The sequence below is a fragment of the Streptomyces sp. NPDC002676 genome, assembly GCF_053592455.1.
In genome coordinates, this window is sequence record NZ_JBSFVT010000009.1 from 88,551 (window position 1) to 144,319 (window position 55,769).

The 55,769-nt window shown below is 72.1% G+C and carries 56 protein-coding genes (1 of these 56 only partly in view); 36 read left to right on the top strand and 20 right to left on the bottom strand.

Features of this window, described 5'->3' with window-relative positions; genetic code table 11:
• Positions 1-273 precede the first annotated feature (273 nt).
• Both ACWD3E_RS24760 and ACWD3E_RS24765 read left to right on the top strand, forming a co-directional pair.
• Positions 274-1,248 (top strand): ABC transporter ATP-binding protein, encoded by a 975-nt coding sequence (locus ACWD3E_RS24760; RefSeq protein ID WP_451389749.1) that lies wholly within the window; start codon positions 274-276, stop codon positions 1,246-1,248.
• The gene (locus ACWD3E_RS24765; RefSeq protein WP_451389750.1) at positions 1,241-2,299 is read left to right on the top strand and encodes an ABC transporter ATP-binding protein; all 1,059 of its coding nucleotides are present in this window, start codon (positions 1,241-1,243) and stop codon (positions 2,297-2,299) included. Before ACWD3E_RS24760 ends, ACWD3E_RS24765 begins: the two co-directional genes overlap by 8 nt.
• A 132-nt stretch (positions 2,300-2,431) precedes the next feature.
• Here ACWD3E_RS24765 and ACWD3E_RS24770 read toward each other — a convergent pair whose 3' ends face one another.
• Entirely contained in the window at positions 2,432-4,561 is a 2,130-nt protein-coding gene (locus ACWD3E_RS24770) for a prolyl oligopeptidase family serine peptidase (protein WP_451389751.1), read from the bottom strand.
• A 211-nt stretch (positions 4,562-4,772) separates the two neighbouring features.
• Between ACWD3E_RS24770 and ACWD3E_RS24775 the strand changes: the two genes are divergently transcribed.
• The 8 genes from ACWD3E_RS24775 to ACWD3E_RS24810 all read left to right on the top strand — a co-directional run bounded on the left by ACWD3E_RS24775 (position 4,773) and on the right by ACWD3E_RS24810 (position 12,395).
• Complete coding sequence (locus tag ACWD3E_RS24775; RefSeq protein ID WP_451389752.1) at positions 4,773-4,967, top strand: hypothetical protein; 195 nt, start codon at positions 4,773-4,775, stop codon at positions 4,965-4,967.
• 106 nt (positions 4,968-5,073) lie between these two features.
• Positions 5,074-5,934: an N-acetyl-1-D-myo-inositol-2-amino-2-deoxy-alpha-D-glucopyranoside deacetylase gene (gene mshB, locus ACWD3E_RS24780; RefSeq protein WP_451389753.1), complete on the top strand. Its 861-nt coding sequence runs from the start codon at positions 5,074-5,076 to the stop codon at positions 5,932-5,934.
• Positions 5,931-6,347 carry a DUF6113 family protein gene (locus ACWD3E_RS24785; protein ID WP_451389754.1) on the top strand — a complete coding sequence of 139 codons (417 nt, stop codon included), beginning with the start codon at positions 5,931-5,933 and terminating at the stop codon, positions 6,345-6,347. The genes mshB and ACWD3E_RS24785 overlap by 4 nt, the downstream gene beginning before the upstream one ends.
• 155 nt (positions 6,348-6,502) lie before the next feature.
• Positions 6,503-8,788, top strand: coding sequence for a hypothetical protein (locus ACWD3E_RS24790; RefSeq protein ID WP_451389755.1), 2,286 nt, complete (start codon positions 6,503-6,505; stop codon positions 8,786-8,788).
• 140 nt (positions 8,789-8,928) lie between these two features.
• Positions 8,929-9,858, top strand: a complete 930-nt coding sequence (locus tag ACWD3E_RS24795; protein ID WP_451389756.1) for an ABC transporter ATP-binding protein — start codon at positions 8,929-8,931, stop codon at positions 9,856-9,858.
• Positions 9,855-10,595 (top strand): ABC transporter permease, encoded by a 741-nt coding sequence (locus tag ACWD3E_RS24800; RefSeq protein ID WP_451389757.1) that lies wholly within the window; start codon positions 9,855-9,857, stop codon positions 10,593-10,595. Before ACWD3E_RS24795 ends, ACWD3E_RS24800 begins: the two co-directional genes overlap by 4 nt.
• On the top strand, positions 10,592-11,770 hold the full coding sequence (locus tag ACWD3E_RS24805; protein WP_451389758.1) for a sensor histidine kinase: 1,179 nt from the start codon (positions 10,592-10,594) through the stop codon (positions 11,768-11,770). Before ACWD3E_RS24800 ends, ACWD3E_RS24805 begins: the two co-directional genes overlap by 4 nt.
• 10 nt (positions 11,771-11,780) lie before the next feature.
• Entirely contained in the window at positions 11,781-12,395 is a 615-nt protein-coding gene (locus ACWD3E_RS24810; protein ID WP_451389759.1) for a response regulator, read from the top strand.
• Positions 12,396-12,401: 6 nt separating this feature from the next.
• Here the strand turns inward: ACWD3E_RS24810 and ACWD3E_RS24815 are convergent, their stop codons facing one another.
• Complete coding sequence (locus tag ACWD3E_RS24815; RefSeq protein WP_451389760.1) at positions 12,402-13,268, bottom strand: transglutaminase family protein; 867 nt, start codon at positions 13,266-13,268, stop codon at positions 12,402-12,404.
• Positions 13,269-13,297: 29 nt separating this feature from the next.
• Complete coding sequence (locus ACWD3E_RS24820; RefSeq protein WP_451389761.1) at positions 13,298-14,314, bottom strand: GNAT family N-acetyltransferase; 1,017 nt, start codon at positions 14,312-14,314, stop codon at positions 13,298-13,300.
• Between the two features lie 140 nt (positions 14,315-14,454).
• Between ACWD3E_RS24820 and fdxA the strand changes: the two genes are divergently transcribed.
• Both fdxA and ACWD3E_RS24830 read left to right on the top strand, forming a co-directional pair.
• Complete coding sequence (gene fdxA / locus ACWD3E_RS24825) at positions 14,455-14,781, top strand: ferredoxin (protein ID WP_451351915.1); 327 nt, start codon at positions 14,455-14,457, stop codon at positions 14,779-14,781.
• 118 nt (positions 14,782-14,899) lie between these two features.
• Entirely contained in the window at positions 14,900-15,997 is a 1,098-nt protein-coding gene (locus ACWD3E_RS24830; protein WP_451389762.1) for a bifunctional succinyldiaminopimelate transaminase/glutamate-prephenate aminotransferase, read from the top strand.
• 73 nt (positions 15,998-16,070) lie between these two features.
• Here the strand turns inward: ACWD3E_RS24830 and ACWD3E_RS24835 are convergent, their stop codons facing one another.
• Together ACWD3E_RS24835 and ACWD3E_RS24840 are read right to left on the bottom strand one after the other, a co-directional pair.
• Positions 16,071-16,457: an ATP-binding protein gene (locus ACWD3E_RS24835; protein ID WP_451389763.1), complete on the bottom strand. Its 387-nt coding sequence runs from the start codon at positions 16,455-16,457 to the stop codon at positions 16,071-16,073.
• Between the two features lie 276 nt (positions 16,458-16,733).
• On the bottom strand, positions 16,734-17,726 hold the full coding sequence (locus ACWD3E_RS24840) for a heavy metal transporter (protein WP_451389764.1): 993 nt from the start codon (positions 17,724-17,726) through the stop codon (positions 16,734-16,736).
• Positions 17,727-17,854: 128 nt separating this feature from the next.
• On the opposite strand from ACWD3E_RS24840, the gene dapE reads away from it, so the two are divergent.
• On the top strand, positions 17,855-18,934 hold the full coding sequence (gene dapE, locus ACWD3E_RS24845) for a succinyl-diaminopimelate desuccinylase (protein WP_451389765.1): 1,080 nt from the start codon (positions 17,855-17,857) through the stop codon (positions 18,932-18,934).
• Positions 18,935-19,060: 126 nt separating this feature from the next.
• Positions 19,061-19,819, top strand: coding sequence for an LOG family protein (locus ACWD3E_RS24850; protein ID WP_451389766.1), 759 nt, complete (start codon positions 19,061-19,063; stop codon positions 19,817-19,819).
• Between the two features lie 85 nt (positions 19,820-19,904).
• Here ACWD3E_RS24850 and folP read toward each other — a convergent pair whose 3' ends face one another.
• Positions 19,905-20,765: a dihydropteroate synthase gene (gene folP, locus ACWD3E_RS24855; RefSeq protein ID WP_451389931.1), complete on the bottom strand. Its 861-nt coding sequence runs from the start codon at positions 20,763-20,765 to the stop codon at positions 19,905-19,907.
• 157 nt (positions 20,766-20,922) lie between these two features.
• Here folP and ACWD3E_RS24860 point away from each other — a divergent pair, with 157 nt between their 5' ends.
• Both ACWD3E_RS24860 and ACWD3E_RS24865 read left to right on the top strand, forming a co-directional pair.
• On the top strand, positions 20,923-21,285 hold the full coding sequence (locus ACWD3E_RS24860) for a DivIVA domain-containing protein (protein WP_451389767.1): 363 nt from the start codon (positions 20,923-20,925) through the stop codon (positions 21,283-21,285).
• A complete protein-coding gene (locus ACWD3E_RS24865; RefSeq protein ID WP_451389768.1) occupies positions 21,282-21,881 on the top strand; it encodes a DNA-3-methyladenine glycosylase I in 600 nt (199 codons plus the stop codon). Before ACWD3E_RS24860 ends, ACWD3E_RS24865 begins: the two co-directional genes overlap by 4 nt.
• A gap of 35 nt (positions 21,882-21,916) precedes the next feature.
• Here ACWD3E_RS24865 and chcB read toward each other — a convergent pair whose 3' ends face one another.
• Entirely contained in the window at positions 21,917-22,720 is an 804-nt protein-coding gene (gene chcB / locus ACWD3E_RS24870; protein WP_451389769.1) for a 2-cyclohexenylcarbonyl CoA isomerase, read from the bottom strand.
• Positions 22,721-23,095: 375 nt separating this feature from the next.
• Here chcB and ACWD3E_RS24875 point away from each other — a divergent pair, with 375 nt between their 5' ends.
• On the top strand, positions 23,096-23,263 hold the full coding sequence (locus ACWD3E_RS24875) for a DUF3117 domain-containing protein (protein WP_018544333.1): 168 nt from the start codon (positions 23,096-23,098) through the stop codon (positions 23,261-23,263).
• Positions 23,264-23,375: 112 nt separating this feature from the next.
• On the opposite strand, the gene ACWD3E_RS24880 is transcribed toward ACWD3E_RS24875, so the two are convergent.
• Positions 23,376-24,059 (bottom strand): O-methyltransferase, encoded by a 684-nt coding sequence (locus tag ACWD3E_RS24880; protein WP_451389770.1) that lies wholly within the window; start codon positions 24,057-24,059, stop codon positions 23,376-23,378.
• Positions 24,060-24,308: 249 nt separating this feature from the next.
• On the opposite strand from ACWD3E_RS24880, the gene sigE reads away from it, so the two are divergent.
• The 5 genes from sigE (at position 24,309) to ACWD3E_RS24905 (ending at position 29,493) form a co-directional block, all read left to right on the top strand.
• Positions 24,309-25,019 carry an RNA polymerase sigma factor SigE gene (gene sigE / locus ACWD3E_RS24885; protein WP_451389771.1) on the top strand — a complete coding sequence of 237 codons (711 nt, stop codon included), beginning with the start codon at positions 24,309-24,311 and terminating at the stop codon, positions 25,017-25,019.
• Positions 25,016-26,014, top strand: coding sequence for an anti-sigma factor family protein (locus ACWD3E_RS24890; RefSeq protein ID WP_451389772.1), 999 nt, complete (start codon positions 25,016-25,018; stop codon positions 26,012-26,014). The genes sigE and ACWD3E_RS24890 overlap by 4 nt, the downstream gene beginning before the upstream one ends.
• 134 nt (positions 26,015-26,148) lie before the next feature.
• Entirely contained in the window at positions 26,149-28,002 is a 1,854-nt protein-coding gene (locus ACWD3E_RS24895) for a trypsin-like peptidase domain-containing protein (protein ID WP_451389773.1), read from the top strand.
• Positions 28,003-28,088: 86 nt separating this feature from the next.
• On the top strand, positions 28,089-28,556 hold the full coding sequence (locus tag ACWD3E_RS24900; RefSeq protein ID WP_451389774.1) for a sec-independent translocase: 468 nt from the start codon (positions 28,089-28,091) through the stop codon (positions 28,554-28,556).
• A gap of 271 nt (positions 28,557-28,827) precedes the next feature.
• Entirely contained in the window at positions 28,828-29,493 is a 666-nt protein-coding gene (locus tag ACWD3E_RS24905; RefSeq protein WP_451389775.1) for a hypothetical protein, read from the top strand.
• Between the two features lie 119 nt (positions 29,494-29,612).
• Here the strand turns inward: ACWD3E_RS24905 and ACWD3E_RS24910 are convergent, their stop codons facing one another.
• The 3 genes from ACWD3E_RS24910 to ACWD3E_RS24920 are packed head-to-tail and all read right to left on the bottom strand — an operon-like array spanning position 29,613 to position 32,695.
• Positions 29,613-30,746 (bottom strand): Mrp/NBP35 family ATP-binding protein, encoded by a 1,134-nt coding sequence (locus tag ACWD3E_RS24910; RefSeq protein WP_451389776.1) that lies wholly within the window; start codon positions 30,744-30,746, stop codon positions 29,613-29,615.
• Positions 30,747-30,789: 43 nt separating this feature from the next.
• Entirely contained in the window at positions 30,790-31,401 is a 612-nt protein-coding gene (locus ACWD3E_RS24915; RefSeq protein ID WP_451389777.1) for a DUF1003 domain-containing protein, read from the bottom strand.
• A complete protein-coding gene (locus ACWD3E_RS24920) occupies positions 31,391-32,695 on the bottom strand; it encodes a magnesium transporter MgtE N-terminal domain-containing protein (RefSeq protein ID WP_451389778.1) in 1,305 nt (434 codons plus the stop codon). Before ACWD3E_RS24920 ends, ACWD3E_RS24915 begins: the two co-directional genes overlap by 11 nt.
• 225 nt (positions 32,696-32,920) lie before the next feature.
• On the opposite strand from ACWD3E_RS24920, the gene ACWD3E_RS24925 reads away from it, so the two are divergent.
• On the top strand, positions 32,921-33,670 hold the full coding sequence (locus ACWD3E_RS24925) for a hypothetical protein (RefSeq protein WP_451389779.1): 750 nt from the start codon (positions 32,921-32,923) through the stop codon (positions 33,668-33,670).
• 32 nt (positions 33,671-33,702) lie between these two features.
• Here the strand turns inward: ACWD3E_RS24925 and ACWD3E_RS24930 are convergent, their stop codons facing one another.
• Both ACWD3E_RS24930 and ACWD3E_RS24935 read right to left on the bottom strand, forming a co-directional pair.
• Positions 33,703-34,233 (bottom strand): hypothetical protein, encoded by a 531-nt coding sequence (locus ACWD3E_RS24930; protein WP_451389780.1) that lies wholly within the window; start codon positions 34,231-34,233, stop codon positions 33,703-33,705.
• Positions 34,234-34,256: 23 nt separating this feature from the next.
• Positions 34,257-35,381: a magnesium and cobalt transport protein CorA gene (locus ACWD3E_RS24935; protein WP_451389781.1), complete on the bottom strand. Its 1,125-nt coding sequence runs from the start codon at positions 35,379-35,381 to the stop codon at positions 34,257-34,259.
• A gap of 460 nt (positions 35,382-35,841) precedes the next feature.
• Between ACWD3E_RS24935 and ACWD3E_RS24940 the strand changes: the two genes are divergently transcribed.
• From ACWD3E_RS24940 to ACWD3E_RS24955, 4 genes are all read left to right on the top strand, one after another.
• The gene (locus ACWD3E_RS24940; protein ID WP_451389782.1) at positions 35,842-36,426 is read left to right on the top strand and encodes a suppressor of fused domain protein; all 585 of its coding nucleotides are present in this window, start codon (positions 35,842-35,844) and stop codon (positions 36,424-36,426) included.
• 161 nt (positions 36,427-36,587) lie between these two features.
• Complete coding sequence (locus ACWD3E_RS24945; RefSeq protein WP_451389783.1) at positions 36,588-37,229, top strand: DUF6758 family protein; 642 nt, start codon at positions 36,588-36,590, stop codon at positions 37,227-37,229.
• A gap of 117 nt (positions 37,230-37,346) precedes the next feature.
• A complete protein-coding gene (locus ACWD3E_RS24950; RefSeq protein ID WP_451389784.1) occupies positions 37,347-38,204 on the top strand; it encodes a PHP domain-containing protein in 858 nt (285 codons plus the stop codon).
• A 126-nt stretch (positions 38,205-38,330) separates the two neighbouring features.
• Positions 38,331-38,936, top strand: a complete 606-nt coding sequence (locus tag ACWD3E_RS24955; RefSeq protein ID WP_451389785.1) for a MarC family protein — start codon at positions 38,331-38,333, stop codon at positions 38,934-38,936.
• Positions 38,937-38,981: 45 nt separating this feature from the next.
• Here ACWD3E_RS24955 and ACWD3E_RS24960 read toward each other — a convergent pair whose 3' ends face one another.
• Positions 38,982-39,134 carry a hypothetical protein gene (locus ACWD3E_RS24960; RefSeq protein ID WP_451351891.1) on the bottom strand — a complete coding sequence of 51 codons (153 nt, stop codon included), beginning with the start codon at positions 39,132-39,134 and terminating at the stop codon, positions 38,982-38,984.
• A 211-nt stretch (positions 39,135-39,345) separates the two neighbouring features.
• Here ACWD3E_RS24960 and ACWD3E_RS24965 point away from each other — a divergent pair, with 211 nt between their 5' ends.
• The gene (locus tag ACWD3E_RS24965) at positions 39,346-40,239 is read left to right on the top strand and encodes an NYN domain-containing protein (RefSeq protein WP_451389786.1); all 894 of its coding nucleotides are present in this window, start codon (positions 39,346-39,348) and stop codon (positions 40,237-40,239) included.
• Here the strand turns inward: ACWD3E_RS24965 and ACWD3E_RS24970 are convergent.
• Positions 40,236-41,174 carry an alpha/beta fold hydrolase gene (locus ACWD3E_RS24970; RefSeq protein WP_451389787.1) on the bottom strand — a complete coding sequence of 313 codons (939 nt, stop codon included), beginning with the start codon at positions 41,172-41,174 and terminating at the stop codon, positions 40,236-40,238. The two genes, ACWD3E_RS24965 and ACWD3E_RS24970, sit on opposite strands and share 4 nt — an antisense overlap.
• A gap of 125 nt (positions 41,175-41,299) precedes the next feature.
• Entirely contained in the window at positions 41,300-43,891 is a 2,592-nt protein-coding gene (locus ACWD3E_RS24975) for a DEAD/DEAH box helicase (RefSeq protein ID WP_451389932.1), read from the bottom strand.
• A 518-nt stretch (positions 43,892-44,409) separates the two neighbouring features.
• On the opposite strand from ACWD3E_RS24975, the gene ACWD3E_RS24980 reads away from it, so the two are divergent.
• Positions 44,410-45,159, top strand: a complete 750-nt coding sequence (locus ACWD3E_RS24980; RefSeq protein WP_451351888.1) for a ferritin-like fold-containing protein — start codon at positions 44,410-44,412, stop codon at positions 45,157-45,159.
• A gap of 169 nt (positions 45,160-45,328) precedes the next feature.
• Here ACWD3E_RS24980 and ACWD3E_RS24985 read toward each other — a convergent pair whose 3' ends face one another.
• The 4 genes from ACWD3E_RS24985 to ACWD3E_RS25000 all read right to left on the bottom strand — a co-directional run bounded on the left by ACWD3E_RS24985 (position 45,329) and on the right by ACWD3E_RS25000 (position 47,234).
• Positions 45,329-45,601: a hypothetical protein gene (locus ACWD3E_RS24985; RefSeq protein ID WP_451389788.1), complete on the bottom strand. Its 273-nt coding sequence runs from the start codon at positions 45,599-45,601 to the stop codon at positions 45,329-45,331.
• Positions 45,602-45,794: 193 nt separating this feature from the next.
• Positions 45,795-46,022 (bottom strand): DUF3107 domain-containing protein, encoded by a 228-nt coding sequence (locus ACWD3E_RS24990; protein ID WP_451351886.1) that lies wholly within the window; start codon positions 46,020-46,022, stop codon positions 45,795-45,797.
• 146 nt (positions 46,023-46,168) lie between these two features.
• Positions 46,169-46,810 carry a TetR/AcrR family transcriptional regulator gene (locus tag ACWD3E_RS24995; RefSeq protein WP_451351885.1) on the bottom strand — a complete coding sequence of 214 codons (642 nt, stop codon included), beginning with the start codon at positions 46,808-46,810 and terminating at the stop codon, positions 46,169-46,171.
• A 199-nt stretch (positions 46,811-47,009) separates the two neighbouring features.
• Complete coding sequence (locus ACWD3E_RS25000; RefSeq protein WP_451389789.1) at positions 47,010-47,234, bottom strand: hypothetical protein; 225 nt, start codon at positions 47,232-47,234, stop codon at positions 47,010-47,012.
• Between the two features lie 165 nt (positions 47,235-47,399).
• Here ACWD3E_RS25000 and ACWD3E_RS25005 point away from each other — a divergent pair, with 165 nt between their 5' ends.
• The 7 genes from ACWD3E_RS25005 to moeZ all read left to right on the top strand — a co-directional run.
• Positions 47,400-48,428 (top strand): alpha/beta fold hydrolase, encoded by a 1,029-nt coding sequence (locus tag ACWD3E_RS25005; RefSeq protein WP_451389790.1) that lies wholly within the window; start codon positions 47,400-47,402, stop codon positions 48,426-48,428.
• Between the two features lie 8 nt (positions 48,429-48,436).
• The gene (locus ACWD3E_RS25010) at positions 48,437-49,849 is read left to right on the top strand and encodes a DUF3152 domain-containing protein (protein WP_451389791.1); all 1,413 of its coding nucleotides are present in this window, start codon (positions 48,437-48,439) and stop codon (positions 49,847-49,849) included.
• Between the two features lie 219 nt (positions 49,850-50,068).
• Positions 50,069-51,802 (top strand): DUF3492 domain-containing protein, encoded by a 1,734-nt coding sequence (locus ACWD3E_RS25015; protein ID WP_451389792.1) that lies wholly within the window; start codon positions 50,069-50,071, stop codon positions 51,800-51,802.
• Positions 51,802-53,241, top strand: coding sequence for a hypothetical protein (locus ACWD3E_RS25020; RefSeq protein ID WP_451389793.1), 1,440 nt, complete (start codon positions 51,802-51,804; stop codon positions 53,239-53,241). The genes ACWD3E_RS25015 and ACWD3E_RS25020 overlap by 1 nt, the downstream gene beginning before the upstream one ends.
• Before the next feature lie 142 nt (positions 53,242-53,383).
• Entirely contained in the window at positions 53,384-54,343 is a 960-nt protein-coding gene (locus ACWD3E_RS25025; protein ID WP_451389794.1) for an NAD-dependent epimerase/dehydratase family protein, read from the top strand.
• Entirely contained in the window at positions 54,331-55,086 is a 756-nt protein-coding gene (locus tag ACWD3E_RS25030; RefSeq protein ID WP_451389795.1) for a spherulation-specific family 4 protein, read from the top strand. Before ACWD3E_RS25025 ends, ACWD3E_RS25030 begins: the two co-directional genes overlap by 13 nt.
• A 63-nt stretch (positions 55,087-55,149) precedes the next feature.
• Positions 55,150-55,769, top strand: partial view of an adenylyltransferase/sulfurtransferase MoeZ gene (gene moeZ / locus ACWD3E_RS25035; protein ID WP_451389796.1) — the 5' portion only. It continues 559 nt past the right edge of the window; only the first 620 of its 1,179 coding nucleotides appear in the window; it begins with the start codon at positions 55,150-55,152; the stop codon falls past the right edge of the window.

The window sequence follows — 55,769 nt, forward strand, 5'->3', positions numbered from 1 at the left end:
GGAGGTGGGGGCCGGGCCGGGTGCTGCCGGGGCTCTCGGGCAGGTCGGTGGTTGCGGTGCCGTCCTTCGTCATTCGCGGCGGCGTGGTCCGTGACGCCCTTGACCCGAGGGTGAGGTGATGCGGTCGTGCTGTGTGAAGTGTGGTGTGGGAGGTGGGGGCCGGGCCGGGTGCTGCCGGGGCTCTCGGGCAGGTCGGTGGTTGCGGTGCCGTCCTTCGTCATTCGCGGCGGCGTGGTCCGTGACGCTCTCGATCCGAAGGTGAGGTGAGGGGTCGTGCTGCTCGAAGTGCGGGATCTGCATGTGGAGTTCCGGACGCGGGACGGGGTCGCCAAGGCCGTCAACGGGGTGTCGTACGCCGTGGACGCGGGGGAGACCCTTGCCGTGCTCGGGGAGTCGGGTTCCGGGAAGTCGGTCACCGCGCAGGCTGTGATGGGGATCCTCGACATGCCGCCCGGGAAGATCACCGGGGGCGAGATTCTGTTCCAGGGGCAGGACCTGCTCCGGCTGAAGGAGGAGGAGCGGCGGAAGATCCGTGGCGCCGGGATGGCGATGATCTTCCAGGACGCGCTGTCGGCCCTCAACCCCGTGCTGTCCGTCGGTGACCAGCTCGGCGAGATGTTCGTCGTGCACCGGGGGCTGTCGAAGAAGGACGCCCGGGGCAAGGCCGTCGAGCTGATGGAGCGGGTGCGCATCCCGGGCGCCGCCCAGCGGGTCCGGGACTATCCCCACCAGTTCTCCGGCGGTATGCGCCAGCGCATCATGATCGCCATGGCGCTGGCGCTGGAGCCGGCCCTCATCATCGCCGACGAGCCCACCACCGCCCTCGACGTCACCGTCCAGGCCCAGGTCATGGACCTGCTCGCCGAGTTGCAGCGCGAGTACCACATGGGCCTGATCCTGATCACGCACGACCTGGGTGTCGTGGCGGACGTCGCCGACCGGATCGCCGTGATGTACGCGGGGCGGATCGTCGAGTCGGCCCCCGTCCACGACATCTACAAGGCGCCGGCCCACCCCTACACCCGCGGCCTGCTGGACTCCATTCCGCGCCTGGACCAGAAGGGGCAGGAGCTGTACGCCATCAAGGGCCTGCCGCCGAACCTCATGAACATCCCGCCCGGCTGCGCCTTCCACCCGCGCTGCCCGATGGCCCAGGACGTGTGCCGCACCGACGAGCCCCCGCTGTACGCGGTCTCCGAAGAGCGGGGCAGTGCCTGCCACTTCTGGAGGGAGTGCCTGCATGGCTGAGCCCATCCTGGAGGTCACCGGCCTCGTCAAGCACTACCCGCTGATGCGGGGCATCCTGTTCAAGAAGCAGGTCGGCTCCGTGAAGGCCGTGGACGGCGTCGACTTCACCCTCGGCAAGGGCGAAACCCTGGGCATCGTGGGCGAGTCGGGCTGCGGCAAGTCCACGGTCGCCAAGCTGCTGTGCAACCTGGAGCGCCCGACCGCCGGTTCCATCAAGTTCAAGGGCGAGGACATCACCAAGCTGTCCGGCCGGGCCCTGAAGGCGGTGCGCCGCAACATCCAGATGGTCTTCCAAGACCCGTACACCTCCCTCAACCCCCGTATGACGGTGGGCGACATCATCGGGGAGCCGTACGACATCCACCCCGAAGTGGCCCCGAAGGGCGACCGTCGCCGAAGGGTGCGCGAGCTGCTGGACGTGGTCGGGCTCAATCCCGAGTACATCAACCGCTACCCGCACCAGTTCTCCGGCGGTCAGCGCCAGCGCATCGGCATCGCACGGGGGTTGGCGCTCCGCCCGGAGATCATCGTCGCGGACGAGCCGGTGTCCGCCCTGGACGTCTCGGTACAGGCCCAGGTGATCAACCTCCTGGACCGGCTCCAGTCGGAGTTCGACCTGTCGTACATCTTCATCGCGCACGACCTGTCGATCGTCCGGCACATCTCGGACCGGGTCGGCGTGATGTACCTGGGCCGGATCGTGGAGATCGGCAAGGACGCCGAGATCTACGACCACCCCACGCACCCCTACACCCAGGCCCTGCTGTCCGCGGTGCCGGTCCCCGACCCCGAGGCGCGCGAGCGCCGCGAGCGGATCATCCTGACCGGGGACGTGCCGTCCCCCACCAACGTCCCCTCCGGCTGCCGCTTCCGCACCCGCTGCTGGAAGGCCCAGGAGCGGTGCGCGCTGGAGGACCCGCTGCTGGCGGTCCCCGAGGAGTTCCGCGGGGCTTCGGGCCCGGCGGTCCACGACTCGGCCTGCTTCTTCGCGGAGGAGCTGACGGTCGTACCGCCGGAGGAACCGCCCGCGAACGGGAACGGGCCGGGGTGACAAGGCGTCCCCCGGCCCGTTGACGGCACCCGCACGGCCGTACGCTGACCAGCGTCGCGCGTCCGGATATCGGTGCCGCTTCCACGAAGTTGCCTGCGTGTTAACGCAGTTCACGACCGTTTGCCACTGCGGCTACGGCTTGTGCGGTTCTGCCAGCGCCCGCTTGAGGAAGTCCACCTGGAGCAGCAGCAGGTTCTCCGCGACCGTCTCCTGCGGGGTCATGTGGGTCACCCCGGACAGGGGCAGCACCTCGTGCGGGCGGCCGGCGGCCAGCAGGGCCGTGGAGAGCCGGAGCGAGTGGGCGACCACCACGTTGTCGTCCGCCAGCCCGTGGATGATCATCATCGGCCGGTGCGGCTCGGCGGGGTCGACCAGGCCCGCGTCGTCGATCAGCGAGTTGCGCCGGTACGACTCCGGCTGCTCGTCGGGGTGGCCGAGGTAACGCTCCTGATAGTGGGTGTCGTAGAGCCGCAGATCGGTCACCGGGGCGCCCACGACGGCCGCGTGGAAGACGTCCGGGCGGCGCAGGGCGGCGAGGCCCGCGAGGTAGCCGCCGAAGGACCAGCCGCGGATGGCGACCCGCGTCAGGTCGAGCGGGAAGTCGGCCGCGAGTGCCTGGAGCGCGTCCACCTGGTCCTGGAGGACGACCGCCGCGAGGTCGTCCCGGATCGCCTTCTCCCAGGCCGGGGAGCGGCCCGGCGTGCCCCGTCCGTCGGCGACGATCACCGCGAAGCCCTGGTCCGCAAACCACTGCGAGGTGAGGTGCGCGTTGTGCGCGGCGACCACCCGCTGACCGTGCGGACCGCCGTACGGGTCGAGCAAAACCGGGAGGGGAGTGCCGGGTTGGTAGTCCTGTGGCATAAGCACGGCGCACGGAATTCGGCGTGCGCCCCCCTCGGTGAGCGTCACGCGCGGGGAGAAACCGGGAGCTTCGGCGTACGACCGGACAGTGGCCGTCGCTTTTCCGTCGCGCAGCACCTGCACCCGCGCCCCCGGCCGGTCCAGCGCGGCCGACACCAGGACCGTCACGCCTCCGGCGCGCACCGCGGAGTGCACACCGGGCTCCTGCGACACGCGTTCCACGCCGAGTTCGTTCACCCGGTACACATGGACCTCGCCGGTCTCCGGCGCCGCCGCCTCCTCGCCCGCGGAGGCCGTGACCAGCACGTCGTCGTCACTCACGTCCAGTACGGCGCGCACGTGCAACTGGCCTCCGGTCAGCGGCCGTTCGCCCACCGTCAGGACCCGCGCACCACCCTCGTCCGCGATCCGGACAAGGTGCCCGGAAGGGCTCCAGCAGGGCACACCGGCGAAAAGTTCCAGCCATGTTGGATCTTCATCAGCATGCACCATCCGGGTCGCCCCGGTGTCCGGATCCACCGCCAGGAACAGCTGGCTGTGCTGGTCCCGAGCCTGGACCAGGAGCAGCGGCGCCCCTGCCTCTGACCAGTGCACACGCGCCAGATACGGGTAGCGCGCCCGGTCCCAGGCGACCTCCGTGCGGGTCCCGTCCAGGCCAAGTACGAACAGCCGTACGTCCGCGTTCTCCGTGCCGGCCGCGGGGTAGCGGACGTGGTGTGGCTCACGCTCCGGGTGGGCCGGGTCGGAGATCCACCACCGCCGTACCGGCGTGTCGTCCACGCGGGACACGAGCAGCCGGTCCGACTGCGGAGCCCACCAGAAACCGCGCGAACGCCCCATCTCCTCGGCCGCGATGAACTCCGCGAGGCCGTAGGTGACGTCCTCGCCCTCCGGTTCGGCGAGCGCCCGGTCGCCCTCCCCTTCGGCGCCCACCACCCGCAGCGCGCCCTCGGCGACGTACGCGATGTGCCGTCCGTCGGGGGAGGGGCGGGGGTCGATCACCGGTCCGGGCACCCGGAGTTCATGCGCCGTACCGGCCCGCAGTTCGGCCGCGAAAAGCCGCCCTGACAAGGCGAAAGACGCCAACTCCACGGCCGTGTCGGTGGCATAGCCGACGATGCCGGCGCCCCCCTCACGGCTCCGCTCCCGGCGTGCCCGCTCCTCGGGCGAGAGCTGCTCGGCGGCGCCTTGGAGGAGCGCCTCCGGATCGGCGGCCACGCGCTCCGTGCCGTCCGGAAGGTCCAGGATCCAGAGGGAGTTGGCCCGGTCGGTGCCCGAGCTCGAACGCAGGAACGCGACACGCGACCCGTCCGGTGCCACGGCGAACGCGCGCGGCGCGCCGAGCGTGAACCGCTGCGTGCGGGCATACCGACGGGGGAAAGAGTCAGCCTCGGTCGTCATACCCCGACCATATTGGCCATGCGCCCCCTTGTGCGGCTGTGCGCCGAGCGATGCACGAGTACGGATAGTTATGATCACTACCGCTGTGTGGGTATGAACCTGCTGGCGTCTGCATGGATTTGCTCTACTGATCTAGGTCCAACCTAGAACAGAATGACAACCCAATAGTCCAAACCCCCCTTGTCCCTGGGATCTTTGGAGGTGAGCCGCCGTGGCACTCTCGATTTCGGCGGTGGTGCTGCTGGCGATCATCGTCTTCCTGCTGATCAAGAAGTCAGGACTGAAGGGGGGCCACGCGGTCGTCTGCATCCTGCTCGGCTTCTACCTCGCCTCTTCGACGATGGCCCCCACGATCAACGACCTCACGACGAACGTGGCGGACATGATCGGCAGCATCAAGTTCTGACCGGCGCGGCCGGGCCCGGAGGGTTGCCGTCGGGCCGTCCTGCCCGTGCGGACGACCCCGGCAGCCCGGACAGCACCGGACAAACGCCGGACGTAGGGTGGGCCCCATGACGGAACTGCCAGCCCGGCGTCTGCTGCTGGTGCACGCGCACCCGGACGACGAGTCGATCAACAACGGCGCGACCATGGCCAGGTACGCAGCTGAGGGTGCCCATGTGACCCTGGTCACCTGCACCCTCGGCGAGCGCGGGGAGGTCATCCCGCCCGAGCTGCGGCATCTGACCGGGGCCGCGCTGGGCGCGCACCGCCGCGGTGAGCTGGCTGCCGCGCTGGGTGCGCTGGGTGTGGCGGACTTCCGGCTGCTCGGCGGCGCGGGGCGGTACGGCGACTCCGGGATGATGGGCACCTCGGACAACGACGACCCGGACTGTTTCTGGCAGGCCGATCTGGACGAGGCCGCGGGGCAGCTGGCCGAGGTGATCCTGGAGGTCCGGCCGCAGGTTCTCGTCACCTACGACGACCACGGCGGGTACGGCCACCCCGATCACATCCAGGCCCACCGCGTCGCCATGCGGGCCGTCGAGCTGGCCGGCGAGCAGGGTCATCAGGTCCAGAAGGTGTACTGGAACCGCGTTCCGCGGTCCGTCGTCGAGGCCGCCTTCGCCCGACTGGAGGACGAGCTGTCCGTGCTGCCGTTCGACAAGAGCGCCAGTGTGGACGACGTCCCGGGCGTCGTGGACGACAGCAAGATCACCACTGCCGTCGACGGCACCGCCCACGCCCCCGCCAAGGCCGCCGCCATGCGGGCCCACGCCACCCAGATCGAGGTGGCCGAGCCGTACTTCGCGCTCTCCAACGAGCTGGCCCAGCCGCTGTTCACCACCGAGTACTACGAGTTGGTGCGCGGCGAGGCGCTGCCGGGGGAGGTCGATCTCTTCGCGGGGCTCACCATCCAGGAGGCGTCGTGAGCAACGACGGACGCGGGTCGATGCTGGCCCAGCCGCTGCAACTGCCCTCGGCCGGGCGGTTCGCCGCCCACGTCGGGCTCTTCCTGCTCGGTGCCGTCGCCGGGCTCGCCGGGGCCCTGGTGCAGGCCGCCTGGTTCCCGGGCGGGCTGCTGCTCGCTCTCGCGGGCGCGGCCGGGGTGTTCCTCGGCGGGGCGTTCGTCACCGGAGGCCGGGGCGGTGCGGTCGCGCCCGTGGTCGGCTGGATCGTGACCGTCCTCCTGGTCGTGACCACGCGCCCCGAAGGGGACTTCCTGTTCGGCGCCGGAATCGGGTCCTACCTCTTCCTGCTCGGCGGCATGGCCCTTGCTGTGATCTGCGCCACCATTGCCCCTGCCTGGCAACCCGGTGGCGGACCCGCCCGACTTGGCAAGTGACGTACCACTTCGCCATGCGGCGCAGGTGCGAGTCCGGTGTGGGTTTCCTCAGCGGTCGTGGGATACGCGCCAGACGCGGCCAGTATGGTGGTGCGCGCCGCCGAGCTGCCCGCTGAGGTCGTAACGGGCGGCGGAGCCAACCGGGAGAACCTGCCTTGAGTCGTGAAACTGACACTCCGTCCTCCGGGCCCAACGGGCGCGGTGGTGCCGCATACCCCTCCGGCACCCCGCCGTACGGGACCCCCATGGCTTCGGACGACGGTACGGGCGCGGGCCGTTCGGCCTCGCAGCCGGAAGAACGCAAGACCGAGACCACGCTGACGACCCGGATCCGGATCAACATCCCCGGATCGCGGCCCATCCCGCCGGTCGTCATGCGCAAGCCCGTCGGGGACGCCGAGGGCGCCGGCGAGGACACGGGCGCCGACGCGCCCGCGGCGCCCGCCGCCCCGACCGCCACCGGCACCGTCGAGCCGCCCGCGGAGCCCGCGGCGCCGGCCGACGAGAAGGCCAGCGACTGGTTCGCGCCCCGCAAGTCCGGCGCCCCCAAGGGCGGTCAGGGCGGCGGCGGCACGAACGGGGCCGGAGCGTCCGGCGGTTCCACCGCCGGTGTGAGCGCCCCGGGCGCTCAGGGCGCCCGTCCGGGTGGACCGGGAGCGTCCGGCGCCGCCGGTACCACCGGCGCGCGCCCCGGCGGCGGCCGTCCCGGCGGCGTGGTCGGCTCCATGAGGGGGCCCGGCGCCCCCCGCTCCGGCGGCAAGAGCGGGCTGCCCGGCGCCACCGGCGGCCCGGTCGCCCCCGGACACGGCGGCGGCACCGGTTCCTTCGACGTGACCGAGGCGCTGGCCGCGGGCCCGCTGGGCGGCGGCTCCCGTCCCGGCGCGAGCGGCAACAACAACGGCAACGGCAGCGAACCGCGCCGTGACGAGCTGCCGTACTTCTCGGAGAACGGCGGCCAGTCCCAGCGCGGCGCCTCCGGCGCGGGCGGCCCCGGCGGCCCCAGCGGCTTCAACGGCCCGGGCGGTCAGGGCGGCCTGGGTGGTCCGCAGGGGCCCGCGGGTCCGACCAGCGGCCCGGTCACCGGCGACGGCCCCCTCGTCCCGCCGGTCGGCGGCCCCGGCGGCACGCCTCCGCGCAGTGCCCTCGCGGACCTCGACGCCCCCGCCGGCGGTCTGGGTAAGGCGCCCGGCGGCGCCCCCGGCAACCCGCTCGCGGCGCCCGGCGGTCCCGGCGGCCTCGGCCCCGGTGGCGGCCTCAGCGACGACACCGCGATCCTCACCCCGCAGAAGCCGGCCCCCGAACCGGCCGCGCCCGGCTACCGCGCCCCGGACAACGTCTCCGGGCACACCGTCACCAGCGGCATCCCGGTCGTCCCGTCGGCCGCGAACTCCCCGTTCGGCACCGGCACCCAGCCCGACGGCCCAGTTCCCCGCACCGCGCCCAAGGCCGAGCCGGCCGCGCCGCCCAAGGCCTCGGCCAAGCCGAAGAAGAAGGGCCGCAGCAAGCTGGTCCTGCTCGGCGGCGGTGTGGTCGCCGTCGCCGGTGTCGCCTACGGCGCCGGGCTGCTGATGAACCACTCCGACGTGCCCAAGGGCACCACCGTGCTCGGCCTGGACATCGGCGGCGGCACCCGCGACGACGCCGTCAAGAAGCTGGACGACACCTTCCGCAGCCGCGTGAACAAGCCGCTGAAACTGTCGGTCGGCGGCAAGACGGTCACCCTCGCCCCGGACCAGGCCGGCCTCCAGTTCGACTACCAGGCGACCGTGAGCGAGGCCGCCACGAACGACTACAACCCGGTGTCCGTGATCGGCTCCCTCTTCGGGCAGAAGCGGGAAATCGCGCCGGTCATGCCCGTGGACGAGGAGAAGCTCCAGGCCGCCCTCCAGCGGCTGGGCGGCGGCTCCGGTTCCGGCTCGGTCACCGAGGGCGGCATCCAGTTCCAGTCCGGCAAGGCCGTGGCCGTGTACGGCAAGGCGGGCAAGGCCATCGACGCCGCCCAGTCGACCCAGGCGGTCGAGCAGGCGTACCGCACGATGGTCGAGACCGACACGGAGACCGCGGTGACCGTCCCGACGACCACCAAGCAGCCGACGGTCTCGAACGCCGAGGTCGACCGCGAGATGAAGGAGTTCGCGGTACCGGCGATGTCGGGCAGGGTGACGGTTCAGACGGACGCCGCGCACTCCGTCCCGCTGAGCCCGCAGAACTCGCTGTGGAAGTTCCTCAGGGTGGTGGCCACGCCTGACGGCAAGCTGACCGACAAGCCCGACCTGAACGCCCTGAAGCAGCTCTACGGCGGGGCCTTCGACGGCGTGCTGATCACCCGGGCCAACGGCAAGAAGACGCCCGTGACGCCCCAGGACGTCTACGTCGCCCTGCGCCAGGCGCTGATGAGCAAGACCAACCGGGTCGCGGTCATCCCGACGAACCCGAGCTAGTCCGGCGCACGTCGCGCAAGGGGGGTGTCCACGGGGCACCCCCCTTCGCCGTGTCACCCGATCCGCATGACATCTGTCATGCGGCACCCAGGACCGACGGCACTGCCGGGCACCCGGCCCCCGCCGCCATCATGGCTGTCATGACAATGACAGCGGCGCCGGCCACTACCACCCCGGTGGTCGGGTTCGACCAGGTGACCAAGACGTACGGGAACGTGCGGGCCGTGGACGGCCTCTCGCTCCGGCTGTACCCGGGCGAGACCGTCGCCCTCCTCGGCCCCAACGGGGCCGGCAAGTCCACCACCCTCGACCTGCTCCTCGGCCTCAAGCAGGCCGACGGCGGCACGGTGAACGTGTTCGGCACCAGCCCGCGCGAGGCGATCACCGCCGGGCGGGTCGGCGCCATGCTGCAGAGCGGCGGGCTGATGGACGAGGTCACCGTGGCCGAGCTGGTGAAGCTGGGCTGCTCGCTGCACCCGCGGCCGTACAAGCCCGCCGACGTGATGGCCCGCGCGGGCATCACGCAGATCGCCGACCGCAAGGTCAACAAGCTCTCCGGCGGCCAGGCCCAGCGCGTCCGCTTCGCCCTCGCCACCGCCGGCGACTGCGGCCTGATCGTGCTGGACGAGCCGACCACCGGCATGGACGTCTCCGCCCGCCATGCCTTCTGGGCCACCATGCGCGAGCAGGCCGAGCAGGGCCGTACGGTCCTCTTCGCCACCCACTACCTCGAAGAGGCCGACGCCATCGCCGACCGGGTGCTCGTGCTGCACCGGGGCCGGCTCCTCGCCGACGGCACCGCCGCCGAGATCAAGGCCAAGGCGGGGGCGCGAAGGGTCGCCTTCGACCTGGAGGGGCAGATCGACGAGGCCGCGCTGCGCACGCTGCCCTTCCTCACCTCCCTCGACGTGTCGGGCCAGACCGTCCGCATCCAGTCCTCCGACGCCGACGCGACCGTCCACGCCCTGTACGGCCTCGGTGTCTACCCCCGCAACCTCGAAGTCGCCGGGCTCGGCCTGGAGCAGGCCTTCGTCGCCATCACCGCCGCCGAGGAGGCGAAGCAGTCGTGAACAGCCTCATCAAGCTGGAACTCACCCGCGCCCTGCGCAACCGCAAGTTCCTGTTCTTCTCGGTGATCTACCCTGCGGCCCTGTTCCTGCTGATCGCGGGCAACGCCGACAGCCACACCAAGATCGACGGCACGGGCCTGACCCTGCCGACGTACATGATGGTCTCCATGGCCTCCTTCGGTGCCCTGACCGCCGTGCTCATGGGCAACAGCGAGCGCATCGCCAAGGAGCGCGAGAGCGGCTGGGTGCGCCAGCTGCGCCTCACCTCGCTGCCCGGGCGCGGCTACGTCCTCGCCAAGACCGCCAGCGCCGCCGTGGTCAGCCTGCCGTCCATCCTCGTCGTGTTCGCGGTCGCCGCGGCCGTGAAGGACGTACGCCTCGGCGCCGGGCAGTGGCTCGGCCTCACTGGCGCGATCTGGGCCGGCAGCCTGGTGTTCGCCGCGCTCGGTGTCGCCATCGGCTACCTGGCCAGCGGTGACGCGGTCCGGCCGATCACCATGATCACCTACTTCGGTCTGTCCATGCTCGGCGGCCTGTGGATGCCCACGACGACCTTCCCGCAGTGGCTCCAGGACATCGCCAAGTGGCTGCCCACGCACGCGTACGCTGGCCTGGGGCGGGCGATCGAGCAGAGTCAGGCCCCCAGTGCCCAGGACATCGCCGTCCTCGCCGTCTCCTTTGTCCTCTTCGCGGGCGGCGCGGCCTGGCTGTACCGGAAGGACACGCTGAAGGCGTGAGCACGATGACGGAAGACCGGAAAGCCGGTGCCCCGGAGCACGTACCCGTGGGCTGGCCGCCCGGCAACCGGCGCGAGCTGCTGGTCAAGGTGCTGTGGATCGGTGTCTGGCTGGTCTTCCTCAGCTCGCCGGTCGACGACCTGGCCAGTGGCCACCACACCACCGGCGCCACCGTGGCCGGTGCGGTCGGCCTCACCGCCTTCGTCGGGGTCTATCTGACGCTGGTCTTCCGCAACATCGGCCGGCCGTTCTCCCCGCGCGTGGTGTTCACGCTGGGCGGGATCCTCGGCGTCCTCGCCCCCTTGCTGGCCTACACGCTGGGCGGCGCCTGGCTGGGCCTCTTCGTCTACGTGTCCGTCGCCTGGGGGGCCACCCTGCCGGTGCGGGCGGCCTACTGGGCCATCCCGGCGACCGGCGTCGTGATGTACCTGGTCGGCCTGCACTCCGGCGAGGAGGAGGCCCGCGGCCTGCTCCTGCTGGTGGTGCTGATCGGGTTCGCGATGACCGGTGTCGGCCAACTGGTCCGTACGACCGTCGAGTTGCGCAAGGCCAGGGCCACCGTGGCCCAGCTCGCCGCCAACGAGGAGCGGCTGCGGCTCGCCCGCGACCTGCACGACCTGCTCGGCCACTCGCTCTCCCTGATCACGCTGAAGAGCGAGCTGGCCGGGCGGATGCTGCCCGGCCACCCCGACAAGGCGGCCCAGCAGGTCGCCGACATCGAACAGGTCAGCCGCCAGGCGCTGGTCGACGTCCGCGAGGCCGTCACCGGCTACCGGCGCCCCCGCCTCGCCGCCGAACTCGCCGGCACCCAGGTCGCCCTGACCGCCGCCGGAGTCACCGCCGAAGTCCCCGCCGAACCCGACCTCGCCGGCGTCTCCGAGGACGCCGAGTCCGCGCTCGCCTGGGCGCTGCGTGAGGCGGTCACCAATGTGGTCCGGCACAGCGGCGCCGACCGGTGCGCCGTACGGCTCCTGCGCCGGCAGACCCTGGACGGGCCCGTCCTCGAACTCGACGTCGAGGACAACGGATCCGGCGGCTCCGGCAAGGGGCCCGGCAACGGCCTGACCGGGCTGACCGAACGGCTGGAGAAGGCCGGCGGCAGCCTGGAGGCGGGCCGGATCAAGCACGGATTCCGGCTGGTCGCCCGTGTCCCCACGGCTCCTTGGGGGACGTAGGATCCGGGGCATGACGAGCACGATCAAGGTCCTGCTGGCCGAGGACCAGTCCATGGTCCGCGAGGCGCTGGCCGCGCTGCTGGGCCTGGAGGACGACATCGAGGTCGTCGCCCAGGTCGCGCGCGGGGACGAGGTGCTGGCCGCCGTCGGCCGGCACGGCGTGGACGTGGCACTGCTCGACATCGAGATGCCGGGCTGCACCGGCATCGAGGCCGCGGCCCAGGTGCACCGCGAGCACCCCGCGGTGAAGCTCGTCGTCCTGACCACCTTCGGCCGCCCCGGCTATCTGCGCAGCGCCATGGAGGCCGGCGCCGACGCGTTCCTCGTCAAGGACGCCCCGGCCGCCCAACTCGCCGACGCGGTACGCAAGGTGCTGGCCGGCGAACGGGTCATCGACCCCAGCCTGGCCGCAGCTGCCCTCGCCGAGGGTGCCAACCCCCTCACCGACCGCGAACGCGAGGTGCTGCGCGCCGCCGCCGACGGCTCCACCAACGCCGAACTCGCCAAGACCCTCCACCTCTCCCAGGGCACGGTCCGCAACTACCTGTCCACGGCCATCCAGAAGCTGGCGGTACGCAACAGGGCCGAGGCGGTGCGGATCGCGAGGGAGAAGGGCTGGCTGTAGGGCCCCTCAGTTGAGCATCGCCCGGGCGGTGTGGGCCTGCTGCCGGGCCTGCCGCGCGGTGGACTCGTCGACGACCTCGACCAGGTCTGCGTAGGCATCCAGCTCCTCGGCCCCTTCCGTGAACTCCCCGCGCTGCACGAGCACCTGCGCCCGCTCATAGCGCAGGCGGGCCGGGTGGGAGGGCAGCAGCAGCCCCAGCTCGACCGCCCACAGGGCGACGTCCGAGCGCTCCGGCCGGGCCGAGGCCCACGCCCGGATGTTGTTGAGGATCCGCTGGATCACCTCCAGCGGCGCCGCGGGCACCAGCATCGAGGGCTCCAGCGGCGCCCCGGTCGCCCCGACCACCAGCAGTTCGGCGTCCGCCCCCGTGAGCACCCGGCCCCCCTCGAACGGATCGGCCAGCACCTGCTCCTCCGGCGGGCCGAACCCGACCACGAAGTGCCCCGGCAGCGCGACCCCGTACACCTGGGCCCCCGCCCGCCGCGCGACCTCCAGCCACACCACCGACAGCAGGATCGGCAGCCCGCGCCGCCGCCGCAGCACCTCGTGCAGCAGCGAGGACTCCAGGCGCTGGTAGTCCGCGGGCGCCCCGCCGAACTCGTGGCGCTCGCCGAGCAGCCGCTGCACGGCCTCCGCCCACGCCCGCGGCCCGCCCGGACGGTACGGCAGCTCGCCCGCGAGCCGGTCCAGCTCCAGCTGGGCGGCGTCCATGCCGTCCTCGTCCAGCGTGCCGTCCGCCTCCGCGCCGATCAGCAGACACAGCGCCGACAGGTCCGGCCGCTCGGACCGGGCCTCCTCGGCGAACCGCCGCCGCAGCTCCGCGGAACGTTCCGGCGGGGGCGGGTACGGGGGCGGGAGGTGAGGGTGCCCCATGGCTGGCTCATGCCCTTCCACGGCGGTTCCTACGACCGTCCGGAGCCGGAATCGCCCGGCTCCCGGTAGTAGTGGTACGCGTGATGCCGCTCGAAGCCCAGCGCGGTGTAGAGCCCCTGTGCCGCCCCATTGTCCGCCTCGACCTGGAGCCAGGCCGCCGAGGCGCCCTCGTCCAGGGCGCGCCGGGCCAGGGCGGCCATGACCTCGGTGGCCAGCCCCTGCCGCTGCCGCAGGGGATCCACCTCGACGGCGGCGAACCCGGCCCAGCGTCCGTCCACCACACACCGCCCGATCGCCGCCGGAGGCTCCCCCTCGGCGCCGGGCACGGTCGCGAACCACACCGACGGACCTGCACGGAGCACCCGCAGGGCCACCTCGCTCACCCCCTTGCGCTGGTACCGGGCGAGCCACGCCTCGTCCACCTCGCGGGACAGCACCACCCCGGAGCCCTCGGCCCGGTCCGCGACCGGCGCGAGGTCGCCGATCCACACCCCGGCGCTCGTCTCACGGACCCAGCCGCGCCGCTCCAGCTCCGCGCACAGCAGTTCCTGGGTGTCCTCGGCTCCGGTGGCGGTCTGCACGAGAGCGGGCAGACCACGCTCGCCGTACCAGCGTCGTACGGCGGCCAGGGCCGCGTCGAGCGGAAGGCCGGGATCACCGAGCGGCAGCACACTGTTTGCCCGCCGAGTGAATCCGCCGGCGGCCCGCAGTTCCCACTCGCCGAGCCGTTCGCTCTCCACCGGCCGCCAGGCCCGGGAGGAGACGTGCGCGAGCTCCGCGTACGAGGCGGCGGGGCCCCGGCGGCGCGCCGGTGCGGCCGGTACGACCTTGCCCGCCACCAGCACGGACTCCGCGATCCGGACACTCTGCCCGTCCCGCCGTGTGATCATGAGCACGCCGTTGTCCCATGATGTGAGAACACCGACCGTGTCGGTGAACTTCACGTCCGGAACTCCAGGCTCCGTCAAGCACCGCACGGAGACCCGTTTACCCACGTCAGCAGCGGTGATGCGGACCTTGAGACGTCCTGCTGCAGAGATTTCCACTGGTCAGTTCACCCCTCCTGTTCGGATCATGCCCCGGAACGGAGATACTAGGGGCGGGCATCGACGACGCCGCGCTCCCGCGCACCCGGCGGCGGAGCCTGTGGAGGCTCGCCAGCGCCCTATCGAGGAGGAACGACAGCGTGACCTACGTCATCGCGCAGCCTTGTGTGGACCTGAAGGACAAGGCGTGCATCGAGGAGTGCCCGGTCGACTGCATCTACGAGGGCCAGCGGTCCTTGTACATCCACCCGGACGAATGCGTCGACTGTGGTGCCTGTGAACCGGTCTGCCCGGTCGAGGCCATCTTCTACGAGGACGACGTGCCGGAGGAGTGGAAGGACTACTACAAGGCGAACGTCGAGTTCTTCGACGACCTGGGTTCTCCCGGCGGCGCCAGCAAGCTGGGACTGATCGAGCGCGACCACCCCTTCGTCGCCGCGCTGCCGCCGCAGGCCACCGAAGAGTAATTCCGTAAGCGGCACTTGCGTAGAGCGCCGCCTCGGTCCCGTACGGCCCGGATCGTCCTGATCACCGCCGTACGGGACCGAGGCGTTTGCCGAACCCGACGAAAGTGAGCCACTGATCGTGTCCGCAGTCTCCGACCGTTTGCCCACGTTCCCCTGGGACAAGCTGGAGCCCTACAAGAAGACGGCGGCGGCGCACCCGGACGGCATCGTCGACCTCTCGGTCGGCACGCCGGTCGACCCCGTGCCCGAGCTGATCCAGAAGGCGCTGATCGACGCGGCCGACTCGCCGGGTTATCCGACGGTCTGGGGCACCCCGGCGCTGCGCGACGCGATCACCGGCTGGCTGGAGCGGCGCCTGGGCGCCCGCGGGGTCACCCACCGCCACGTCCTGCCGGTCGTCGGCTCCAAGGAACTGGTGGCCTGGCTGCCGACCCAGCTGGGCCTCGGCCCCGGCGACAAGGTGGCCTACCCGCGCCTGGCCTACCCGACGTACGAGGTGGGCGCGCGCCTGGCCCGCGCCGGCTACGAGGTCTACGACGACCCCCGCGACCTGGACCCGGCCGGCCTGAAGCTCCTCTGGCTGAACTCCCCGTCGAACCCGACGGGCAAGGTCCTGCCGAAGGACGAGCTGACGGCCATCGTCGCCTGGGCGCGCGAGCACGGCGTCCTGCTCGTCTCCGACGAGTGCTACCTCGAACTGGGCTGGGAGGCCGACCCGGTCTCGGTCCTGCACCCCGACGTCAACGGCGGCTCCTACGACGGCATCGTGGCCGTCCACTCCCTGTCCAAGCGCTCCAACCTGGCGGGCTACCGCGCGGCCTTCGTGGCCGGCGACCCGGCGGTCCTCGGTCCGCTGCTGGAGATCCGCAAGCACGGCGGCATGATGACCTCGGCGCCGACCCAGGCGGCGGTGGTGGCCGCCCTCGGTGACGACGCCCACGTCCACGAACAGCGCGAGCGCTACGCGGCCCGCCGCGAGGCCCTGCGCACCGCTCTGCTGGGCCACGGTTTCCGCATCGAACACAGCGAGGCCAGCCTCTACCTGTGGGCAACACGGGACGAGTCCTGCTGGCAGACGGTGGCCCACCTCGCCGAACTCGGCATCCTGGTGGCACCGGGCGACTTCTACGGCGAGGCGGGCGAGAAGTTCGTACGCGTGGCTTTCACGGCGACGGACGAGCGGGTCCGCGCTGCGGTGGAACGCCTGACGGCGTAACCGGCCGGCAAAGCCGACGGGGTCCGGGGAACTCCCTGGACCCCGTCGCCGTAGAGGTCGACGACCGCCGGCCTCAGCCGAGCGGCAGCCCCTTGGCCGGCAGCCCCTTGACCGGCAGGTCCGCCGTCGGCGCCCCACCCTTCGTCACGGTGGACGCGGTATCCCCGAGGACACCCCCCGCGGCCCCGGCCGCGTCGCCCGCGACCTGCTGCGCCGCGGGCGCCGCCTTCTTCACGGCACCGCCGCCGGTCTTGCCCGCGACAGAAGTGACGTTCTGGGCCGCACTGTCGGCGGTGTTACCGACGTGTGCCCCGTCCAGTGCGGTCAGGCCGCCCAGGTTCGGGGTGGCCGCCGGCAGAGTGGCCGCACCGGCGGAGCCGGCCGCACCGACCCCGGCTGCCGCTCCCGCTGCGACAAGCAGTGCGGCACGGGCGATCCGGCGGGTCAGAGGGAGGGACATGATGCTCCATTCGACGGGAGGGAACGGTGATGTGTCCGGGCTCGGACACGCCGTGACTACCGCTCGAGGCCGACGAAGGTTGCGGAGGCAAAAGGTAAAGAATGGATAACGCATCGCATTATCGTTTGTGGATAAAAACGGGCAAAGAACGCCCGTCCGAAATCGTGCAGAATCCTTACGGCTCTTGATTTCCAAGGGTTCCCGGAAACCCGTCGAACCTCACCGGGAAACCCGCACCCTCCCCGGCCGCGCAACCCGGCGGGGGGATCTCCCGCACTACTGTCCGGTCACGATCCGGACCGCCCCCACGGACTGCTCGGCGCCGCCGGCCCCCGCCGACCCGGCCGTCCGCCACGCGTCGCCGCCGTTCCCGGCGTGCCATTCCCGCCCCGCGTACGCCACCCGCTGGATGTGCAGCGCCGAGGAGTTGGCGACCGCCCAGTGCGCCAGCTGCCAGCCCCGCTCCTGCTCGCTCCGCCCGGCCGTGTCCTGCTTCGCGCCCTGCGGCACCGGCACGGTCACCGTCCGGCCGTGCGCGGACGAGGTCACGCTCGGGGACGGCGACGGCGACGGCACGGCCGTACCGCCCACCGTGGCTCCCGCCTCCTGCAGTGCGTCCCGCCCGAAGTCCCGTACCAGCGCGGCCCGCACCGCGTCCGGCCCCGTCCCCGTGGCCGTGCGCGCCGGACGCCCGTCGCAGGTCAGCGTGGCGGCGGCCTGCCCGGTCAGCGCGGCGGAGAGCAGCGCGGCGTCCGGCTCGTGCTTGGCGTACGCCTCCGGATAGCCGCTGCGCTGCACCTCCTGGGCCGCCTCGGTCAGCGGCAGTTCGATGTAGTTGTGCACCCGCGCCAGGTGGGCGTAGAAGATGCCCGCCGCGTACGCCGGGTCCATGATCTGCTGCTCGGTGCCCCAGCCCTGCGAGGGCCGCTGCTGGAACAGGCCCAGCGAATCCCGGTCGCCGTGCTGGATGTTGCGCAGCCCCGACTCCTGGAGCGCGGTCGCGATCGCGATCGTCACGGCCCGCTCCGGCATTCCGCGCCCGGTGCCGACGGCGGCGATCGTCGCCGCGTTCACCGCCTGCTCCGGCGTGAACTCGTACGACGTCCCGTCGCCCGAGCGCGAGACCACTTTGCAGCCGCGCGCACCCGTGCCCCCAGTCACGTACTGGATCACGAGGTAACCGACGACGCCGGACAGGACCAACAGGGCCGCACCGATACGGAAGAAACGGCCGCGACGCTTGGGACGGGTGGGGGACGGCTCTGGCACGCGTACAAGGTACTGGAGCCCTCTGAGGCCCTCACCAGGGGTGGGCATGTACACGCACTGCCTCCACAACCCGCCCCGCCGAGCGGCACGCTGGCAGGATCCGGAGGACACGGCCTAGGGTCGGGAACATGGCCGACACCTCGCTTGACCTCACGCTGGACGCCGCCGCGCTCACCGCGCAGCTCGTCGACTTCCCCTCCGAGAGCGGCACCGAGAAGCCCCTCGCCGACGCGATCGAGACCGTGCTGCGCGCCCTGCCGCACCTCACCGTCGACCGGTACGGCAACAACGTGGTCGCCCGCACGAACCTGGGCCGCGCGGAGCGGGTCATCCTGGCCGGCCACATCGACACCGTGCCGATCGCCGGCAACGTGCCCTCGCGCCTGGACGAGGACGGCGTGCTGTGGGGCTGCGGCACCTGCGACATGAAGTCCGGCGTGGCGGTGCAGCTGCGCATCGCGGCGACGGTCCCCGCCCCCAACCGCGACCTGACCTTCGTCTTCTACGACAACGAGGAGGTCGCCGCCGACCTCAACGGCCTCAAGCACGTCGTCGAGGCCCACCCCGAGTGGCTGGTGGGCGACTTCGCGGTCCTGCTGGAGCCCTCCGACGGCCAGGTCGAGGGCGGCTGCCAGGGCACCCTGCGTGTGCTGCTGAAGACCAGCGGCGAGCGGGCCCACTCCGCGCGCGGCTGGATGGGCTCCAACGCCATCCACGCGGCGGCCCCCATCCTGGCCCGGCTGGCCTCCTACGAGCCCCGCTGGCCGGTGATCGACGGCCTGGAGTACCGCGAGGGCCTGAACGCGGTGGGCATCAGCGGGGGAGTGGCGGGCAACGTCATCCCCGACGAGGCCGTGGTCACGGTCAACTTCCGCTACGCCCCCGACCGCACCGAGGAGGAGGCGATCGCGCACGTCCGCGAGGTGTTCGCGGACTCCGGGGTGACGGAGTTCGTGGTCGACGACCACAGCCCCGGCGCGCTGCCCGGCCTCTCCCACCCGGCCGCCGCGGCCTTCATCGAGGCGGTGGGCGGCACCCCGCAGCCCAAGTACGGCTGGACCGACGTCTCCCGCTTCTCCGCGCTCGGCGTTCCGGCGGTCAACTACGGCCCCGGCAACCCGCACTTGGCGCACAAGCGGGACGAGCGGGTCGAGGTGGCGAAGATCCTGGCGGCCGAGGAGCGCCTGCGGGACTGGCTCACTGCGTAAGGACTGCGTAAGAACGTTGCACGGGCCGCATGCGGCGCACGCATGCCGGACATACATATGTCCCCCCTCCGTAACCTGCATGGATCTACGCTGAGGTCGAAATACCCGCAAGCGGAGGGAGCGCACATGCCTACCGGCAACCCCGAGGGGAAGAAGGTGCCGCCGGACGAGCAGCGGCTCGGACCGGTCCTCCGAAGGCGGGCACAGGTGACGGCCAGCACGACCGACCAGCGGCTGCTGGACGAGCGGGCCCCGACGGACTGGGTCCACACCGACCCCTGGCGGGTCCTGCGCATCCAGTCGGAGTTCATCGAGGGCTTCGGCACGCTGGCCGAACTCCCGCCCGCGATCAGCGTGTTCGGCTCGGCGCGTACGCCGGTGGACTCGTCGGAGTACGACGCCGGGGTGCGGCTCGGGCGCGGGCTGGTGGAGGCCGGCTGGGCGGTGATCACGGGTGGTGGCCCGGGCGCGATGGAGGCGGCGAACAAGGGCGCGTGCGAGGCGGGCGGCATCTCGGTGGGCCTGGGGATCGAGCTGCCCTTCGAGCAGGGTCTGAACCCCTACGTCGACATCGGCCTGAACTTCCGCTACTTCTTCGTGCGGAAGATGATGTTCGTGAAGTACGCGCAGGGCTTCGTCGTCCTGCCCGGCGGCCTCGGCACCCTCGACGAACTCTTCGAGGCCCTCACCCTCGTCCAGACCCAGAAGGTCACCCGCTTCCCGATCGTCCTCTTCGGCAGCGAGTACTGGGGCGGTCTGGTGACCTGGCTGCAGAACACCCTGGTCGCCCAGGGCAAGGCCTCGGAAAAGGACCTGCTCCTCTTCCATGTGACGGACGAGGTGGAGGAAGCCGTAGCCCTGGTCTCAAAGGAGGCAGCCCGCTGACGCGGCGCCCCGGCCGGCACCGATCGGCCCCCGGCATGTCCCCCCGCCCCGAGGGCCCCGCCCCCGGGGCGGGGGCCCTGGGGCGTCAGGCCAGGCCTCGGCGAGCCACGGCAGGAGGACGGTGGCCGGCGATCGAGGCGACCATCTCCAGTACCTGGCGGGTCTCGGCAACCTCATGGACCCGGTACACCTGCGCCCCGAGCCACGCGGACACCGCCGTCGTGGCCAACGTACCGAGCAGCCGCTCCTTCACCGGCCGGTCCAGCGTCTCGCCCACGAAGTCCTTGTTGGACAGCGACACCAGCACAGGCCACCCCGTGGCGACCATCTCGTCCAGCCGCCGCGTCGCCTCCAGGCTGTGCCGCGTGTTCTTCCCGAAGTCGTGACCGGGGTCGATCAGCACCGACTCCCGCGGCACCCCCAGTGACACCGCCCGCTCCGCCAGCCCCACGGTCACCTTCAGGATGTCGGCCACGACGTCGTCGTACGTCACCCGATGGGGCCGTGTACGGGGCTCCACACCGCCCGCATGCGTGCAGACCAGCCCCACGCCGTACCGCGCCGCGACCTCTGCCAGCCCGGGATCGACACCGCCCCACGCGTCGTTCAGCAGATCCGCACCCGCCTCGCACACCGCCTCGCCGACCTCGGCGCGCCAGGTGTCCACGCTGATGATCACGTCCGGGAACCGCCGCCGTACCTCCGCGACGAAGCCGACGGTCCGCCGCGCCTCCTCCTCGGCCGTGACCTCCTCGCCCGGTCCGGCCTTCACCCCGCCGATGTCGATGATCGCGGCGCCCTCGGCCACCGCCTGCTCCACGCGAGCCAGCGCCGGCTCGTCGGTGAACGTGGCCCCCTGGTCGTAGAAGGAGTCCGGGGTCCGGTTGACGATCGCCATGATCACCGGTTCGTGCGGCCCGAATTCCCGCTTGCCCAGCCTGAGCATCCGCTGTGACCTCTTCTCGTACATCCCGCGTGCGTCCCGCGGTACGGCCGCCTCGGCCGCCTGTGACCCTAACTGTCAGACTCGCATGGCACGATCGGAGCCAGACACATTTGGCGCCCGGCACAATCCGGGACATCGAGCGTGGGGACTTCTGGCGATGGTGATGTTCTTGTTCCTGGTCGTCGCGCTGGCCGTCGTGGTCGCCGCGGTGACCCTCGCCGTGATCGGCGGCGGGGAGAGCACCCCGCTGCCCGAGGCGGCACCGGAGCGGCTCCAGGACCCGCTGCCCCCGGACCGCCCGGTCGACGGGGCGGACGTGGAGAGCCTCCGCTTCCCGCTCGCCCCGCGCGGCTACCGCATGGCCGACGTGGACGACGCCCTCGGCCGCATCGCCGCCGAACTCGCCGAGCGGGACGCCCGGATCGCCGACCTGGAGTCCGCGCTGGCCGGCGCCAGAGCCGCCGCCGCGCACGTCCGCATGGACAAGGGCGAGGGCGACCGTCCGGAGGAAGTGCGATGAGCGACGGAACCGCCCTCGCGGGCCCCGACGGCGCCCTGCGCTGCCCCTGGGCCCTGTCCACCGAGGACTACGTGACGTACCACGACGAGGAGTGGGGCCGCCCGGTCCACGGCGACGACGCCCTCTTCGAGCGGATCAGCCTGGAGGCCTTCCAGTCGGGCCTGTCCTGGATCACCATCCTGCGCCGCCGCCCCGGTTTCCGCGCGGCCTTCGCCGGCTTCCGGATCGAGAAGGTCGCCGCCTTCACCGACGAGGACCGCGACCGGCTGCTGGCCGACCCGGGCATCATCCGCAACCGCGCCAAGATCGACGCGACCCTCGCCAACGCGCGCGTGCTCGCCGACTGGGCCGAGGGCGAGCTCGACGAGCTGATCTGGTCCCACGCCCCGGACCCCGCCGGCCGCCCGGCCCCGAAGACCCTCTCCGACGTCCCCGCCGTCACCACGGAGTCCACGGCCCTGTCGAAGACCCTGAAGAAGCGGGGCCTGAGATTCATCGGCCCGACGACGGCGTACGCGCTGATGCAGGCGTGCGGGCTGGTGAACGACCATCTGGCACTGTGCGCCATGCGTGCTTCCGGCGTACCCGCCCGCTAGCCGCCCACCTGCCCGTCAGCCGCTCACCTGCCTGCTCAGCGGCCCAGGTACTTCGGCTTCTCCTTGTTCACGAACGCCTGCACCGCGATCGCGTGGTCCTCGGACTGTCCCGCGCGGGTCTGGAGTTCGTCCTCCTTCTCCAGGGTCTCGACGAGGGAGTGCGTGAGGCCGTAGGCCACCGCCTCCTTGAGCGCCGCGTACGCCACCGTCGGCCCCTCGGCCAGGGCGCGCGCCACCTTCTCGGCCTCGGCGCGCAGCTCCGCCGCCGGCACCAGCCGGTTGGCGATGCCCAGCTCCAGGGCGTCCTGGGCGCTGATGCTGCGCGGGAAGAGCAGCAGGTCGGCGGCACGGCCGGGCCCGACCACGCGCGGCAGCGTCCAGGAGACGCCGGAGTCGGCGGTGAGCGCGACGCCCGCGAAGGAGGTGTTGAAGGAGGCCGTCTCGGCCACGATCCGGTAGTCGGCGGTGAGCGCGAAGCCGAAGCCCGCCCCGGCCGCGACGCCGTTCACCGCCGCGACCACCGGCTTGGGCGCCCCGGCCAGCGCCCTCGCGATCGGGTTGTAGTGCTCCTTGACCGTGCTCATCGTCTGCCCGGCCCCGGTCTCCCGGTCGGCGGCGAGCAGCCCGATGTGCTCCTTGAGGTCCTGGCCCACGCAGAACGCCCGGTCCCCGGCGGCGGTCAGCAGGATCGCCCGGACGGCGGTGTCGCCGGCCGCGGATTCCGCCGCCTCCCGGAGGGCGACCTTGGTCTCGATGTTCAGCGCGTTCATCGCCTCGGGGCGGTTCAGCGTGATCGTCGCGAGTCCGTCGCTCACCTCGTAGAGCACGGTGTCGGCCATGGGGTATCCCCTCCGGTGTCGCCGCTGGTGACGTACCGATCGGTACGTCCCTGTCTGAAGGACAGCATGGCGGAGATCACCGTCCAGGGAACGAACCGGACGTGTGACCTGCGTCAAAGAAAACCGGAGCGGATGCGGGGGAGCCGCTTCCGCGTGGCGGCGCAGTATCGCAGTCACATCCCCGAATTGGGTGGTTTTGCTCGCGCGCGTTGTCCAAGCGATGCCTACCGATGTTGGTCATCGGGTCCTGAGATGCGGGATAATGGCTTGGAAGCAATGTGTTCGATGCCGGTGTCGCGTGTCCGAGTCGGATCGCGGCTGCCCTTCAGGGGGCTGTCGGCAGACGATGAGCTGGTTTCAGGAAGGGGAACGAGCATGGCGGCCATGAAGCCGCGGACGGGCGATGGCCCGCTCGAGGTGACCAAGGAGGGGCGGGGCATCGTCATGCGCGTTCCGCTCGAAGGCGGCGGTCGACTCGTTGTCGAGCTGACCCCTGACGAGGCCGAGGCGCTCGGCGACGCCCTGAAGAAGGTCGTCGTCTGACGCGCCAGCGACCCCAACCTTCCGGCTGCCCCGGTACCGCCTGCGGTGCCGGGGCAGCCGTTTTCCCAGGCTCCGCCGGCCCCGGGCCCCCGGGGTCACCCCTTGACGGGGCTCACCGCTTGACGGCGCACAGCAGCCCGTCGCCCACGGGTATCAGCGACGTCACCAGCTCCTGGCTCTCGCGCACCGTGCGCAGCAGCTCCCGCAGCTTCAGCACCTCGGTGGGCTGCGGACCGGAGTCGACGGTACGGCCGCCCGCGAAGACGCCCTCGAAGACCACCAGGCCGCCCGGACGCAGCAGGCGCAACGATTCAGCGAGGTAATCCGGGTACTCCTGCCGGTCACCGTCGCAGAAGACCAGGTCGTATCCGGCGTCCGCGAGCCGCGGCAGCACGTCCAGGGCGCGGCCCGGGATGAACCGGGCCCGGTTGCTGGCGAAGCCGCAGGCGCGGAAGGCCTGGCGGGCGAACTGCTGGTGCTCGGGCTCCGGGTCGACGGTGGTGAGGACCCCGTCCGGGCGCATGCCGTGCAGCAGATGGATTCCGGAGACCCCGCAGCCGGTCCCGATCTCCGCGACCGCCTTGGCGTCCACGGAGGCGGCGAGCACCCGCAGCGCGGAGCCCGTGCCGGGCGCCACCGAGCGCAGCCCTGCCTCGCGGGCCCGGTCGCGGGCCCAGCGCAGCGCTTCGTCCTCGGCGACAAAGGCGTCGGCGAACGCCCAGCTCGTCTGCCGGTTGCCGGTAATGACCCTCTCCCGTCCCCATGATTGCCTCGGCGTGACTGTATCCGTTGGCACCGGGAACCCGCAGATGGGACCGGGCGTTTATAGGGATGAGACGGTGGCCGGGGACGCGACGGGGGGTAAGAGGTGGAACAGGGCGCCGAGCAAGTGCTGACGCAGCCGTATGAGCCGTATCAGCACGTATCAAATTCTCGTAAAACCGCTTATCCGGAGCTAACGGGCGAGGTGGCTATGGTAGGGGCTCCACTGGACACCACCAGAGCCGACAGGGGAGGTGCGGCTGCGCCCGAAGACCGGGGAGGAGTGCTGCGGCGCTTCCTCGGGTCGGTGGGCAGGCCGAAATCCGTGACCGACACCGCTGCTGACCACCACGCCGCAGTCGCCGCAGGCGACGCCCAGACCGCGACCTTCTCCACCGACGCGGACGGGCAGGCATGGACTCCGCCCACCTGGGAGGAGATCGTCAGCACGCACAGCGGCCGGGTCTACCGCCTCGCCTACCGCCTCACGGGCAACCAGCACGACGCCGAGGACCTCACCCAGGAGGTCTTCGTCCGCGTCTTCCGCTCCCTGTCCACGTACTCGCCGGGCACCTTCGAGGGCTGGCTGCACCGCATCACCACGAACCTCTTCCTGGACATGGTCCGCCGCAAGCAGCGCATCCGCTTCGACGCCCTCGGCGAGGACGCGGCCGAGCGGCTGGCCAGCAAGGAACCCACCCCGCAGCAGCTCTTCAACGACGCCCACTTCGACGCCGACGTCCAGCAGGCCCTGGACACCCTTGCGCCCGAGTTCCGCGCCGCCGTCGTCCTGTGCGACATCGAGGGACTGTCGTACGAGGAGATCGCCGCGACCCTCGGCGTCAAGCTCGGCACGGTCCGCTCCCGTATCCACCGTGGCCGCTCCCAGCTCCGCAAGGCCCTGGCGCACCGCTCCCCGGAGGCCCGTGCGGCCGAGCGGCGCTCGTTCATGGCCCGTGTCCCCGCTCTGGGGGGAGGGGGCGCGACGGCGTGAGTGACACACGGCCAAAACCTGCCGAGGCACACCTCGCAGAGCAGCATCTGGGAGACCGGCTCTCCGCCCTGGTGGACGGGGAGCTGGGTCATGACTCGCGCGAGCGCGTCCTCGCCCACCTGGCCACCTGCGCCCGGTGCAAGGCAGAGGCGGACGCCCAGCGCCGGCTGAAGAACGTGTTCGCGGAGGCGGCCCCGCCGCCGCCCTCCGAGAGCTTCCTGGCCCGCCTCCAGGGGCTGCCCGGCGGAGGCGACCTGGACGGCGGCGGTACGCCCACGTCCGGGGGCGGCCTCTTCGGACGGGGCCCCGACGCAGGGGTCTTCGACGTACGGCGCGAAGAGCGCTTCGAGTTCGGCTACGTCCCCGTCGGCCCGCACTCCGTCGCAGCCGTCCCCGCGTCCGCCGAGCGCGGCTTCCGCATACACCCCGTCGGCCGCCCGGACACCGACCGCCCGGCCTCGCGCGGGCTGCGGTTCGCGTTCGCCGCCGCAGGCGCGGTGTCGCTGGCCGCCGTCGCCCTCGGCGGCGTGACCACCGGCCTCCCCAGCGACACCACCGCGGATGCCCGCAGCGCCTCCGAGAACGGCAGCAATGTCGTCCCGGCGCGGTCCGCGGGCACCGGCAGCGGCGCGGCCACGCCCGACACCCAGCGCCGCCGGCCCGTGGGACCGCAGCTCTCCCAGGGCAGCTCCCTGCTCGGCCAGACGCCGATCGCGCCGACCACGATGTCCGCGCCGCTGGTCCCCGGCCTGCCGGCCCCCGGGCAGGCGCCCGGCGTCGTACACGACCTCACCGCGCCGGTGCTGGCCGGTGCGGCGGCGGTGTCCCCGCTGATACGCCCGCTGACCGAGAACGCGCCGTTCCCGCCGGCCTCGTGGGCCAAGTCCCACGGGCTGCTCGGCCTCGGCCTGCTGTCCGCCCCCGTCCCCGAACAGGCCTCCGCTCCCACCGCCTCCCCGTCCCTGCCGCCCGCCGCCTCCCACCCGGCTCCCTGACCGGCCTCTGCGCCCCGGCCGGCGAACCTGGTTGAATCCTGTGAACGCCGTGCCCGTGGTGACGACCCGGGCGCGCAGTCGACGTTCCGCGGCCATCGCCCCAGCGGGGGGCCGCGGCCAGCCGTGGGGAGAGCATGAACGAGGGCAACCCGTCGGAAGAGGCGCCGGCGCGGGTGACGTCGGAGGGCACCGTGGGGGCTGCGGCCCCGGGCGCAGGCCATGAGGAGCCGGGCGACTTCGAGCTGGCACGTCCTGAAGCCGCTCCGGAGCCCGCGACAGGGCCCGCGACGGGGACCGAGGGCCCCGGCGGCGACTTCGAGCTGCCGAGGCCCGCGTCGGCCGGTTCGAGCGGCGCGCAGGCGCTTCGCGCGCAGACGGCCGGGGCCGGGGCGGAGTCCGGTGCCGCCGCGTCCGTATCCACGGAGGCGGCGGAGGCCGCTGGGGCTGTCGCCGAAGGGGCCGTCGCTTCGGCGCCCGCCGTTGCGGAGGCCGCCGTGGAGGACGCCAACCCCGCCGCGTCTGCCGGGCGCCCCAAGCCCTTGCACGACCCCGACCCCTACGGCACCCCGCCGTACGGTGAGCCGGGCCCCTGGGCCCCCGCGCCGCCCGTCCAGCACCCCGGGGCGACCCCGGCCCAGGGCACGCCCCTCCCACCGCAGGCGATGGCACCCGTGGCTCCCGCCGCGCCCGTGCCGGCTGCGGCACCGGTACCCGCCCCCGCCCCCGTCGCCCCGCCCGCACCCGCGCAGGGTGCCCCCGGCGATCCCTGGCAGCGTTACGACCCCTGGGCCGTGCCGCCCGCCGCCGGGCAGGTGCCCCTCGGTCCCGCCGCGCCCCTCCAGCAGACCGGGGCCCGGGTGCTCACGGACGTGGAGCGCAAGCGCCGCGCGACGCGGTTCCTGCTCGGCTGGGCCCTGGTCATCGCCCTCGTGTCCGGCGGGCTCGGCGGGCTGCTGGGCGCCTACGCCGAGCACGAGGGCCTGGGCGACGTACACCTGCCGCAGGCCGGGAAGGTGCCCGCCGGCCGGGCGCCCGACAGCGTGGCCGGGATAGCCGCCCGGGCACTGCCCAGCGTCGTCACGCTGCACGTCAAGGGCAGCGACGAGGAGGGCACCGGCACCGGCTTCGTCCTCGACACGCGCGGGCACATCCTCACCAACAACCACGTCGTCCAGCCCGCAGGGTCAGGCGGCGAGATATCGGTGACGTTCAGCAGCGGCGACACCGCCAAGGCGAAGGTCGTCGGCCGGGACAGCGGCTACGACCTCGCCGTCGTCCAGGTCAGCGGCGTCCGGGGGCTCACCCCCATGCCGCTCGGCAACTCCGACGGCGTCCGGGTCGGCGACCCCGTCGTCGCCATCGGCGCCCCCTTCGACCTGGCCAACACGGTCACCTCCGGCATCATCAGCGCCAAGGAGCGCCCCATCACGGCCGGCGGGGAGAAGGGCGACGGGAGCGATGTGTCGTACGTCGACGCGCTGCAGACCGACGCCCCCATCAACCCCGGCAACTCGGGCGGCCCGCTGCTCGACTCCCGGGCCCAGGTCATCGGCATCAACTCGGCCATCCGCTCCGCCGACAGCAGCTCCGACTCCGAGACCGGCCAGGCCGGCTCCATCGGCCTCGGCTTCGCCATACCGATCAACCAGGCCAAGCGCGTCGCCGAGGAACTGATCAACAAGGGCCACGCCACCCACCCTGTGATAGGCGTCACGCTCGACATGGGCTACACCGGCGACGGCGCCCGTATCGACACCAAGAGCGCCAACGGCGGCCCCGCGGTCATCAGCGGCGGCCCCGGCGAACGGGCCGGCCTCAAGGCCGGTGACCTCATCACGGAGGTCGACGGACAGCGCGTCCACACCGGCGAGGAGCTGATCGTCAAGATCCGTGCCCACCGGCCCGGCGACCGGCTGCGGCTGACCGTCGAACGCGATGGCGCGGAACGGACAGTCTCCCTCGCGCTGGGCGCGTCGGAGCAGAACTGACAGAAGTCTCACCTCGGGACGCTACCGGTCGGACAGGAACGCCGGGTACCGTTGAGCGACCGTGGAGATCACACTGGGAGCGTCAGGTGTTCAATGACATAGGACCACTCGAGCTGGTCACCATCATTGTGCTCGCTGTGCTCGTCTTCGGTCCGGACAAGCTCCCGAAGATGATCCAGGACGTCACGCGTACGATCCGCAAGATCCGTGAGTTCTCCGAGAGCGCCAAGAACGACATCCGCAGCGAACTGGGTCCCGAGTTCAAGGACTTCGAGTTCGAGGACCTCAACCCCAAGACGTTCATCCGCAAGCAGCTGGACAACGACGAGCTGGGGTTGAAGGAGATCCGCAACGGCTTCGACCTGAAGAAGGAGATGGCCGAGGTCACCGACGCCGTCAACGGCCGGGACACCGACTCGTCGTCCGCTTCTTCGTCTTCTTCGTCTTCTTCGTCTGCGTCGCCTGCGCCGTCCGGCGGGCGCCTCGACATGACCAAGAAGGCCGAAGAGCCCGCCAGGGGCGACCGCCCGTCCTTCGACGCGGACGCGACCTGATCCGCCGCACAGGTCCCAGCCGCACCCACTGACGACAAACGCACGCCCCCCGGCCCCGACACGCGGGCCGGAGGGCGTGCGTGACGCGTTTCATAGCGTGCGCCCGCCGCACCCGGCCTGAACAGGCCGTCCGTGCGACCACGCGCCCGGCGGTTTCCCTGCTGCTCTCAGCAGTGTGGATATGCTGCCGAGTTGTTGTGCGGACCGGACGAGTACGCCCGAAGGGGGGCGGGCACCCCGGTCCGACGAGAGCGAGGAGGCGTCCGGGCAGATGGAGACGACAAGTCGGGTGGGTGCGCAGGCGCCGGCCGCGGAGGGCGGACAGCAGCTCCCCTCCGCCTGGCGCACGGTCGACGGCTATCTGGAGGCTCCCTTTCCCTGGTACGGCCTCGATGAGGCCTTCACGGGGCCGCGTTGGCTGATGCAGGTCGGCATGGCGGCCGACGGCGCGGTGGAGCACGGGTCGATCGGGCACGGTGACGAGCCGACCGTGCGCAACGAGTCCGCGTCCGCGGAGGAGCCGCGGGAGAAGTTCGCCGTCGTGGTGACCGTGCCGGCGCACCCGCCCCGGCGCAGCGCCGACGGTACGGGGCTGCTGGAGGCGACGTCGGTGTCCTCGGCGGCGTGGCTGGCCGGCGTGGGGCTGCTGTCGTTCACCTGGCCCGGCCAGATGGACCACAGCCTGCGCGACGACTGGCTGGACCAGCAGACGGAGACGGCGTGGGCTCTGGCCGACGACCTCGAGGGGCCGGAGTGGTCCCGGCTCTCGCTGCCGGTGGACGGGGTGGCGACCTCGTTCCACTACCGGGAGTGGGAGTTCGGCTGGGTGCTCGCCGGTACCACCGGGGCGGGCGTGCACCTGGGGGCGTACGGGCGGGGGATGAGCGCGTACGGGGTCGGGTTCGCCGTGGTGAAGGACATCGCCTCGTACGCATGAGTACCCGCGCATGAGAAAGCGCATGAGAAAAGGGGCGCCGTGATGCCGGCGCCCCTCCGCTGTGTGCGGGCTCAGAACCTGTTCCGTGTGTGCGGGCTCAGAACCTGTTCTGCGGGTTCTCAGAACTTGTTCTTCGGCGTGATCCCCAGCGACAGGCCCGACAGGCCGCGCTGGCGACCGCCCAGCTTGCCCGCGATCGCGCGCAGTGCCGAACCCGCCGGGGACTCCGGGTCGGTCAGGACGACCGGCTTGCCCTCGTCGCCGCCCTCGCGCAGGCGGACGTCGATCGGGATGGACCCGAGGACGGGGACGGACGTGCCCGTCGTACGGGTCAGGCCGTCCGCCACCGCCTGGCCGCCGCCCGTGCCGAAGACGTCGACCATCTCGCCGCAGTGCGGGCAGGGCAGGCCGGACATGTTCTCGACCACGCCGACGATCTTCTGGTGGGTCTGCACGGCGATGGCACCGGCGCGCTCGGCGACCTCGGCCGCGGCCTGCTGCGGGGTCGTCACGACCAGGATCTCGGCGTTCGGGACCAGCTGGGCGACGGAGATCGCGATGTCACCGGTGCCGGGCGGCAGGTCCAGCAGCAGGACGTCCAGGTCGCCCCAGTACACGTCCGCCAGGAACTGCTGCAGCGCGCGGTGCAGCATCGGGCCGCGCCAGACGACCGGCGCGTTGCCCGGGGTGAACATGCCGATCGAGATGACCTTCACGCCGTTCGCCGACGGCGGCATGATCATGTTCTCGACCTGGGTGGGACGGCCGTCCGCGCCCAGCATCCGCGGCACGCTGTGGCCGTAGATGTCGGCGTCCACGACACCGACCTTCAGGCCGTCCGCGGCCATCGCCGCGGCGAGGTTCACGGTCACCGAGGACTTGCCGACGCCGCCCTTGCCGGACGCGACCGCGTACACCCGGGTGAGGCTGCCCGGCTTGGCGAAGGGGACCTCGCGCTCGGCCTGGCCGCCACGCAGCGCCGTCGCCAGCTCCTTGCGCTGCTCGTCGCTCATCACGTCCAGCGTGACGTCGACGCGGGTGACGCCCTCGACCCGGGAGACCGCGTCGGTGACACGCTGGGTGATCGTGTCCCGCATCGGGCAGCCGGAGACCGTGAGGTACACGGTGACCGCGACCGCTCCGTCCGCGCCGATCTCCACCGATTTGACCATCCCCAGTTCGGTGATGGGTCGGTTGATCTCGGGGTCGTTCACCGTCGCCAGCGCCTCGCGCACCGCGTCTTCCGTAACCATAAGGACGATGGTACGGCGCGGTACTGGGCCCGTGGGTAGCCCCTCAGCGGTCGTCTGCGTCACGTCCCTGAGTCCGTTCCGCCCGCTCTGCCGGGAATACGACGTGGCCGGGATGCCCGTCGCCGCGCCTGCGTTCCTCCAGTTCCTTGAGCACGTCCTGGAGTTCCGAGCGGATCCAGTCGCGGGTGGCCACCTCGCCGAGGCCCGTGCGCAGCGCGGCGATCTCCCGGGTCAGGTACTCGGTGTCGGCGATGGACCGCTCGTTCTGCTTGCGGTCCTGTTCGAGGTTGACCCGGTCCCGGTCGTCCTGCCGGTTCTGCGCGAGCAGGATCAGCGGGGCCGCGTACGAGGCCTGGAGGGACAGCATCAGCGTCAGGAAGATGAACGGGTAGTTGTCGAAGCGCAGGGCGGCCGGCGCGAAGATGTTCCACACCACCCACAGGATGATGACGACCGTCATCCAGACGATGAAGCGGCCCGTGCCCAGGAAGCGGGCGATCCGCTCCGACAGCCGGCCGAAGGCCTCCGGGTCCCACTCGGGCAGGATCCGGCGCCGGGGCGGGCGCGGCTGGTCCAGGCGGGGCGTGCGCGGCCGGGTGGCCGCCGTGGCGCCCACCGGAATGCGCTCGCGGGTGCTCTCGCGCTCAGGAGCCATGGGCGCTCGCCCCCTCGCCGGCCGCCCCGGCCTCGTCGTTCAGGTGGAACTCCGTCTCCCGCCAGTCCTCGGGCAGCATGTGGTCGAGGACGTCGTCCACGGTCACCGCGCCGAGCAGCGACCCGGACTCGTCCACCACGGGCGCGGCGACCATGTCGTACGTGGCGAAGAACCCGGCGATCACGGGCAGGGTGGCGTCGGGGGCCAGGGTCTGCAGATCGTCGTCGACGAGCCCGCTGACCAGGGAGTACGGGGGGTCGCGCAGCAGCCGCTGGAAGTGGACGGTACCCAGGTACTTGCCGGTCGGGGTCTCGTCGGGCGGGCGGCACACGTAGACCTGGGCGGCGAGCGCGGGGGACAGGTCGGGGTTGCGGACCCGGGCGAGCGCGTCGGCGACGGTGGCGTCCGGGCGCAGCACGATCGGCTCGGTGGTCATCAGACCGCCCGCGGTGTGCTCCTCGTACGACATCAGGCGCCGCATGTCGGCCGCGTCGTCGGGCTGCATCAGGCTCAGCAGCCGCTCCTGGTCGTCCTCCGGCAGCTCGGAGAGGAGGTCGGCGGCGTCGTCCGGGTCCATGGCCTCCAGGACGTCCGCCGCGCGCTCCTCCTTCAGCTTGCCGAGGATCTCGATCTGGTCGTCCTCGGGCAGCTCCTCCAGTACGTCGGCCAGGCGGTCGTCGTCCAGGGCGGAGGCCACCTCGGCGCGCCGCTTGGGGGAGAGGTGGTGCAGGACGTTGGCGAGGTCGGCGGGGCGCAGCTGCTCGAAGGTGGCGAGCAGGCTCTCGGCGCCCTGTCCGTGCTCCTCCAGCGAGAACCCGGTGACGGCGGACCACTCGGCGGTCAGCGTCTCGCCCTTGGCGCGCCGGAACGCGCCGGCCTTCTTGCCCTTGCGCACGAAGACGCGGTCGACCTCCCAGTCCCGGCGGGCGGGCAGCTGCTGCACGGACACGTCGAGGACGGTGACCTCCTCACCGGTCTCCACCAGCTTCACGCGGCGGTCCAGCAGCTCGCCGAAGACCAGCCGTTCGGTGGGCCGCTGCTCGAAGCGGCGCACGTTCATGACGCCGGTGGTGATGACCTGGCCGGACTCGATGCCGGTCACCCGGGTCATCGGCAGGAAGATACGGCGCCGGGTGGACAGCTCGACGACCAGTCCGAGCACGCGCGGGGGCCGCCGGCCGACCCGCAGCATGACGACGACATCGCGCACGCGGCCCACCTGGTCGCCGTTCGGATCGAAGACGGGGACCCCGGCGAGGTGCGAGACGAAGATCCGGGGGGCGCCGGCTGCCATGACTGTGCCTTCTTTGCATGGAGTTCGTGTGGATTGCTCAGATGTGACCGCTCGGGTGCGCTTCAGGCTAGCCCGTCCTGATCGGATACGCCCTGGTGAGCGGTCCGGACGGACTGGCTCCGCCGGGCGGACCGGGCCCCGGTACGCTGCCGTACGCCATTCAGGAAACCCCCTCAGGCACCTCTCAGGAAACCTCAGGCAACCCCTCAGAAAGGCGAGCCGCCCGTGACCTCGATTCCCCAGGGCCGTAACCGCCGGACCGCACTGGTGACCGCCGTGTGCGCGCTGGCCGTGACGGGAGCGGCCGTGCTGACGGGGTGCGGCGGCAGCGAGGATCCCGACGCCGGCACGAACGGGGTGGGCAAGCTCCCCGCGGACCGGATCCAGGCCAAGGCGCGGTCCGCGGCAGCCGCGGCGTCCACGGTGCACCTGTCCGGGACCGTGGTGACCAGCGGCCGTACCTACACCCTCGACATGCGTCTCAAAAGCGACGGCGGGACCGGCTCGGTGACCTCGCAGGGCAGCACGTTCAAGCTGCTGCGGGTGGGCAAGCAGCTGTATCTGAAGGCCGACGCGGCCTTCTGGAACCACGCCGACGGCAAGGGCGACGACGCGGCGGCGAGCAAGCTCGGCGGCAAGTACGTGAAGGTGCCGCAAGGGGACCCGGCGTACAAGAAGTTCAGCGGCTTCACGGACAAGACCGTCCTCCTCGAAGGTCTGCTGACGCTGCACGGCAAGCCGGCGACGGACGGCCACCACGAGCAGTCCGGGACCCCCACGATCCGCGTCACCGGCGACAAGGGCTCCGGCGGCATCCTCGACGTCTCCCTCCAGGGCACGCCGTATCCGCTCCGCCTGGTCCGGGCCGGAGGCGCCGGGACGCTCAGCTTCTCGGACTGGGGCAAGGACTTCGCCGTCACCGAGCCCGCGACGGGCGAGACGGTGGACTACGGCGAGCAGCTGCCGACGTCCTAGCCGTAGGCTGCTTCGCCCGTCCTAGCTCTTCGCTACTTCGCCTTCCGTCGCTTCGCCAGCAGCTTCGGCAGGCCCGCCGGGATCGGCCGACGTGTGATCGCCGGGGACGGCAGCGGGCGTTCGGCCAGGCTCTCGTCGGGCAGCGGGGCCGGCGCCCCCGCCGGCACCAGGCGCAGCACCCGGCACTCGCGGGCCCAGCGGGCCGGCATCTCCTCGCCGTCGTGGGCGTTGAGGCGCTTCCCCTTCAGTTCGGTCACCGCCGCCTCCCACTCCGGCGAGCCGGAGCGCAGCTCGGTCACGGTCGCCGGCCAGGTCACCAGCCGGCCGCCCTTGTCCTTGCTGCGCACGATCACCTCGGCCGAGCCGCCGTCGGTCAGCTCGGGCAGCGGCTGCTCGCCGGGCCCGTCGCCGACCACGCACACCGCACCCTCGACCCACGCGTGCCACAGCGCACGCGCCGCGGGGGCCCCGGCGCCCCTGACCCAGATGAGGCCGGACTTCTTGGTGGCCTCCTCGATGAGGGCCTGGTCGAGAAGGGCCTGGTCGGGCAGCTCGGTTGTCATGGGTTCAGCCTATCCAGGCCCGCTCACAGCCAGCCGTTGCGCTTCAGCGTGCGGTGGATGCCCAGACACAGGGCCACCGTGATGCCCATGATCACCGGGTAGCCGTACTTCCAGTGCAGCTCGGGCATGTACTTGAAGTTCATGCCGTACACACCGCACACCATCGTCGGTACGGCGATGATCGCGGCCCAGGCGGTGATCTTGCGCATGTCCTCGTTCTGCGCGACGGACGCCTGCGCCAGGTTGGCCTGGAGGATGGAGTTCAGGAGTTCGTCGAAGCCGAGCACCTGCTCCTGCACCCGGGCGAGGTGGTCGGCGACGTCCCGGAAGTACTTCTGGATGTCCGGGTCGATCAGCCGCATCGGCCGCTCGCTGAGCAGCTGCATCGGCCGCAGCAGCGGAGCCACCGCCCGCTTGAACTCCAGCACCTCACGCTTGAGCTGGTAGATCCGCGCCGAGTCCACGCCACGCGAGACCCCGCCCTTGCGGCCCGGCGAGAAGACCTCGGTCTCCACGTCGTCGATGTCGTCCTGCACCGCGTCCGCGACCGCGATGTACCCGTCCACGACGTGGTCGGCGATCGCGTGCAGCACCGCCGAGGGGCCCTTGGCGAGCAGCTCCGGGTCGTCCTGGAGGCGGTGCCGCAGCGCCCGCAGGGAGCCCTGGCCGCCGTGCCGGACGGTGATGAAGAAGTCCCGCCCGGTGAAGCACATGACCTCGCCGGTCTCGACGACCTCGCTGTTGGCGGTGAGCCGGTCGTGCTCGACGTAGTGGATGGTCTTGAAGACGGTGAAGAGCGAGTCGTCGTACCGCTCCAGCTTCGGCCGCTGGTGTGCCTGCACGGCGTCCTCGACGGCGAGCGGGTGCAGCCCGAACTCGCTGGCGATACCGGCGAATTCGGCCTCGGTCGGCTCGTGCAGGCCGATCCACACGAAGCCGCCGTCGCGCCGCACCTGCCGCATGGCCTCCTGCGGGGTCAGCGGCTTGGCGCTCGCCACGCGGGTGCCGTCGCGGTAGACGGCGCAGTCGACCACGGCCGAGGGCGTGGCGGGGTCGCGCGTGGTGTCGTACGACGCGCTCGTCTCCTTGCGCAGCGACGGGCGGGACGACGGGCGGACGGCGGCACGCAGGTCACGGATCATCGACATGGGCAGGCTCCTTCGCGGGCAGGCAACGAAAGTGCGCCTGCGACGGGTGGAACTACCCGGAATGAGGACGTCCTGACTGCGGAGGTTTGGCACGTCCACAAAGCGGGGAGCACCGCAACGTCGCGGTGGCGACTTCGCTACTGATGCAGAACTGACGCAGATCAGACAGATCAGGTGAAGCGAAACGAAGTGCTCTTCCGAACGACGACGCGAACGGGGAAAGGTGGCAGCCAGCCGGTAACTACATCAACAGCCGGAAGAGCGAGTGGTACTACCAGGTCGACTTCGATCCATGACAGCCCCACCTCCTCCGGCCGGTCCCTCGTAAGGGAGTCTCATCGGCGTCGGGACTTGACGGCGACGCTTGGCGTGCTGTCCCGAACCACCGGCTCAGCGTAGCAGCAGCCCGAAGTGTCAAGGCGCTGCTTTGCCCGGTACTGACGAGTTCTATGCTCACCGCATGGTTGATGTTCTTCCTCTTGTCGAGGCCCGGTTGAGCACCGCTCTGGGAGAACCGGACGCGCGCGCCGCGGTCACCTTCCTGGGCACGGACCGCATCGAGGTGCTCCGTTTCCAGGAGGGAGATGTCGTCCGCTACGCCACGCTCGGCATGTCCGCGCACCCCATGACGGACCCCACGGCGATGGTTGCCGACCCCGTCAAGGGCCCCCGAGTCGAACTGGTGTTGTCCGTCCGCGCGGGCATCGCCGACACCGACAAGGTGCTCCGCCCGCTCGCGGTGCTCGCCGCAACGCCGCAGGTGGAGGGCATCGTGGTGGCCCCGGGCGCTTCCCTGGACGTGGGTGAGCCGCTGTGGCCCGGCGCTCCCTTCAGCTCCGTTCTGGTGGCGGAGCCGGGCGGGCTCGTCGAGGATCTGGAACTGGACGAGCCGATGGACCCCGTACAGTTCCTGCCGCTGCTGCCGATGACCCCGAACGAGGCCGCCTGGAAGCGGGTGCACGGCGCCCAGGCCCTCCAGGAGCGCTGGCTGACGAACGGGACGGACCTGAGGGACCCCGCCCGCAAGTCCGTCCCGCTGGACTGATTCGGGATCGCCCCGAGTGAGCAAGCTCACCAACCGTGGCCCGGGCCGGGTCAGTTGACGAAGACCGCGCCGCACCCCCGCCCGCCCCTCCGCCGAGTGGTCTGCGCCGGTCGGGTGATCGTCCTTGACGTAACGGTGCAGGGGTAGGACCGTGGAGCCCTATGAGGGGCGAACCCAGTTGCCCGAAGTGTGGTGGCCGGGTCAGGGCTCCCGGACTCTTCGCCGATTCCTGGCAGTGTGATGTGCACGGGACGGTGTATCCGCTGCAGCCCGTGATCCCGCCCAGCGTCGAGGCACTCACCGTCGTCGTGCATCGCACGCAGGTCCCGGTGTGGATGCCGTGGCCGCTGCCGGTCGGCTGGCTGTTCACGGGGGTGACGTACGCGGGTGACGACCGCACCGGCGGCCGTGCGACTGCCGTCGCCTGCTCGGGCCCCGGGCCGCTCGGTGGCATGGGCGAACTGATCCTGGTGGCCGAGGAACTCGGCGTCGGCCTCGGCGCGTGGTACGCGGGCATCGACGGCCCGGACCCGGGGTCCTACATGAACGTCGAGAAACCGCCCCAGGCGAAGGTGCTGGCCGCCGGCCGCCCGACCCCGCTCTGGCACGTCTTCCGCACCCCCGACGACCGCGCCGTCTTCGCCGGCGAGGCCCTCGGCATGTGGCTGTGGGCGGTGATGTGGCCGGAGCAGTCCGGTCTGCTCATGTACGACGAGCTGGTCCTCACGGATCTGCGGGACGCGGGGGCGGAGCTGGACCTGGTGCCGTGCGGGGCGCTGTCGCCGCGCTTGCTCAAGCCGTAGCCCCCGCTGGGGTGGGGGTGCTCGTAGGGGGCGCTTCCGGGTTGCGGGTGTGACGGACACTCTCTCCTTGCCGTTATGCTGGAGCGTCCCCTTCCGTCCGTCATGCCTGGAGTCACCGTGCGCATTGATCTGCACTGTCACTCCACGGCCTCCGACGGTACGGACACCCCGGCCGAGCTGGTGCGCAATGCCGCCGAGGCCGGACTGGACGTCGTCGCGCTGACCGACCACGACACCACCCGCGGGTACGCCGAGGCGATCGCCGCGCTGCCCGAGGGGCTGACCCTGGTCACCGGCGCCGAGCTGTCCTGCCGTGTCGACGGCATCTCCATGCACATGCTGGCCTACCTCTTCGACCCCGAGGAGCCCGCCCTGCTCGCCGAGCGCGAGCTGGTCCGGGACGACCGGGTGCCGCGGGCCCAGGGCATGGTCGCCAAGCTGAACGCGCTGGGCGTGCCGGTCACCTGGGAGCAGGTCGAGCGGATCGCCGCCGGCGGTTCGGTCGGGCGTCCGCACGTGGCCACCGCGCTCGTCGAGCTGGGCGTCGTTGCGACGGTGAGCGACGCGTTCACCGAGGAGTGGCTGGCCGACGGCGGGCGGGCCTTCGTGGAGAAGCACGAGACCGACCCGTTCGAGGCCATAAGGCTGATCAAGGGCGCGGGCGGCGTGGCCGTCTTCGCGCACCCGGCCGCCGTCAAGCGCGGTCGCACGGTGCCGGAGTCCCGCATCGCCGAGCTGGCCGAGGCCGGCCTGGACGGTATCGAGGTCGATCACATGGACCACGACGCCGACGACCGGACCCGTCTGCGCGTCCTGGCGAAGGAGCTGGGGCTGCTGGTCACGGGCTCCTCGGACTACCACGGCAGCCGCAAGACCGTGGCGCTCGGCGAGTACACGACGGACCCCGAGGTGTACGGGGAGATCATCCGCCGCGCGACCGGCGCGTTTCCCGTCCCGGGTACGGGCGGGATCTGACCCTCAGGTCACCGGCTCACCCGTTCGCCGCCCACCCGGCTCCGTCCGCCGTGCCCGCCGTCCTGCCCTGCGGGACGACTGCCCACGGCGGTGGCTCCATCCTGGCTCCATCCTGCAAGGCTCTCTATGTTCGACTTCGCTGTCTTCGGCTCTCTGTTCCTGACCCTTTTTGTCATCATGGATCCCCCTGGGATCACCCCGATCTTCCTCGCCCTGACCGCCGGCCGTCCGGCCAAGGTGCAGAAGCGGATGGCCTTCCAGGCCGTCTGTGTGGCGGGCGGGGTGATCGCCACCTTCGGCGTCCTCGGCCACCAGATCCTCGACTACCTGCACGTCTCCGTCCCCGCGCTGATGATCGCGGGCGGACTGCTGCTTCTGCTGATCGCGCTCGACCTGCTCACCGGCAAGACCGACGAGCCGAAGCAGACCAAGGACGTGAACGTCGCCCTCGTGCCACTGGGCATGCCGCTGCTGGCCGGGCCCGGTGCCATCGTGTCCGTGATCCTGGCCGTGCAGAAGGCCGGCACTGTGGCCACGCAGGTCTCGGTGTGGTCCGCGATCCTCGCGATCCACGTCGTGCTGTGGCTGGTGATGCGTTATTCGCTGCTGATCATCCGGGTCATCAAGGACGGCGGCGTGGTCCTGGTGACGCGGCTCGCGGGCATGATGCTCTCCGCGATCGCGGTGCAGCAGATCATCAACGGTGTCACCCAAGTGATCCGGGGGAGCTGAGCGCAGCGGCTCGGCTCCCCCGGAAAGCATGAGTGGCGATCCGCGTTACGAGGCCGGGGTGTCGGCCGGCCGGATCCACAGGCGCTGCCCGATCGCGGCGGCCTGCTGAACGATCCGGTTGACGGAGGCGGCGTCCACGACGGTGGTGTCCACGGTGGTGCCGTCGACCTCGTCGAGTCGCAGGATTTCGAAGCGCACAGGCTTCTCCCTTCGTCTGGTCATCCTCCTGAGGAGAACTACTGGGTGCATGGTGACGTGCTGTCGTACAGAGTCAACACGTCGTATGTTACAAACATTCCCTACGCTAAAGAAATTTTTCGAACAACTAATTACCGACCGGTAAGAGGTGTTGGTGGAACCGACCGGGACCGGTTGTGTTCGCAGCGTGACCGCCGGGACAATGGAAGTGATGAACGACGACCTGGCGGCCCTCGCCGCCCGCATCGACCGCACGAACGAGCTGCTCCAGCGCATGCTCGCCGAAGTGGCGAAGACACCCTCGACCCACGCGATCTTCGTCGACGCGGGATACCTGTATGCGGCTGCGGGCCGGCTGATCGCCGGGACGGAGGACCGCCGGGCCTTCGACCTCGACGCCGAGGGCCTGATCGAGGCGCTCATCGACCGGGCCCGCTCGGTCTTCGCCGACAGTCGCCTGCTGCGCGTCTACTGGTACGACGGCGCCCGCCGCCGCATCCACACCGCCGAACAGCAGTCCATCGCCGAACTGCCCGACGTCAAGGTCCGCCTCGGCAACCTCAACGCCAACAACCAGCAGAAGGGCGTCGACTCCCTGATCCGCAGCGATCTGGAGTCCCTGGCCCGCCACCGCGCCATCAGCGACGCGGCCCTGCTCGGCGGCGACGAGGACCTGGTCTCCGCGGTCGAGGCCGCCCAGGGCTACGGCGCCCGCGTCCACCTGTGGGGCATCGAGGCGCCCGAGGCCCGCAACCAGGCCGAACCGCTGCTCTGGGAGGTCGACAGCCAGCGCACCCTCGACCTGGAGTTCTTCAAGCCGTACGTCACCCGGCGCACGGCCGCCGCCTACGAGGCCGACGGCACCCGTCCCACCCGCGAGGACGTCCGCTTCGTCGGCGCCCAGATCGCGGCGAAATGGCTGGCCGCCCGGGGCCGCGAGGCGCTGGTCGAACTCCTGCCCGGCCACCCCTACCTGCCCGGTTCCGTCGACCAGGACCTGCTGGTCGAGGCCGAGGGTCTGCTCCAGTACTCCCTGCGCGGCCAGGCGGACCTGCGCCGCGCCCTACGGGACGGGTTCTGGGGGCACCTGCAGACGCTGTACTAGGGCCTGCCGGCAGCGGCGGCCGGGTGGTGGCCGTTGCCGTCCCAGAAGTCGGCGATCGCGTGGGCGGTGGCGAGCGGGCGGTCGGTGTTGGGGGAGTGCTCGGCGCCCTCGATGACCGTCCGCCGTGCCGTCAGCCGTGCCGCCATCTCGTCGAGCAGCGTGAGCGGCCAGGTGTCGTCCAGTGCGCCGGACAGCACGTGGAACGGCAGCGGCAGGGCGGCCAGTTCGGTGACGCGGTCCGGCTCGGCGCACAACTGGCGTCCGGTGGCGACGAGTTGGGCGGGCTTGGTGCCCAGCCAGCGGCGCCGCAGATCGTCCCGGTCGTCCAGCCCGCCGTCGAGTGAGCCGTTGGGCCTGCCGTCGCGCCGGCCGTCGGGCCTACCCGGCTCGGTCTCCTCCGGCGCCTCCATCGCCTGGATCGCGTCCCACACCTCCGCCATCGACATCACGGCGAGCGCCTCCCGCAGCAGCTGCACGCGCTGCTGCTGCGGCTCCGAGATGTGGGCCGGTCCCGAGGACATCAGGGTGAGCGACAGGAAGGGCGTGTGGTCGGTCAGCACGGCCGCGCGCGAGATCTGCCCGCCCAGCGAGTGCCCCAGCAGATGCACGGGCAGCCCGACGGCCTCCGCCTGCGCGAGCACGTCCCGCGCCAACTCCTGCTGCGCGTAGGCGGATTCGTCGGTCTCGGGCCCGTCCGTCTCGTACTGCCCGCGCCCGTCGATCGCCAAGGTCCGGTACCCGCGCTCCGCGAGCGGCACATGCAGCGGGTTGAAGTCCTCCTTGCTCCCGGTGAATCCCGGCAGCAGCAGCGCGACACCCCTCGGCTCGACCCCGGCGGCCACGGGAGCGTCGACGACGGCGAACTCACCGCGCGCCGTGCGCAGGGAGTACGCACGGGCGCCGGGGGGCGGGACGAAGGTGGCAGGCCTGCTCATGGGGAGAGGCTATCGGGCGCCCTGAGGAGGAGCTATCGGGCGCCCAGAATGCCGATGGCCCGGCCCACCGGAGTGGACCGGGCCATCGGGTGATGGTGCGGTGCTGAGCCGTGCCGAGCGCCGGATCAGGCCTCGGGAGCCTCCACGGCAGCCGCGGCCTTGCGCGTGCGGCGCGCCTTGGGCTTCGCCTCGACCGCCTCGCCGGCCGCCGTCGCCTCGGCGGCGGACGCCGTGGCCTTGCGGGTGCGGCGGCGCGGCTTGGCCTCCGGCTCCTCGGTGGCCTGCGCCGGGATCTCCACGGCAGGCGCCTCGGCCACGGCCTTGCGAGTCCGCCGGACCTTGGGCGCGGCCACCTCGGCACCGTCGACAGCGGTCTCGGCGGACGCGGCCGTCTTGCGGGTGCGACGGGGCTTGGCCTCGGCCTCAGGGGCCTCGGTGGCCTCGGGGGCGGTGGCGGCCGTCTTGCGCGTGCGGCGCGGCTTGGCTTCCGTGCCCTCGGCCGTGTCCACGGCTGCCTCGGCGGCTGCGGCGGTCTTGCGGGTCCGGCGCGGCTTGGCCTCGGTCTCGGCCTCGGTTGCCTCCGGGGCGGTGGCGGCCGTCTTGCGGGTCCGGCGCGGCTTCGCCTCGGTGCCTTCGGCCGTCTCGACGACGGCTTCGGCGGAGGCAGCGGCCTTGCGGGTGCGGCGCGGCTTGGCTTCCGTGCCCTCGGCCGTGTCCACGGCTGCCTCGGCGGCTGCGGCGGTCTTGCGGGTACGGCGCGGCTTGGCCTCGGCCTCAGGGGCCTCGGTGGCCTCCGGAGCGGCGGCAGCCGTCTTGCGCGTGCGGCGCGGCTTGGTCGCCGGGGCGGCTTCCGCCGGGGCCTCGGCAGGCGCGGCCTCGGCCGTGTCCACCGCGGCCTCGGCGGCCGGCTCGGCCGTCTTGCGCGTACGGCGGCGCGGCTTGGCCTCCGCGGCCTCGGCCGTGTCCACCGCGGCCTCCGCCTCGGTGGCCTCCGGCGCGGCGACGGCCTTGCGGGTACGGCGGCGGGGCTTCGTCTCCGGGGCCGGGGTGGCCTCGGGAGCCGGAGCGGCCTCGGGCGCGGGCTCGGTCACCGTGCTCTCGACCGGCGTCACCTCGGCTGCCTGCGGCTCGGCCGACTTGCGGGTGCGGCGACGACGCGGCTTGTCCGGGGTGTCGAGCGCGGCAGGACCCTCCGCCGTGTCCACCGTCTCAACAGCGGCCTCGGGAGCGGCCGTTGCCGTGGCCGTGGCCGTCACCGGCTCGGCCGACGCCCCGCCACGGGTACGGCGACGGCGGCGCGGGGTGCGCTTCGCGGCGGCCTCCTCCGTGACGGACTCGGCGGCCGGTGCCATGGCGGACGTGGCGGTCGTAGCCGTCGTCGTGGCGGACTCGTCCAAGGGGGTGCCGCTGCGCGTACGACGGCGACGGCGCGGCGTACGGGCCGAACGCTCCCGCTCGCCGGTGCTCGTCTCGGCAGCGTCACCGCGACCGCCCCGGCCACCGCGACCGCGCGCACCGCGGCCACCGGTCTCGCCCAGGTCCTCCAGCTCCTCGGCCGCCAGCCCGGCGCGGGTCCGCTCCGAACGCGGCAGGGTGCCCTTGGTGCCCTCGGGGATGCCGAGGTCCGTGAACAGGTGCGGGGAGCTGGAGTACGTCTCCGCCGGGTCGTTGAAGTCCAGCTCCAGCGCCTTGTTGATCAGCTGCCAGCGCGGGATGTCGTCCCAGTCGACGAACGTGATGGCCGTACCCTTGGCGCCCGCGCGGCCCGTACGGCCGATGCGGTGCAGGTACGTCTTCTCGTCCTCGGGGGACTGGTAGTTGATGACGTGGGTCACGCCCTCGACGTCGATGCCGCGGGCGGCGACGTCGGTGCAGACGAGGACGTCGACCTTGCCGTTGCGGAAAGCGCGCAGCGCCTGCTCGCGGGCGCCCTGGCCGAGGTCGCCGTGGACCGCACCGGAGGCGAAGCCACGACGCTGCAGCTGCTCGGCGATGTCGGCGGCCGTGCGCTTCGTACGGCAGAAGATCATCGCGAGTCCGCGGCCGTCGGCCTGCAGGATGCGGGCGACCATCTCCGGCTTGTCGAGGGAGTGCGCGCGGTAGACGAACTGCTTGATGTTCGCGACCGTCGCGCCCTCGTCGTCCGGCGAAGTGGCACGGATGTGGGTGGGCTGGGACATGTAGCGGCGCGCGAGGCCGATGACCGCGCCCGGCATGGTCGCGGAGAACAGCATGGTCTGCCGCTTGGCCGGAAGCAGGTTGATGATCTTCTCGACGTCGGGCAGGAAGCCCAGGTCGAGCATCTCGTCGGCCTCGTCGAGGACGAGGGACTTGACGTGCTTCAGGTTCAGCTTCTTCTGGCCCGCGAGGTCGAGCAGGCGGCCCGGGGTGCCGACGACCACGTCGACGCCCCTCTTCAGCATCTCGACCTGGGGCTCGTAGGCCCGGCCGCCGTAGATCGCGGCGACGCGTACGTTGCGCACCTTGCCCGCGGTCAGCAGGTCGTTCGTGACCTGCGTGCACAGCTCGCGCGTCGGGACGACGACGAGCGCCTGCGGGGCGTCGGTGAGGGCCTCGGGAGCGGCGCGGCCGGCTTCGACGTCGGCGGGGACGGTGACGCGCTCGAGGAGCGGAAGGCCGAAGCCCAGCGTCTTGCCGGTGCCGGTCTTGGCCTGGCCGATGACGTCCGTGCCGGAAAGGGCGACGGGGAGCGTCATCTCCTGGATGGGGAAGGGGTTGATGATGCCGACGGCCTCCAGGGCCTCGGCGGTCTCGGGGAGGATTCCGAGCTCTCGGAACGTCGTAGTCAGGGTCATGCCTCTTCTGTGTGTGCGGCGCGAGGCGAGCGCGGGGGTCATGGCAGACCGTGCCGGGGACGTCGGCTGCCGTACGGGCGAACCACTGGGGCAAGCCGTATGACACGGGACCTCTGCCGACGCTCTAGCGCTCGTACCGCTGAGGGGGTCCCTCCGGTCGTCGTACGTACAGAGCCGTACGGCAAGGGAGGGCTGTCGGGTCGGAGCCGATCGGGCCACCGACCGGGCATCCTCATGCGTGCGCCCTCTCGGAAGACGTCGAGCAGCGTCGACGCACTCTCAGCAGGCGCATTACCACCATACCCCGGATTGGCGCACATGCGACGGCCGATTTGGTCACGTTGTCGTGGTCACAGTGGTAGGCAATCGTCGGCACAGTGGCCGACCAGGGGCTTCCACGGCCCGGCGAGCGGGCTATTGTGCGCCTCATGACTAGCTCTGACAAGCCTGAGAACGCCTCCGCCACCGGACACACCGGGGTCGCCGCCCAGGACTGGGCGCAGGCCTCCGCCGACCCGCAGTACCGCGCCGCGGTCGTGGACCTGCTCGGTGCGCTCGCGTACGGGGAGCTGGCGGCGTTCGAGCGGCTCGCGGAGGACGCCAAGCTGGCGCCGACCCTCGCGGACAAGGCGGAGCTGGCGAAGATGGCCTCGGCCGAGTTCCACCACTTCGAGCGGCTGCGGGACCGGCTCACCGAGATCGGCGAGGAGCCGACCGCGGCGATGGAGCCGTTCGTCGCCGCCCTGGACGGCTTCCACCGGCAGACGGCGCCCTCGGACTGGCTGGAGGGCCTGGTCAAGGCGTACGTCGGCGACTCGATCGCCAGCGACTTCTACCGGGAGGTCGCGGCCCGCCTCGACTCCGACACCCGTGAACTCGTCCTCGCCGTCCTGGATGACACCGGGCACGCCGGCTTCGCGGTGGAGAAGGTGCGCGCGGCCATCGACGCCGACCCGCGCGTGGGCGGACGGCTCGCGCTGTGGGCGCGGCGGCTGATGGGCGAGGCGCTGTCGCAGTCCCAGCGGGTCGTCGCCGACCGGGACGCGCTGTCGACGATGCTCGTGGGTGGCGTGGCCGACGGGTTCGATCTCGCGGAGGTCGGCAGGATGTTCTCGCGGATCACCGAGGCGCACACGAAGCGGATGGCTGCGCTGGGCCTCGCGGCCTAGGGCCCGTCGTCACATTCCCGTCGTCCGCCCGGAGGGCCGGCCGCGCGGTGTCCGGCAACGCAGCTGGGGGTCCCCTTGAGGCAGTGGGGGAATGCGTGCCGGGCGTCGCGGTGCGGGCGGGAATTCGACCACAGGACCCAGGCGAGCCCCGCGCCCCTTCAGCGAACGGCTACGCCGTCGCTGATCGTCGGCGGAGACGGCTTCCTGACGGGCGCAGCAGCAGGGAAAGGGACGCCACCGCGACGACGGCCGCTCCCAGCAGGCTCAGCAGGGCGCTGCCGGGGCCCAGGGCGCTGTGGGTGATGAAGTCGCCGAACAGGGCTCCGGCGACGCCCGTCGAGTACACCAGCGGGCGGGCCGGCAGCCGGTGCGAAAGACGGTGTGCCGCCGCCCAGGCGAGCACCAGGCCGAGCACAGCGGATCCGAGCACTTCCAGGATCATCCGAGGTCCCTCCCACGGGCGGCCTGCCCTTGACGTACGTAGCCCGTCATACCCGTGACCTGCGGAGTGCAATCCTCCGCTGTGGGCGACTTGTGCTCCCTCTGTGCGCCGCAGGCGCGCACACGCCCGTGGCCGGGAACGCACGAAGAGGGCCCGGCGGCACATGCCACCGGGCCCTCTTTGCGACTCTGGCCTACAGCGTGCCGAAGCCCACCTTGCGGACCGTCGGCTCGCCGATCTCCACGTACGCCAGGCGGTCCGCCGGGATCAGGACCTTGCGGCCCTTCTCATCCACGAGGCTCAGCAGCTGCGACTTGCCGGCCAGCGCGTCGGCCACCACGCGCTCGACCTCCTCGACGCTCTGACCGCTCTCCAGAACGATCTCGCGGGGCGCGTGCTGCACGCCGATCTTGACCTCCACGGCTATGTCCCTCCGACGGTCAGTGATATGCGCGATCTTCCGCGCCGTACGCAGCACACATTAGCCCGGTGAGGGGACGTACACGCTGCGGGACGGCACGCCAGGAGCGAACACCGCGCGGGAACAAACGGCTACCGGCCGGACGCTCAGTGGGACTCGGTGCCGTGCAGCGGGAAACCGGCGATGCCCCGCCACGCCAGCGAGGTCAGCAGCTGCACCGCCTGGTCGCGCGGGACACTGCGGTCGCTGTGCAGCCAGGAGCGGGCCACCACCTGGGCGAGGCCGCCGAGGCCGGAGGCGAGCAGCATCGACTCCGCGCGTGAGAGGCCCGTGTCCTCGGCGATGACCTCGCAGATCGCCTCGGCGCAGTCGTTGGTGACCTTGTCGACGCGCTCGCGCACGGCGGGCTCGTTCGTCAGGTCGGACTCGAAGACCAGGCGGAAGGCGCCGCCGTCGTCCTCGACGTAGGCGAAATAGGCGTCCATGGTCGCCCGGACGCGCTGCTTGTTGTCCGTCGTCGATGCCAGCGCGCCGCGCACGGCCTGGATCAGCGACTCGCAGTGCTGGTCCAGCAGGGCGAGGTAGAGGTCGAGCTTGCCGGGGAAGTGCTGGTACAGCACCGGCTTGCTGACGCCGGCCCGCTCGGCGATGTCGTCCATTGCCGCAGCGTGGTAGCCCTGCGCGACGAATACCTCCTGAGCGGCGCCCAGCAGCTGGTTCCGTCGGGCTCGGCGCGGCAGACGGGTGCCGCGCGGGCGTACCGCCTCAGTTTGCTCGATGGCTGTCACGCCGCCTCCCAAAGTCGTCCACATGCGGTGTCACCGCGCCGCCATCGTACTTTTCGGTAACCGTGGTGTGCGCGGTGCGAGCGCAGAATTTCATGTACCGGACGGCGACGAAAGCCACGAAGCGGGGCCGGTGCCGCCTGGAAGCGGGCCGATATGGCCCAGAAGCCCGGCAGGTGCGGCCTGAACGCGGCGTCCGGCGTCAGCGGTAGTCCTCCTCGTCGATGACTACCACCCGCGCCTGCTCGGCGAGGTCGGCCTCGTTCGCGCGGTCCGGAACGATCTCCGTCATCGGGTCGTCGCGCTCCGGCGTGATGTCGGTGTGCTGCTCGGCGGCGTCGACTTCGGAAGCCTCGAAGTCGACTTCCGGGCTCTCGTTGGCCTCCAGGTCCTCGATCGTTTCGGGCTCAATGGGGTCATAGGCCATGGTGAGCTCCCTTCCTACGAACGTCCCTGGGAGCAGCAGGGTGCACCCGCGGGTGCCCTGTGTACGAGCCTAGGAGACACCTGATGCAGACGCCATGCCATCGGCGACCCGCTCTGTGACGGCGAACACATGAACCATGACGTGATCGTCTCGTAACATTGCGACATGTCTTCGACCGAGTCGCCGTCCGTGCCGGCCGCCAGTGTGTTTCCGAAGGCGGCAGCCGTCCGGGTCGGCGTGGGCGAGCGGATGAGGTCGGTGGGGCTTCCGGGGGTCACCCTGTCGATCCGGTCCCGCCGCCCCGCGCGCGAGGGCCTTCCGCCCGCGCTCTACGTCCATGGACTCGGCGGTTCCTCGCAGAACTGGTCGGAGCTGATGACGCGGCTGGACGGCGTCGTCGACAGTGAGGCGCTCGACCTGCCGGGCTTCGGCGATTCCCCACCCCCGGACGACGGCGACTACTCGGTCACCGGGCACGCGCGCGCGGTGATCCGCTATCTCGACGCGGCCGGCCGAGGCCCGGTCCACCTCTTCGGCAACTCGCTCGGCGGCGCGGTCGTCACGCGCGTGTCCGCCGTACGCCCGGACCTCGTCCGCACGCTCACCCTCGTCTCGCCCGCGCTGCCCGAGCTGCGCGTGCAGCGCACCGCCGTGCCGACGGCGCTCCTGGGCGTGCCCGGAGTGGCCGCGCTGTTCACCCGGCTCACCAAGGAGTGGACGGCCGAGCAGCGGGTGAGCGGCGTCATGGCGCTCTGCTACGGCGACCCCGGGCGAGTCTCGCCCGAGGCGTTCCGGGTCGCCGTGGAGGAGCTGGAGCGGCGGCTTCAACTGCCGTACTTCTGGGACGCGATGGCACGCTCCGCGCGCGGGGTGGTCAACGCCTACACGCTGGGCGGCCAGCACGGACTGTGGCGCCAGGCCGAACGCGTGCTCGCGCCGACCCTGCTGATCTACGGCGGCCGGGACCAGCTGGTCGGCTACCGCATGGCCCAGAAGGCCGCCCGCTCCTTCCGTGACTCCCGCCTGCTGTCCCTGCCGGACGCCGGGCACGTGGCGATGATGGAGTACCCCGAGGTGGTGGCCGGGGCGTTCCGGGAACTTCTCGCGGAGGCCGGGGAGTTGACCGATGGGACGACGGCAGTCGCCGATGCCGGGGGCGACGTCACGGCCGCCAGTACGAGTGCGGGGAGCTGAGGGCCGAGGTGGGACGCCACAGCCGCAGGGGACCGGCCTCCAAGGACGACCCCGCGCACATAGCAGCAAAGCGAGGGGGGCGGGCCGCGGGCTCCGGGAAGCCCCAGGATGCGCCTACGGCCCTGCCGCCCGGCCTGCCCGGGCAGCGGCGGGCGCCGGTCCACGGTGCGCCGACTCTGCCTGACGGCACGCCCGCGCACGGTATGCCGCGCTTCCCCGACGGCACCCCCGCGCACGGCACCCCCGAAGTCCGTGGTGGTCACCCCGAGCAGCATGAACCCGGTGGTGGCTGGGGGGAGTTCGCGGGGCGGGCCGGTGTGGGACCTGGTGCCGGTGGGCCCGGCGTCGGGCTGCCGCGGCAGCGGCAGGAAGGGGGCACTGGACCCGGCCTCGGCGCCCGTCCGGGCCCCGGGCGTGGTCCGCGGCGTGGAGCCGGGCCCCGGCAGGAGTATCTCGACGCCTTCGGCGAGGAACTCGACGTCTTCGCGCCCCGCGCGGGCGAGCCGTCGGCCGAGACGCGGGAGCCCTACGCCACCGAGGCGGAAACCGAGACGGGCACCCAGGCGGACGGAGGCGCCGACGCGCCGCCGGCCGGCGTGCCCGCGCAGCGGGGCGGTGGCAAGGGGCGGGCCTTCACCGGGATCGCAGCCGCCGCCGTCACCACCGCGCTGGCGATCGTCGTCGCCGGGCACGTGACCGCGCGGCGCGAGGACGGCGCCCTACGGTCGCACTCCGCCACCGACCAGGCGCGCGACACACACGACCCCGCCTCGCGCGGTGACGACCGGACGAGTCCCTCCGCCTCGCCGGTCACGGCGACGCTGACGTACGAGCAGAAGATGGACCGGACGTACCCGCTGAGCGCCACGCTGAAGGGCTCGGGGAAGTTCGACACGGTGCCCGGCTTCGCCAAGGCGCCCGGCACGGGGCGGAAGTACACCTACCGCGTGGACGTCGAGCGGGGCCTGGGCCTGGACGGCGTGCTGTTCGCCGACGCCGTGCAGAAGACCCTGAACGACGAACGCAGTTGGTCCCACGGCGGCGCCCGCACCTTCGAGCGCGTCTCCTCCGGCAAGCCCGACTTCGTGATCACGCTGGCCAGCCCCGGCACCACCGCCAAGTGGTGCGCCAAGTCCGGCCTGGACACCACGCAGGACAACGTCTCCTGCGACTCGGCCGCCACCGAACGCGTGATGATCAACGCCTACCGGTGGGCCCAGGGCAGCAAGACGTACGGGAACAAGATCCACCCGTACCGGCAGATGCTCATCAACCACGAGGTCGGGCACCGGCTCGGCCACGGCCACGTCAGCTGCCAGCGTGACGGCGAGTTGGCGCCGGTCATGCAGCAGCAGACCAAGTTCCTCGACCACGACGGGATCCACTGCCTGCCCAACCCCTGGCCGTTTCCCAAGGGCTGAAGGGCGGCTGGGGCGTAACGTTTCGCGCTCGTGCGATCACTGTGTGAACTGCTAGCGCGGCAAAACGCGTCCCGCACGCGAAAGTTACGACCGTTCACCCCTTTTGGTGGCGCGATGGACAACCGTCCGTCGCGCCACCGCCTTGTCCGCATACGTTCGTCCCGCTGCGAGCCGCCGGGGTGACGGCGGCTCCCCAAACGGGAGATCGGGGGTGCGCACGTGCGCATCGGACTGCTTACGGAGGGTGGCTATCCGTATGTGAGCGGTGACGCCAGGCTCTGGTGCGACCGGCTCGTGCGCGGGCTCCAGCAGCACGAGTTCGACGTCTACGCGCTCAGCCGCAGCCGGCAGCAGGAGGAGCAGGGCTGGGTCCCGCTCCCGCCGCAGGTCGGCCGGGTGCGTACGGCGCCCCTGTGGACGGCCGAGGGCGACGAGGTCACCTACGGACGGCACGCGCGTCGGCGCTTCGCCGAGTGCTACGGGGAACTGGCCGCGGCGGTCTGCGACGCGGCCGGTGGCGGCTCCGGCCCCGGCGCCGGGGAGGCGGGTTCTGCGGACGGTCCCGACTCCGCCGATCTGGCGGACCGTTTCGGCAGCGCGCTGTACGGACTCGCCGAACTCGCCCGCGACGCAGGCGGACTGACCGGAGCACTCCGCTCGGACACCGCCGTACGCACCCTGGAGCGTGCCTGCCGTGCTCCCGGCGCGCTGCGCACGGCGCGCGAGGCGCGCGTACCCGACCTGCTCGCCGTCACCGCCCACCTCGAACGCGCCCTGCGCCCCCTCACCCTCGACTGGTACGGCGACGACGGCCTCGGCGCGGCCGACCTCTGCCACGCCACCGCCGGCGGCCCCGCCGCCCTGCCCGGACTGCTCGCCCGGCACTTCTCCGACGTGCCGCTGCTGGTCACCGAGTACGGCGTGCAGCTCCGCTCGCACTACCTGACCCTCGGCCCGGACGCCGCCGCCCCCGCCGTACGCGCCCTGCTCGCCGCCTTCCACGGCCGGCTCGCCACCGAGGTCTACCGGCGCGCCGAGATCCTCACCCCCGGCAACGCGCACGCGCGCCGCTGGCAGGAACGGTGCGGCGCCGACCGGGCCAGGATCCGCACGGTGTACCCCGGCATGGAGTCCGCCCGCTTCACGGAGGTCGGCGAGTCCCCCGACCGCGCCGACCCGGACACGCTCGTCTGGGTCGGCCGTGTGGAGCCCGCCAAGGACCTCGTCTCGCTGCTGCACGCCTTCGCGGAGGTCCGCAAGGAGGAGCCCAAGGCCCGCCTGCGCGTCATCGGCGCGCCCGTGGGCCCCGAGGGCGCGGCCTACCTCGGCCACTGCCGGGCCCTGGCCGCCCAGCTCTTCCCGGACGAGGCCGAGGGCGTGCACGCGGTCGGCGACAACCCCGTCTCCTTCGAGGAGATCGGCGGCCCGGAGGCGCCGACTCTCGCCGACGGCTATGCCTCCGGCGCCGTGATCGTCCTGTCCAGCGTCGTCGAGGGCTTCCCGATCAGCCTCGTCGAGGCCATGTTCTGCGGCCGGGCCACGGTGTCGACGGACGTCGGTGCCGTGGTGGAGGTGATCGGCGGTACGGGCCTGGTGGTCCCGCCGCGCAATCCGCGGGCTCTCGCCGAGGCGTGCGTGGCGCTGCTGCGCGACCCCGAGCGCCGTGAGCGACTCGGCGCCGCCGCGCGCGCCCGGGCGCTCGAACTGTTCACCGTCGAGCAGAACATCCAGGCATTCCACGGCATCTACCTGGAGATCGTCTCCCACTGCCCGGTCCGCCGGGTCGTCCTGGACGAGGCCGGTGAGCCCCTGCCGTTCGCCGCCCCGGCCGAGTCCCATGTCCCCGGCCGCCTGACCGGCCCCACGGCCCACGCCCTCACCCGCGGCGTCCCCGCCTGGGCCACCCCCACGCCGGTGCGGGCGACGCCGGTCGCGGCTGTGGAGGGGGCGTGATGAGCGAACTGGACCGGCCCGGAATGCCGAGCGGCGCCGACGCGTGGGACGCGCGGTCGGGCGAGTGGCTGGCCGGAGGAGGGACGATCGGGGAGGTTGGTGAGCCGGCCGGTGAGCCGGATGGTGAGGCCTCCTCGGTCGCCGAGGACCCGGTGGGCTCCGGCTCGGCGGCTTCCGCCGCTGCGGACCCTGAGGTCACGTCAGCTGTTGGCTCTGCGGGCTCGGTGAGTTCCGCCGGCTCTCGCGATGAGCGTCGGACGTCTTCGCCGTCGGTGCCGTCGGCCCCCGCGCGAGGCGGCACGGACACCGAGCCCGACAAGGCCCGACGGACGGCCCCCCGGCGCGGTGCCGTCGACCCCGTGAAGGCCCTGCTGCACCGGCACCGCGAGCTGTGCGAGCGGGCCGTGGACCCCCTGGAGATCGCGGCCGGGCTGGAGGCGCATGGCGTCACCGACCGCACTGCGGCCCGTTTCCGCCACCGGGACGTCTTCTCGCTCGCCGAGGAGCTGTACGCGCGCGTGCCCCGCGACGGCGAGCCGCGCCCGGCGCCCGAGGCTCCGCACGCGCCCCGCGTCCGCGCCGACTGGGTTCTGCTCACCCTGCTGCCCGGCGCCCTCGGCGCGGCCACCGCGGCCGGTCTGCGCCTCACCGACGGACAACCCCGCTTCTGGGCGGCGGTCGTCGGCGTCCTCGCCGTGGCCCTCGCGGTCCGCGCGGCACTGCGCCGCGGCCCCCTCGCCACCCCGCCCGGCACCCCCGCGTGGCGCCCGGCACCCGGCACGCGCGCGGGGACGCTCTGGCTGCTCGGCTACGCCCTCCTCGGCGACGGACTCCTCCAGGCCATCGTGTCCGGCGGTCCCGACGCCCTGCCCACCGGCGACCCGGACGGCCCTTGGCCCACGGCCACCGCGCCCGTCCTGGCCCTCGCCCTGGCCTGCGCCCCGGCTGCCTGGTGCGCCCACCTGCTTGCCGCGGGCGCCCGCCGCAGGCTCGCCGGCAGCCGGGGCCTGGAGGACTTCACGGCCGCCGCGAAGCCCCTGCTGCTGGGCACGTTCGCGCTGTTCCTGGGCGCCCTCACCGCGCTGCTCCTGCTGTGCGGCACCCTCCTGCACGAACCCGCCGCCTACCCGCAGGCGCTCACCCTGGGCGCCCTGCTCCTGCTCGCCCGGCTGCTCGGCGCGCACCAGCACCGGCGCGCCCCCGGCATCGTCCTCGGCGCGGCGGCGGCCGTCGAGATGGCGGCCCCCGCGCTGCTGCTGGGCGGCCGACTGCCCGGCTGCGCCTTCCTGGCGAGCCCCGTCGAGGCCCTCGTGGACGCCTGCGGAACGGCCGGCGTGCCCGCGCTCACCTGCGGCGCTGGGGCGCTGGCCCTGCTGGTCCACGCCACCCGCACCCTCACTCAGGCCTCGGCCCACGCTCCCGCGGGAGCACCTGAGTGAACCTTCCGCCACCGGCCCGGACCGAGCCTGCTGCCACCCGTCGGAGGCAGCCGCACCACCCCCTTGAAGGAGAAGACCAGATGACCACCTCCCGACCCGGAGCGTCCGGAGCCGCCGGTGCGTACACCCCCGGAGGTGCCCGATGAGGGTCCTGCTGATCGGAGCCAACGGATACCTCGGCCGCTTCGTCGCCGACCGTCTGCTCGCCGACCCGGCCGTCCAGCTCACCGCGCTCGGCCGCGGGGACGACGCCGACGTCCGCTTCGACCTCGCCACCGGCAGCCCCGGCGCGCTCACCCGCTTCCTCGACGCCGTGCACCCCGGCGTCGTCGTCAACTGCGCAGGCGCCACCCGCGGCGGCGCCCGCGAACTCACCCGGCACAACACCGTCTCCGTCGCCACCGTCTGCGAGGCCCTGCGCCGCAGCGGCTGCGGCGCCCGCCTGGTGCAGATCGGGTGCAGTGCCGAGTACGGCCCCAGCCAGCCCGGCTCCTCCACGGCGGAGGACGCCGTCCCCCGCCCCGGCGGCCCGTACGGCGTCAGCAAGCTCGCCGCGACCGAACTGGTCCTCGGCTCCGGCCTCGACGCCGTCGTCCTGCGCGTCTTCTCGCCCGCCGGACCCGGCACCCCGGCCGGCTCCCCGCTCGGCCGCCTCGCCGAGGCCATGCGCCGCGCCATGCAGTCCGGCGACGGCGAACTCAAACTCGGCGGCCTCGGCGTCCAGCGCGACTTCGTGGACGTGCGCGACGTCGCCCGCGCCGTACACGCCGCCTCGCTCTCCGCCGCGCAGGGCGTCATCAACATCGGCTCCGGCCGCGCCGTCCGCCTCAGGGACGCCGCCACCGTCCTCGCGCGCGTGGCCGGATACGGCGGCGCCCTCCACGAACTCGACGCCCCGCCCGGCTCGCTGCGCACCGCCATCGGCCACCCCCGGGCAGACTCCGACCACGTGCCCCCGGTCGCGTTCCCGTACCCGGACGGCTGCGGCAGCTGGCAGCAGGCCGACGTGCGCACTGCCCGCGACCGGCTCGGCTGGAGGCCGCGCATCAACCTCGAAGAATCCCTGGCCGACATCTGGATGGAGGCGGCATGCCGCATCTGACCAGCACCACAGCCGCAGCGGGCGCCACCGGCACCGGCGTTCGCACCGCCCTCGGCATCCCCGGCTTCGCCCACCCCCTGGTGGCCCCCGCCCAGTGGGCCGAACTCGCCCGCCCCGGCACCCCGCTGGACTGGGTGGTGCTCGACGTCGCCGCCGGGCCGGGCACCCGCCCCGACCCGTGCTGCCTCCAGGCGGCCGGGCGGCTGCGGGCCGCCGGCGTCCGCGTCCTCGGCCACCTGGACGCGGTCCACGGCGACCGCGCCTTCGACGACCTGCTCGCCGACGCACGCCGCTACCTGGACTGGTACCGGGTCGACGGCTTCCTGCTGCACCGCTGCCCCACCGAACGCACCGCGCTCGCAGAGGTCCGCCGTACGACCACCGCCCTGCGGGCGATCAGTGACACCGCCCACATCGTCCTCGGCCACGGCAGCCACCCGCACCCCGGGTACACGGAGTACGCCGACCAGCTCGTGACCTTCAGCGGCCCCTGGTCCGACTACCGCTTCTCGCAGGTCGCCGAGTGGACCGCCGACTATCCGCCCGACCGCTTCTGCCACTTCGTGCACGGCGTGCCCCGCGGCCACCTGGAGGAGGCGTTGCGCATCGCCCGCTGGCAGGGCGCCGCGACGATCTACGTCACCGACCGCACGGATCACCGAGGCCAGGCCGACCCCTGGGAGGCCATGCCCGGGTACTGGGACGAAATTGTCTCGCGTATCGGGACGGGTGTCTCGGAATGAAAATGGCCATGGCAGTGTTACGGAAAGAACAACCGTCATGATTGACCGACCAACGGAGTCCCCGTGTCGCTGCCACCCCTGGTCGAGCCGGCTGCCGAGCTCACCGTAGACGAGGTCCGCAGGTACTCCCGCCACCTGATCATCCCCGATGTGGGGATGGACGGGCAGAAGCGGCTGAAGAACGCCAAGGTGCTCTGCGTGGGCGCCGGCGGCCTGGGCTCGCCGGCGCTGATGTACCTCGCCGCCGCGGGCGTGGGCACCCTCGGCATCGTGGAGTTCGACGAGGTCGACGAGTCGAACCTGCAGCGCCAGATCATTCACAGCCAGTCCGACATCGGCCGTTCCAAGGCCGAGTCCGCGCGTGACAGTGTCCTGGGCATCAACCCGTACGTGAACGTGATCCTTCACGAGCAGCGGCTCGAAGCCGAGAACGTGATGGACATCTTCAGCCAGTACGACCTGATCGTCGACGGCACCGACAACTTCGCGACCCGCTACCTGGTCAACGACGCCTGCGTGCTGCTGAACAAGCCGTACGTGTGGGGCTCGATCTACCGCTTCGACGGCCAGGCCTCGGTCTTCTGGTCCGAGCACGGCCCCTGCTACCGCTGCCTCTACCCGGAGCCCCCGCCGCCCGGCATGGTCCCGTCCTGCGCCGAGGGCGGCGTGCTCGGCGTGCTGTG

Bases quoted from the DNA above. Each gene is read 5' to 3' on its own strand.
- ACWD3E_RS24765 (WP_451389750.1), top strand. From the start codon at position 1,241: ATGGCTGAGCCCATCCTGGAGGTCACCGGCCTCGTCAAGCACTACCCG.
- ACWD3E_RS24770 (WP_451389751.1), bottom strand. From the start codon at position 4,561: ATGACGACCGAGGCTGACTCTTTCCCCCGTCGGTATGCCCGCACGCAG.
- mshB (WP_451389753.1), top strand. From the start codon at position 5,074: ATGACGGAACTGCCAGCCCGGCGTCTGCTGCTGGTGCACGCGCACCCG.
- ACWD3E_RS24795 (WP_451389756.1), top strand. From the start codon at position 8,929: ATGACAATGACAGCGGCGCCGGCCACTACCACCCCGGTGGTCGGGTTC.
- ACWD3E_RS24810 (WP_451389759.1), top strand. From the start codon at position 11,781: ATGACGAGCACGATCAAGGTCCTGCTGGCCGAGGACCAGTCCATGGTC.
- ACWD3E_RS24815 (WP_451389760.1), bottom strand. From the start codon at position 13,268: ATGGGGCACCCTCACCTCCCGCCCCCGTACCCGCCCCCGCCGGAACGT.
- ACWD3E_RS24835 (WP_451389763.1), bottom strand. From the start codon at position 16,457: ATGTCCCTCCCTCTGACCCGCCGGATCGCCCGTGCCGCACTGCTTGTC.
- dapE (WP_451389765.1), top strand. From the start codon at position 17,855: ATGGCCGACACCTCGCTTGACCTCACGCTGGACGCCGCCGCGCTCACC.
- ACWD3E_RS24850 (WP_451389766.1), top strand. From the start codon at position 19,061: ATGCCTACCGGCAACCCCGAGGGGAAGAAGGTGCCGCCGGACGAGCAG.
- folP (WP_451389931.1), bottom strand. From the start codon at position 20,765: ATGCTCAGGCTGGGCAAGCGGGAATTCGGGCCGCACGAACCGGTGATC.
- ACWD3E_RS24860 (WP_451389767.1), top strand. From the start codon at position 20,923: ATGGTGATGTTCTTGTTCCTGGTCGTCGCGCTGGCCGTCGTGGTCGCC.
- ACWD3E_RS24865 (WP_451389768.1), top strand. From the start codon at position 21,282: ATGAGCGACGGAACCGCCCTCGCGGGCCCCGACGGCGCCCTGCGCTGC.
- chcB (WP_451389769.1), bottom strand. From the start codon at position 22,720: ATGGCCGACACCGTGCTCTACGAGGTGAGCGACGGACTCGCGACGATC.
- ACWD3E_RS24875 (WP_018544333.1), top strand. From the start codon at position 23,096: ATGGCGGCCATGAAGCCGCGGACGGGCGATGGCCCGCTCGAGGTGACC.
- ACWD3E_RS24895 (WP_451389773.1), top strand. From the start codon at position 26,149: ATGAACGAGGGCAACCCGTCGGAAGAGGCGCCGGCGCGGGTGACGTCG.
- ACWD3E_RS24905 (WP_451389775.1), top strand. From the start codon at position 28,828: ATGGAGACGACAAGTCGGGTGGGTGCGCAGGCGCCGGCCGCGGAGGGC.
- ACWD3E_RS24910 (WP_451389776.1), bottom strand. From the start codon at position 30,746: ATGGTTACGGAAGACGCGGTGCGCGAGGCGCTGGCGACGGTGAACGAC.
- ACWD3E_RS24915 (WP_451389777.1), bottom strand. From the start codon at position 31,401: ATGGCTCCTGAGCGCGAGAGCACCCGCGAGCGCATTCCGGTGGGCGCC.
- ACWD3E_RS24920 (WP_451389778.1), bottom strand. From the start codon at position 32,695: ATGGCAGCCGGCGCCCCCCGGATCTTCGTCTCGCACCTCGCCGGGGTC.
- ACWD3E_RS24930 (WP_451389780.1), bottom strand. From the start codon at position 34,233: ATGACAACCGAGCTGCCCGACCAGGCCCTTCTCGACCAGGCCCTCATC.
- ACWD3E_RS24935 (WP_451389781.1), bottom strand. From the start codon at position 35,381: ATGTCGATGATCCGTGACCTGCGTGCCGCCGTCCGCCCGTCGTCCCGC.
- ACWD3E_RS24940 (WP_451389782.1), top strand. From the start codon at position 35,842: ATGGTTGATGTTCTTCCTCTTGTCGAGGCCCGGTTGAGCACCGCTCTG.
- ACWD3E_RS24945 (WP_451389783.1), top strand. From the start codon at position 36,588: ATGAGGGGCGAACCCAGTTGCCCGAAGTGTGGTGGCCGGGTCAGGGCT.
- ACWD3E_RS24955 (WP_451389785.1), top strand. From the start codon at position 38,331: ATGTTCGACTTCGCTGTCTTCGGCTCTCTGTTCCTGACCCTTTTTGTC.
- ACWD3E_RS24965 (WP_451389786.1), top strand. From the start codon at position 39,346: ATGAACGACGACCTGGCGGCCCTCGCCGCCCGCATCGACCGCACGAAC.
- ACWD3E_RS24970 (WP_451389787.1), bottom strand. From the start codon at position 41,174: ATGAGCAGGCCTGCCACCTTCGTCCCGCCCCCCGGCGCCCGTGCGTAC.
- ACWD3E_RS24975 (WP_451389932.1), bottom strand. From the start codon at position 43,891: ATGACGCTCCCCGTCGCCCTTTCCGGCACGGACGTCATCGGCCAGGCC.
- ACWD3E_RS24985 (WP_451389788.1), bottom strand. From the start codon at position 45,601: ATGATCCTGGAAGTGCTCGGATCCGCTGTGCTCGGCCTGGTGCTCGCC.
- ACWD3E_RS25000 (WP_451389789.1), bottom strand. From the start codon at position 47,234: ATGGCCTATGACCCCATTGAGCCCGAAACGATCGAGGACCTGGAGGCC.
- ACWD3E_RS25005 (WP_451389790.1), top strand. From the start codon at position 47,400: ATGTCTTCGACCGAGTCGCCGTCCGTGCCGGCCGCCAGTGTGTTTCCG.
- ACWD3E_RS25020 (WP_451389793.1), top strand. From the start codon at position 51,802: ATGAGCGAACTGGACCGGCCCGGAATGCCGAGCGGCGCCGACGCGTGG.
- ACWD3E_RS25025 (WP_451389794.1), top strand. From the start codon at position 53,384: ATGAGGGTCCTGCTGATCGGAGCCAACGGATACCTCGGCCGCTTCGTC.
- ACWD3E_RS25030 (WP_451389795.1), top strand. From the start codon at position 54,331: ATGCCGCATCTGACCAGCACCACAGCCGCAGCGGGCGCCACCGGCACC.